The organism is Bacillus sp. XT-4 (genome assembly GCF_050864245.1).
Classification (GTDB): Bacteria; Bacillota; Bacilli; order Bacillales; family Bacillaceae; genus Bacillus; species Bacillus altitudinis.
Genome location: NZ_JBPAFI010000002.1, coordinates 420958 through 478628 on the forward strand (window position 1 = coordinate 420958; position 57671 = coordinate 478628).

At 40.4% G+C, this 57671-nt stretch carries 56 protein-coding genes, 1 pseudogene and 2 riboswitches (2 of these 59 only partly in view); of the genes and pseudogenes, 13 read left to right on the plus strand and 44 right to left on the minus strand.

What is annotated here, in order from left to right; genetic code table 11:
- Positions 1–865, minus strand: partial view of a cation diffusion facilitator family transporter gene (locus ACRRMM_RS07380; RefSeq protein ID WP_428828916.1) — the 5' portion only. The gene continues 20 nt to the left of window position 1, outside the view; only the first 865 of its 885 coding nucleotides appear in the window; the start codon lies at positions 863–865; its stop codon lies beyond the left edge, outside the window.
- Between the two features lie 294 nt (positions 866–1159).
- Here ACRRMM_RS07380 and ACRRMM_RS07385 point away from each other — a divergent pair, with 294 nt between their 5' ends.
- The gene (locus ACRRMM_RS07385) at positions 1160–2329 is read left to right on the plus strand and encodes an aminotransferase A (protein ID WP_428828915.1); all 1170 of its coding nucleotides are present in this window, start codon (positions 1160–1162) and stop codon (positions 2327–2329) included.
- A 28-nt stretch (positions 2330–2357) separates the two neighbouring features.
- Here the strand turns inward: ACRRMM_RS07385 and ACRRMM_RS07390 are convergent, their stop codons facing one another.
- Complete coding sequence (locus ACRRMM_RS07390) at positions 2358–4184, minus strand: PAS domain-containing sensor histidine kinase (protein WP_073414325.1); 1827 nt, start codon at positions 4182–4184, stop codon at positions 2358–2360.
- Between the two features lie 156 nt (positions 4185–4340).
- Positions 4341–6467 (minus strand): peptidoglycan D,D-transpeptidase FtsI family protein, encoded by a 2127-nt coding sequence (locus ACRRMM_RS07395; RefSeq protein WP_322536368.1) that lies wholly within the window; start codon positions 6465–6467, stop codon positions 4341–4343.
- A 336-nt stretch (positions 6468–6803) separates the two neighbouring features.
- Here ACRRMM_RS07395 and ACRRMM_RS07400 point away from each other — a divergent pair, with 336 nt between their 5' ends.
- Entirely contained in the window at positions 6804–7601 is a 798-nt protein-coding gene (locus ACRRMM_RS07400) for a CAP domain-containing protein (protein WP_017359431.1), read from the plus strand.
- A 114-nt stretch (positions 7602–7715) separates the two neighbouring features.
- Here the strand turns inward: ACRRMM_RS07400 and ACRRMM_RS07405 are convergent, their stop codons facing one another.
- From ACRRMM_RS07405 to ACRRMM_RS07485, 17 genes and pseudogenes are all read right to left on the minus strand, one after another.
- On the minus strand, positions 7716–8588 hold the full coding sequence (locus ACRRMM_RS07405; RefSeq protein WP_322536367.1) for an NAD(P)-dependent oxidoreductase: 873 nt from the start codon (positions 8586–8588) through the stop codon (positions 7716–7718).
- A gap of 13 nt (positions 8589–8601) precedes the next feature.
- Positions 8602–9387 (minus strand): SDR family oxidoreductase, encoded by a 786-nt coding sequence (locus ACRRMM_RS07410; RefSeq protein ID WP_113747311.1) that lies wholly within the window; start codon positions 9385–9387, stop codon positions 8602–8604.
- Between the two features lie 76 nt (positions 9388–9463).
- Positions 9464–10411, minus strand: a complete 948-nt coding sequence (locus ACRRMM_RS07415; protein ID WP_370529227.1) for a methyl-accepting chemotaxis protein — start codon at positions 10409–10411, stop codon at positions 9464–9466.
- A pseudogene (locus tag ACRRMM_RS07420) lies at positions 10403–11425 on the minus strand (cache domain-containing protein); the annotation flags it as partial. The pseudogene ACRRMM_RS07420 and the gene ACRRMM_RS07415, both read right to left, overlap by 9 nt.
- A 115-nt stretch (positions 11426–11540) precedes the next feature.
- Entirely contained in the window at positions 11541–12569 is a 1029-nt protein-coding gene (gene splB / locus ACRRMM_RS07425; RefSeq protein WP_007498710.1) for a spore photoproduct lyase, read from the minus strand.
- 81 nt (positions 12570–12650) lie between these two features.
- Positions 12651–12878, minus strand: coding sequence for a transcriptional regulator SplA domain-containing protein (locus tag ACRRMM_RS07430; RefSeq protein ID WP_008348056.1), 228 nt, complete (start codon positions 12876–12878; stop codon positions 12651–12653).
- A gap of 113 nt (positions 12879–12991) precedes the next feature.
- Complete coding sequence (gene ptsP / locus ACRRMM_RS07435; RefSeq protein WP_008348058.1) at positions 12992–14710, minus strand: phosphoenolpyruvate--protein phosphotransferase; 1719 nt, start codon at positions 14708–14710, stop codon at positions 12992–12994.
- A complete protein-coding gene (locus ACRRMM_RS07440) occupies positions 14710–14976 on the minus strand; it encodes a phosphocarrier protein HPr (protein WP_003211078.1) in 267 nt (88 codons plus the stop codon). Before ACRRMM_RS07440 ends, ptsP begins: the two co-directional genes overlap by 1 nt.
- A 93-nt stretch (positions 14977–15069) precedes the next feature.
- The gene (gene ptsG, locus ACRRMM_RS07445; RefSeq protein WP_017359434.1) at positions 15070–17169 is read right to left on the minus strand and encodes a glucose-specific PTS transporter subunit IIBC; all 2100 of its coding nucleotides are present in this window, start codon (positions 17167–17169) and stop codon (positions 15070–15072) included.
- Between the two features lie 202 nt (positions 17170–17371).
- Positions 17372–18226 (minus strand): glucose PTS transporter transcription antiterminator GlcT, encoded by an 855-nt coding sequence (gene glcT, locus ACRRMM_RS07450; protein WP_017359435.1) that lies wholly within the window; start codon positions 18224–18226, stop codon positions 17372–17374.
- Positions 18227–18281: 55 nt separating this feature from the next.
- A complete protein-coding gene (locus ACRRMM_RS07455; RefSeq protein WP_073414317.1) occupies positions 18282–19271 on the minus strand; it encodes a LacI family DNA-binding transcriptional regulator in 990 nt (329 codons plus the stop codon).
- A 292-nt stretch (positions 19272–19563) separates the two neighbouring features.
- On the minus strand, positions 19564–20658 hold the full coding sequence (locus tag ACRRMM_RS07460; protein WP_041507389.1) for a M24 family metallopeptidase: 1095 nt from the start codon (positions 20656–20658) through the stop codon (positions 19564–19566).
- Between the two features lie 104 nt (positions 20659–20762).
- Positions 20763–22682: a heavy metal translocating P-type ATPase gene (locus ACRRMM_RS07465; RefSeq protein ID WP_428828914.1), complete on the minus strand. Its 1920-nt coding sequence runs from the start codon at positions 22680–22682 to the stop codon at positions 20763–20765.
- A gap of 295 nt (positions 22683–22977) precedes the next feature.
- Positions 22978–23466, minus strand: a complete 489-nt coding sequence (gene stoA / locus ACRRMM_RS07470) for an endospore biogenesis thiol-disulfide oxidoreductase StoA (RefSeq protein WP_060781633.1) — start codon at positions 23464–23466, stop codon at positions 22978–22980.
- Between the two features lie 54 nt (positions 23467–23520).
- A complete protein-coding gene (locus tag ACRRMM_RS07475) occupies positions 23521–24837 on the minus strand; it encodes a polysaccharide biosynthesis protein (RefSeq protein ID WP_144678874.1) in 1317 nt (438 codons plus the stop codon).
- Positions 24838–24950: 113 nt separating this feature from the next.
- Positions 24951–25604 (minus strand): cell wall hydrolase, encoded by a 654-nt coding sequence (locus tag ACRRMM_RS07480; protein WP_025207246.1) that lies wholly within the window; start codon positions 25602–25604, stop codon positions 24951–24953.
- A gap of 306 nt (positions 25605–25910) precedes the next feature.
- Positions 25911–26105 carry a hypothetical protein gene (locus ACRRMM_RS07485; protein WP_008348081.1) on the minus strand — a complete coding sequence of 65 codons (195 nt, stop codon included), beginning with the start codon at positions 26103–26105 and terminating at the stop codon, positions 25911–25913.
- A 167-nt stretch (positions 26106–26272) separates the two neighbouring features.
- On the opposite strand from ACRRMM_RS07485, the gene ACRRMM_RS07490 reads away from it, so the two are divergent.
- Positions 26273–26461: a YkvS family protein gene (locus ACRRMM_RS07490; RefSeq protein ID WP_003211747.1), complete on the plus strand. Its 189-nt coding sequence runs from the start codon at positions 26273–26275 to the stop codon at positions 26459–26461.
- A gap of 133 nt (positions 26462–26594) precedes the next feature.
- The gene (locus ACRRMM_RS07495; RefSeq protein ID WP_035392243.1) at positions 26595–27119 is read left to right on the plus strand and encodes a GNAT family N-acetyltransferase; all 525 of its coding nucleotides are present in this window, start codon (positions 26595–26597) and stop codon (positions 27117–27119) included.
- A gap of 99 nt (positions 27120–27218) precedes the next feature.
- On the opposite strand, the gene ACRRMM_RS07500 is transcribed toward ACRRMM_RS07495, so the two are convergent.
- From ACRRMM_RS07500 to ACRRMM_RS07525, 6 genes are all read right to left on the minus strand, one after another.
- Positions 27219–27437 (minus strand): hypothetical protein, encoded by a 219-nt coding sequence (locus ACRRMM_RS07500; RefSeq protein ID WP_017367128.1) that lies wholly within the window; start codon positions 27435–27437, stop codon positions 27219–27221.
- A gap of 463 nt (positions 27438–27900) precedes the next feature.
- Entirely contained in the window at positions 27901–28398 is a 498-nt protein-coding gene (gene queF, locus ACRRMM_RS07505; protein WP_003211403.1) for a preQ(1) synthase, read from the minus strand.
- Between the two features lie 15 nt (positions 28399–28413).
- On the minus strand, positions 28414–29145 hold the full coding sequence (gene queE / locus ACRRMM_RS07510) for a 7-carboxy-7-deazaguanine synthase QueE (RefSeq protein WP_252225057.1): 732 nt from the start codon (positions 29143–29145) through the stop codon (positions 28414–28416).
- Positions 29138–29578, minus strand: coding sequence for a 6-carboxytetrahydropterin synthase QueD (gene queD / locus ACRRMM_RS07515; protein ID WP_142154886.1), 441 nt, complete (start codon positions 29576–29578; stop codon positions 29138–29140). Before queD ends, queE begins: the two co-directional genes overlap by 8 nt.
- Positions 29579–30235, minus strand: a complete 657-nt coding sequence (queC, locus tag ACRRMM_RS07520; RefSeq protein ID WP_017359444.1) for a 7-cyano-7-deazaguanine synthase QueC — start codon at positions 30233–30235, stop codon at positions 29579–29581.
- Between the two features lie 158 nt (positions 30236–30393).
- Positions 30394–30438, minus strand: a riboswitch (PreQ1 riboswitch).
- A 71-nt stretch (positions 30439–30509) separates the two neighbouring features.
- The gene (locus ACRRMM_RS07525; RefSeq protein WP_428828913.1) at positions 30510–31553 is read right to left on the minus strand and encodes a YkvI family membrane protein; all 1044 of its coding nucleotides are present in this window, start codon (positions 31551–31553) and stop codon (positions 30510–30512) included.
- A 245-nt stretch (positions 31554–31798) separates the two neighbouring features.
- Here ACRRMM_RS07525 and ACRRMM_RS07530 point away from each other — a divergent pair, with 245 nt between their 5' ends.
- From ACRRMM_RS07530 to motB, 3 genes are all read left to right on the plus strand, one after another.
- On the plus strand, positions 31799–33904 hold the full coding sequence (locus ACRRMM_RS07530) for an ATP-dependent Clp protease ATP-binding subunit (protein WP_058213826.1): 2106 nt from the start codon (positions 31799–31801) through the stop codon (positions 33902–33904).
- Between the two features lie 563 nt (positions 33905–34467).
- A complete protein-coding gene (gene motA / locus ACRRMM_RS07535; RefSeq protein WP_008346088.1) occupies positions 34468–35262 on the plus strand; it encodes a flagellar motor stator protein MotA in 795 nt (264 codons plus the stop codon).
- The gene (gene motB, locus ACRRMM_RS07540; RefSeq protein WP_017367125.1) at positions 35255–36019 is read left to right on the plus strand and encodes a flagellar motor protein MotB; all 765 of its coding nucleotides are present in this window, start codon (positions 35255–35257) and stop codon (positions 36017–36019) included. Before motA ends, motB begins: the two co-directional genes overlap by 8 nt.
- Before the next feature lie 186 nt (positions 36020–36205).
- Here motB and ACRRMM_RS07545 read toward each other — a convergent pair whose 3' ends face one another.
- Positions 36206–36661 (minus strand): MarR family winged helix-turn-helix transcriptional regulator, encoded by a 456-nt coding sequence (locus tag ACRRMM_RS07545; protein WP_003211701.1) that lies wholly within the window; start codon positions 36659–36661, stop codon positions 36206–36208.
- Between the two features lie 204 nt (positions 36662–36865).
- Between ACRRMM_RS07545 and ACRRMM_RS07550 the strand changes: the two genes are divergently transcribed.
- Positions 36866–38365: an ATP-binding protein gene (locus ACRRMM_RS07550; protein WP_008346092.1), complete on the plus strand. Its 1500-nt coding sequence runs from the start codon at positions 36866–36868 to the stop codon at positions 38363–38365.
- 51 nt (positions 38366–38416) lie between these two features.
- On the opposite strand, the gene ACRRMM_RS07555 is transcribed toward ACRRMM_RS07550, so the two are convergent.
- The 6 genes from ACRRMM_RS07555 to ACRRMM_RS07580 all read right to left on the minus strand — a co-directional run bounded on the left by ACRRMM_RS07555 (position 38417) and on the right by ACRRMM_RS07580 (position 43453).
- On the minus strand, positions 38417–38659 hold the full coding sequence (locus ACRRMM_RS07555; protein WP_008346101.1) for an aspartyl-phosphate phosphatase Spo0E family protein: 243 nt from the start codon (positions 38657–38659) through the stop codon (positions 38417–38419).
- A gap of 301 nt (positions 38660–38960) precedes the next feature.
- A complete protein-coding gene (locus ACRRMM_RS07560) occupies positions 38961–39491 on the minus strand; it encodes a 1,2-dihydroxy-3-keto-5-methylthiopentene dioxygenase (RefSeq protein WP_008346104.1) in 531 nt (176 codons plus the stop codon).
- 16 nt (positions 39492–39507) lie between these two features.
- A complete protein-coding gene (locus ACRRMM_RS07565) occupies positions 39508–40140 on the minus strand; it encodes a methylthioribulose 1-phosphate dehydratase (RefSeq protein WP_050827214.1) in 633 nt (210 codons plus the stop codon).
- Positions 40104–40799: a 2-hydroxy-3-keto-5-methylthiopentenyl-1-phosphate phosphatase gene (locus ACRRMM_RS07570; RefSeq protein WP_144684384.1), complete on the minus strand. Its 696-nt coding sequence runs from the start codon at positions 40797–40799 to the stop codon at positions 40104–40106. The genes ACRRMM_RS07565 and ACRRMM_RS07570 overlap by 37 nt, the downstream gene beginning before the upstream one ends.
- Positions 40800–42017 carry a 2,3-diketo-5-methylthiopentyl-1-phosphate enolase gene (gene mtnW, locus ACRRMM_RS07575; RefSeq protein ID WP_428828912.1) on the minus strand — a complete coding sequence of 406 codons (1218 nt, stop codon included), beginning with the start codon at positions 42015–42017 and terminating at the stop codon, positions 40800–40802.
- A gap of 99 nt (positions 42018–42116) precedes the next feature.
- Positions 42117–42218, minus strand: a riboswitch (SAM riboswitch).
- A 44-nt stretch (positions 42219–42262) separates the two neighbouring features.
- Entirely contained in the window at positions 42263–43453 is a 1191-nt protein-coding gene (locus tag ACRRMM_RS07580) for a pyridoxal phosphate-dependent aminotransferase (protein ID WP_135226810.1), read from the minus strand.
- Between the two features lie 406 nt (positions 43454–43859).
- Between ACRRMM_RS07580 and mtnK the strand changes: the two genes are divergently transcribed.
- Complete coding sequence (gene mtnK, locus ACRRMM_RS07585) at positions 43860–45053, plus strand: S-methyl-5-thioribose kinase (protein WP_428828911.1); 1194 nt, start codon at positions 43860–43862, stop codon at positions 45051–45053.
- Between the two features lie 6 nt (positions 45054–45059).
- The gene (gene mtnA, locus ACRRMM_RS07590) at positions 45060–46121 is read left to right on the plus strand and encodes an S-methyl-5-thioribose-1-phosphate isomerase (protein WP_017367119.1); all 1062 of its coding nucleotides are present in this window, start codon (positions 45060–45062) and stop codon (positions 46119–46121) included.
- Between the two features lie 24 nt (positions 46122–46145).
- On the opposite strand, the gene ACRRMM_RS07595 is transcribed toward mtnA, so the two are convergent.
- From ACRRMM_RS07595 to ACRRMM_RS07605, 3 genes are all read right to left on the minus strand, one after another.
- The gene (locus tag ACRRMM_RS07595) at positions 46146–46280 is read right to left on the minus strand and encodes a hypothetical protein (RefSeq protein WP_017359454.1); all 135 of its coding nucleotides are present in this window, start codon (positions 46278–46280) and stop codon (positions 46146–46148) included.
- Positions 46281–46369: 89 nt separating this feature from the next.
- Positions 46370–46861, minus strand: a complete 492-nt coding sequence (locus tag ACRRMM_RS07600) for a methylated-DNA--[protein]-cysteine S-methyltransferase (RefSeq protein WP_081114183.1) — start codon at positions 46859–46861, stop codon at positions 46370–46372.
- A gap of 1 nt (position 46862) precedes the next feature.
- Entirely contained in the window at positions 46863–49058 is a 2196-nt protein-coding gene (locus ACRRMM_RS07605) for a PAS domain-containing sensor histidine kinase (RefSeq protein ID WP_236810410.1), read from the minus strand.
- Between the two features lie 293 nt (positions 49059–49351).
- Between ACRRMM_RS07605 and ACRRMM_RS07610 the strand changes: the two genes are divergently transcribed.
- Entirely contained in the window at positions 49352–50371 is a 1020-nt protein-coding gene (locus ACRRMM_RS07610) for an acyltransferase family protein (RefSeq protein WP_007498757.1), read from the plus strand.
- Positions 50372–50404: 33 nt separating this feature from the next.
- Here ACRRMM_RS07610 and ACRRMM_RS07615 read toward each other — a convergent pair whose 3' ends face one another.
- From ACRRMM_RS07615 to htpX, 5 genes are all read right to left on the minus strand, one after another.
- The gene (locus ACRRMM_RS07615; protein ID WP_017359457.1) at positions 50405–50587 is read right to left on the minus strand and encodes a hypothetical protein; all 183 of its coding nucleotides are present in this window, start codon (positions 50585–50587) and stop codon (positions 50405–50407) included.
- Positions 50580–50744 (minus strand): hypothetical protein, encoded by a 165-nt coding sequence (locus ACRRMM_RS07620; protein ID WP_008346124.1) that lies wholly within the window; start codon positions 50742–50744, stop codon positions 50580–50582. Before ACRRMM_RS07620 ends, ACRRMM_RS07615 begins: the two co-directional genes overlap by 8 nt.
- Positions 50741–51268: a DUF421 domain-containing protein gene (locus ACRRMM_RS07625; protein ID WP_019743078.1), complete on the minus strand. Its 528-nt coding sequence runs from the start codon at positions 51266–51268 to the stop codon at positions 50741–50743. The genes ACRRMM_RS07620 and ACRRMM_RS07625 overlap by 4 nt, the downstream gene beginning before the upstream one ends.
- A 300-nt stretch (positions 51269–51568) precedes the next feature.
- A complete protein-coding gene (locus ACRRMM_RS07630) occupies positions 51569–52915 on the minus strand; it encodes a TrkH family potassium uptake protein (RefSeq protein WP_007498761.1) in 1347 nt (448 codons plus the stop codon).
- Between the two features lie 143 nt (positions 52916–53058).
- Complete coding sequence (htpX, locus tag ACRRMM_RS07635; protein ID WP_019743079.1) at positions 53059–53958, minus strand: protease HtpX; 900 nt, start codon at positions 53956–53958, stop codon at positions 53059–53061.
- Between the two features lie 278 nt (positions 53959–54236).
- Here htpX and ACRRMM_RS07640 point away from each other — a divergent pair, with 278 nt between their 5' ends.
- Together ACRRMM_RS07640 and ACRRMM_RS07645 are read left to right on the plus strand one after the other, a co-directional pair.
- Positions 54237–54953 carry a DUF1836 domain-containing protein gene (locus ACRRMM_RS07640; protein WP_048003403.1) on the plus strand — a complete coding sequence of 239 codons (717 nt, stop codon included), beginning with the start codon at positions 54237–54239 and terminating at the stop codon, positions 54951–54953.
- Positions 54954–55077: 124 nt separating this feature from the next.
- Entirely contained in the window at positions 55078–55272 is a 195-nt protein-coding gene (locus ACRRMM_RS07645) for an alpha/beta-type small acid-soluble spore protein (RefSeq protein WP_017367112.1), read from the plus strand.
- 39 nt (positions 55273–55311) lie between these two features.
- On the opposite strand, the gene ACRRMM_RS07650 is transcribed toward ACRRMM_RS07645, so the two are convergent.
- The 3 genes from ACRRMM_RS07650 to ACRRMM_RS07660 all read right to left on the minus strand — a co-directional run.
- Positions 55312–56505: an anti-sigma-I factor RsgI family protein gene (locus tag ACRRMM_RS07650; protein WP_210552413.1), complete on the minus strand. Its 1194-nt coding sequence runs from the start codon at positions 56503–56505 to the stop codon at positions 55312–55314.
- Positions 56502–57257, minus strand: coding sequence for an RNA polymerase sigma factor SigI (gene sigI, locus ACRRMM_RS07655; protein ID WP_008346139.1), 756 nt, complete (start codon positions 57255–57257; stop codon positions 56502–56504). The genes ACRRMM_RS07650 and sigI overlap by 4 nt, the downstream gene beginning before the upstream one ends.
- A 214-nt stretch (positions 57258–57471) precedes the next feature.
- On the minus strand, positions 57472–57671 hold the 3' portion of the coding sequence (locus tag ACRRMM_RS07660; RefSeq protein ID WP_048003405.1) for a TerC family protein. The gene runs 592 nt beyond the window's last position; the window shows 200 of its 792 coding nt (coding positions 593–792); its start codon lies off the right edge, out of view; the stop codon is at positions 57472–57474.

Genomic DNA, 57671 nt, shown 5'->3' on the forward strand with positions numbered 1-57671 from the left:
CACTTTCAGGTTCTACATGAATAAAGATTTGTGCATGCGGAAACGCCTGCTGAATGTTCTCTTCAATTCGATCACATAATTGGTGAACATCTTCAATGGTTGTTTTTCCATGAACAATCAAATGAAAATCAATATATTCTTCAGCACCGGATCGTCTTGTTCGAAAGTCATGATATTCAATGAATTCTTGACTAAATGTTTGAATGATGCCCTCTATCGCTTGTTCTTCTTCCGAGGTTAACCGGGCGTCGACAAGCGGCGGGAACGCTTCCTTCATGAGTTTAAATGCTTCACGCATAATATAGAGCGCTAGCACCATTCCAATAATCGGATCGAGGAAATACCAGTCCGTTAATGCAACAAGCAATAAACTAATAGCGACCCCTAGTGACGTAAACACATCTGTTAAAAGATGCAGTGCATTCGATTTCATGGCAACAGAATGTACTCGCTCTGCCTCTTTGTTCACAACTCTCGACACAACAAAATTGATAAGTGCCCCGATCAGCATGACCACAATACCAAGTACCGGCAGTTTAACAGGCTCAGGATGCATTAATTTATGAACACATTCATAAATGATCCAAATCCCAGCAACAAAAATCAACAAAGTTTCAATCGTTCCAGAAATATTCTCAACTTTCCCATGTCCATAAGGATGTTTTGAATCTGCCGGCTTTCTTGAAATACGAACAGAGATAAATGCAATAAAAGAGGCCATTAAATCGAGAAAAGAGTGAATGGCTTCTGATAAAACCGCAACAGATCCAGTTAACACCCCTACAATGATTTTAAGGACCACAACAAACGTATTACTCATGACGGATAAAAAGGCTATTTTCGATGTCTTTGCTGATTGATCCATCTATTATCGTCCTCCTTCAGGAGATCGTATGCCTGTGAAAGCAATTCCCATGACTTGATTCTCTCGTTCTTTCAGTTTATACCGTTTTGCCTTATTCTAATCATCTTAAGCAGAGCTGTATTTTCCGAGCAGGTTACGCTATAATAAATGTTGCTCTTTCTTCATCTATCACTCATGCTGTGATGGATAGGAGAATAGACTACATATAACGATATCCGAAGCCTTTCCGCAGGTGACATTTATGCAGTGAATGGTAAAATAGGATAAAAACATAAATTTTTAAGGTGATGAGAAATGGAGCATTTGCTGAATCCAAGAGTAAAGGATATTGAAATTTCAGGCATTCGAACATTTTCAAATCTCGTATCTTCATATGAGGATGTCGTTTCATTGACCATAGGTCAGCCCGATTTTTATACGCCGCATCATGTCAAAACAGCTGCCAAAACAGCCATTGACGAGAATTTCACCTCGTATACTCATAACGCTGGATTTTTAGAGCTAAGACAAGCGATCCAGCAGTACATCAAAAAGAAAGTCCATCTTGATTATGATGCAGAGTCAGAAATCATTGTGACAACAGGTGCGAGTCAAGCAATTGATGCTGCGTTTCGAACCATTTTGACTGAAGGCGATGAGGTCATCCTGCCCGGCCCTGTGTACCCTGGCTATGAACCGATCATTCGGATGTGCGGTGCGGTGCCCGTGCATATCGACACAACAAATGCCGGTTTTAAATTAAATGCCAAGCTGATTGAAGATGCATTAACGGTAAAGACAAAGTGTGTTGTCCTTCCATACCCTTCAAATCCAACTGGGGTCACGCTATTAGAAGAAGAATTGAAAGAAATTGCACAGCTTCTTGAAGGAAAGGATATTTTTATTCTATCTGATGAAATTTATAGTGAGCTGACATTTGATCGTCCGCATCATTCCATTGCTTCTTTCTTAAAGGAACAGACGATTGTCATCAATGGACTGTCAAAATCTCATAGCATGACCGGATGGAGAATCGGCTTTTTATTTGCTTCCGCTCCTATTGCTAAACATGTATTAAAAGTACATCAATATAACGTGTCTTGTGCCTCGGCTATCTCACAAAAGGCGGCACTTGAAGCAGTGACAAATGGTGTGGATGATGCACTGATTATGAGAGAGCAATATAAGAAAAGACTCGACTATGTATATGATCGACTCATTTCTATGGGGCTTCCGGTCATTAAGCCTTCCGGCGCTTTTTATATTTTCCCTTCCATTGAATCGTTTGGGATGAGTTCATTTGATTTTTGCATGGAGTTGTTAGAAAGCACAAAACTTGCGGTCGTACCTGGTTCTGCTTTCTCTTCACTCGGAGAAGGATATGTGCGCCTTTCCTATGCATATTCACTTGAAACGTTAAAAGAAGGACTTGACCGTCTCGAACAATTTGTACTTGAAAAGCGTTCCATACAATCAACAGACTGATGAAACAACGGCTCTCTTGCCGTTGTTTTTATTTTGCGGGAAACATGATGTGAAACACAGTCCCTTTTTCAGGGTGGCTATCTACCCGGATGGTTCCGTTGTGATTTTCTAAAATATTAAATGTCACCATGAGCCCAAGCCCAGTTCCCTTTTCTTTTGTCGTTAAAAAAGGTTCACCGATCCGCTTCATGACCGATTCAGGAATACCAATTCCTTCATCTCTAATCGTGACAAGTATCCCTTCTTTTTCGGCTTTGGCGGTAATGTCTACCTTCCCTCCATCCGGCATGGATTCGACGGCATTCTTGATTAAATTGATAAATACCTGCTTCAGCTGGTTTTGATCCCCATTCATCAGGAGATTCTCCTCAATATCACTTGTGTTCATCAAAATTCCATTTAAGTTGGCCTGTGTTTCTAACAGAGCGGTGACTTCGCTAATGATTTTTTTCAAATCAAGCGTCTGCATGGATGCCGTTTGCTGCGGCTTCGCAAGCATTAGTAGCTCACTTAAGATGATTTCAATCCGGCTCAGCTCAGAGAAGACAATTTCAAAATATTGATCACGGTCTTTTGTTTTTGGTTTAATGAGCTGTAAAAAGCCCTTAATCGCCGTCAGCGGATTCCTTATTTCATGTGCAATGCCTGCTGCCAATTGACCTGCGATTGATAATTTTTCAGAGCGCAGCATGAGTTCTTCTGTCTGTTTTCGTTCAGATATATCTCTTAAAATAATTTGAACGGCTGTTTCACCAAAAAATGTGGTAGGGATACACACCATTTCTGTATAAATCAACCGGTGTTTAAACGTATGGCAGCTCATCGTCACAATCTCAGAATCTGATGCTCTTTCGATAATACGTGATAAGCTCTTTTTCACTTTTTGCTGATCACATGAATGGATTTGATGAAAGATATCTTTTCCGATTAATTTATCGTAATGTTCGGCTTCAAATAATTTAATACCTGATTCATTCATAAATACCCATTTATGATCGTGGATGACGGCGATGGTATCAATGGAATTTTGGATAAGCAGCTGATACCGCTCTCTACTTTTTTGAAGAACGGTTTGAAATTTTTTACGGGAAGAGATGTCCACTAATAGTAAAAGTTCTGCCCGTTGATTTTGATAAATTGCCGGAGATGACTTCACTTCAATATGAATCATGCTCCCGTCTTTCCTTTTCCATATTTGTTCAATCATTCCGACTGGAAGGCCTTGCTGCAGTCTTTTGATTCGGCTTCTCACAATGTCATGGTACTCCTCGGCAATAAAATCAAACGCAGACTTGCCGATCATTTCATCTTTTGTACATACACCCATTAATTGCAGCATCGCATCGTTGGCATACACAATTTTCCCAAGTGCCGTAATACATAACGGATTTGGCAGCATGGCAATCAGATTTTCAGCTTCACTGACATCTTGGAAAGCCGGTAGACTGCCTAACGACTGTTCTGACACTTCTGTTGGTTGAAATACTGCTTTTTGAGGCTCTGTATTCATTACCCTCATTTTCAGGATCATTTCTCTACTCAAATCGTTGTCTAACCCATCACAAGCAACAAAATCAATGCTTGCTTCTACCCATACAGCTGTAAGATCACTTCTAAGCAGTCTAAAGTGGCAAATTTCTAGCATGTGCTGATTATAGAAATAACTTTCGACGAGAAATTGATCTTCGGTATGAACAAAGTCTTTCAAAAAACACCCTAGTAAATCCTTTTGTTCATAGAGCAAAAGCTGCTTACAATTGGAAGAAATGTAGAGAAAGCGGCCATTAGAAGAAAGAACGGCATGTAAATCAATATTCGAGTACAGCTGATTCGAATCTTTCATTTTTTGTTCCATCGTCGTCCGACCCTCCTTTAATTTTTTTAGGGCTGTCCTTAGTTTGATGTATAAAAAGGATTCGCTAGAAAAACCGTATTTTCCTCCCAATCTCGTGTGAAACGTCCATATTTTCAGCAAAAAGGGAGCACTTTCTCTTGCTGTGCTCCCTGCTGTTTATTGCTTTTCATATTTCTTTTGTAATTCAACGTACTTATCAACAATTTTACTTGGAATGGTTTTAATGACAGGATCTTTATCTGATACATACGGTGTGACGACACTAAATGCCACTTTCGGATTGGAAGAAGGATAATATCCTCCAAAGGTTAAATTGTACGTGGCATTCCCCCACCAGCTCCGGTTGGCACCATAGTAGAAGGTTTGGGCTGTACCCGTTTTCCCTGCGACATCATGCTGACCGAACCGGCCAGCGGCAGTCCCGCCTGTTGATGTGACCATTTTTAGTCCCATTTTGACGCGGTCGATATCTGCTTTCGAGTTGTTAATGGTGTTCAGCACCTTTGGCTCATATTTCTTCACAACAGGGCCTACTTCTTCCTTATTCGTTGGAAAGTGAACACTTTTCACCACTCTTGGCTGAATACGGTTACCTCCATTTGCGATGGTCGACATGTATTGTGCGACTTGAAGCGGTGTATACGTGTCATACTGGCCAATCGCTTCATCAAGCAAGAGTCCGCCGACTGTCTGAGGATGCGTCTGCATTCCGCTTGATTCCTGCGGCAAGTCGATGCCTGTTTTCACGCCAAGACCGAATTGCGCATAGTAGTTTCTCATTTTTTGTAAGTGTTCAGGTCTTGCCCGTAACGGGCCATCTTTTTGATAGGTGATCCCTGCCATTCTCATCGCCACTTGGAACATGTAAACGTTGGAACTTTTTTGGAGTGCCTGAAGGTCGTTAACCCATCCAAGAACTTTGTAAGACTGTTTAGGCTTTCCTCCACTTCCCGCAAAATACAGCGGTGTATCCAAATAGGATTGGTTGTGTGACATACCATCTTGATAACCAGAGAGGACAGTAGCTCCTTTGACAACAGAGCCCATTTCATACTGTGTCGTAAATGTTCCGATCGCATAATCTGTGACGTCCCTGCCGTCCATTTTCTTCCCTGACATCGCAAGAACATCACCTGTGTTAGGGTCCATCATCACAACAAAGGCACGGTCCATCATATAGTTTCTTGCACTAGCGGATCTTAGCTCTGATTCAACGATTTTGTCGACTTCCTTTTGCAGCTCCATATCAAATGTGAGTGCAAGGTCAAGTCCTCTTCGTCCTTCTGTCCGCTTAATTTCATCAAGCAGTTTTCCGCCGACCTGTGTATATTGAACAGTTGCTTTTTCTGGATTGAGAAAATCCTCATATTGATATTCTAAATAACTTTTTCCTACTCGGTCATTTCGCGAGTAACCTCTTGCCATATAGTAATCTTCACGCTCTTTTATAATGCCTTGCTCTGGGGTGGTGACACCGCCAAGGACATTATAAAGGGTTTTTTCATACGGATATTTCCTTGTCCAGTCATTGATGACATTTACACCAGGCAGTTCATCAAGATGCTCTGATACAAGTGAGATCTCTTCGTATGTCAAACTTACGGATGATGTCTGTTTTGATTCTTTTGTTTCATCAAGCAGCGCAACTTTTTCGTCCCCTTTTTTCTCTTCGTTCGGGTCCATCGCTTTCACGATTTGAGGTTCAAAGGCATATCCGCCTGTAAACCTGCGATAGATCGCTGCAACTGCTTTTTCCTCTGCATCTTTTTCGATCGCCTTGACTTCTTTCTTAGGCACACGCTCTACTTGAAGTGGATAGACATCTTTTGATTTAAGATTCTTTTGCTCTGCTTTTGAAATGAGCTTATCCGCTTCTTTCGGATGGCTTGCCAGCCAAAAATCTCGAATGTCACGCTCTCTCAAAAAATCTGTATCCATTTTTATATAAGTCGCAAGTTTTCTTGCTACTTTAATCTTATCCTCCGCTTTCACACCGCTTTCTGATGTATAAACGATGGCAGGTACACTTTCGTTATCAACAACGACTCTTCCTCTCGCGTCATACATTTTTCCTCTTGGAGACGGGTATGATGCTGTTTTGACCTCAGTTCGGTTGGCTTGCTTTTTATAATCCTCACCATTGACGATTTGCAGCACGCCGAGCTTGATGACAAGTCCAGCAAATAAACTAAATACAGCGAAGAAAAAGAGATTAATTCTCCAGGCGTTCCGGCGCTTCATTTTTTTCTGCTCGGCAGCACCTTGATGCTGTTTCTCTCCCACTTATGTAGCTCCTCTCATCCTTTCAATCTTTTACAATTACCACTCATTATTGTAACACTTTTGTAATAGTTGTTACAGCGAAACTAGTGAAAAAAAGCTGTCAATCCCTATTCTGCAAAAAAATATACTAACACTTTAAAATATTGGTATGTTTATGTCGTTTTCTTTAAATAGAAAGATTCTCCATTCATTGATATGAGGAGATTCTTTCTATGACTTTAACAAAAATGACAAATGGGCGTTGTCAATGGAGGATGCTGGTACGTTTATAACAAAAAGTCCATGTTATGATTTTCTGTGAGAAAACAAAACAAAGATTTTAGGAGGAGTTACAAAATGAAAAAGAAATCATTCATTTTTTCAGCGCTGACAGCTGCTGCATTGATCACGTTCACTGGAGGGCATTCAGCTGATGCGAAAGAGCTTAACCTGAAACAAGTCATAAACGTACAGCATCAAGCCATTGATCTTCATACATTAGCTGCAAAATTACATATCTCTTCAGATGTAAACAAGCTAAGCACTTCAAATCAAAAAGAGATCGAAGCTCTATTAAACAAGCTGATCAAAAGTGGTCAACCTGTTACTGGTACAAAAGTGGTGAAAGAAGTAAACAAAGCAAAAAATGAGCAAAAACAAGAATCAGTGAAAAAACCAGCTACTTCTAAACCAAGCACACCAGCAAAAGAAAACACAACGAACAACAGCTCAAAATCTGATCAAAAAGACACAACTGCAACAAAAGCAGACAGCAGCTTAAATGCATTTGAACAAGAAGTGGTTGAGCTGACAAATAAAGAGCGTGCAAAACAAGGCTTAAAAGCTCTTTCTGTTGATTCTAAATTAAGCAAATCTGCTCGCGCTAAATCACAAGATATGAAAGATAAAAACTATTTCTCTCATACAAGCCCAACTTACGGATCTCCATTTGATCAAATGAAGCAATTTGGTATCACGTACAAAACAGCAGGTGAAAACATTGCGCAAGGTCAAAGATCACCTCAAGAAGTAGTAACAGCTTGGATGAACAGTGAAGGTCACAGAGCGAACATTTTAAACAAAAACTATACACATATCGGTGTAGGTTATGTAAAATCTGGTAACTACTGGACGCAGCAATTCATCGGAAAATAAGATCAAAAAAACCTGTCTCTATTTGGGACAGGTTTTTAGTTTGTCTTCTTTTTTCAGCCATGTGAGGGCTTGTTTACACGCTACAAACTGTTCCACCTAGGCGGGGCAGTTTTTTTATTTCACCCATAATTTATAGATGCTTTGTGTTCCGCTGTTTTCTTCGCCCTGTTCGCTGAGCTTTTCATATAATGACTTCGCTAGTGAAAGGCCTGGCATCTCTTCTCCCATCAGCTCTGCTTCTTCAAGTGCAATGCCCATATCCTTGATAAAATGCTTCACATAAAATCCTGGCTCGAAATCACCTTTCAGCATTCTTGGCGCAAGGTTTGACAAAGACCAGCTGCCGGCTGCTCCTGTTGTGATGCTTTTAAGTACCTGCTCTGGATCAAGTCCTGATTTTTCGGCATAGGCCATTGCCTCAGCCACACCTACCATCCCTGCTGCGATAGCAATTTGGTTACACATTTTTGTATGCTGACCACTTCCTGCAGGTCCTTGATATTGAATATTTTCTCCCATTTGCTGAAATAGCGGCAGGCACGCTTCATAGGCTGCTTTTTCTCCGCCAATCATAATGGCAAGCGTGCCATTTTTGGCTCCTACGTCTCCGCCAGAGACCGGCGCATCTAATGCAAATAGTCCTTTTTCCTTCGCTTTCGCTTCAATTTCTTTTGCCAGCTGAGGTTTCGATGTGGTCATATCAATGAGGTATGTACCAGGCGCAGCATGTGCCACGAGTCCATCTTCTCCTAAATAGACTTCTTCTACATCTGATGGATACCCGACCATTGTGATGACGGCATCTGCCTCCTTTGCGATCTCCTTTACGGTCGATTTCCAAAGAGCACCTTTTTGAATCAATGTGTCTGCCTTTGCTTTTGTTCTTGTATAAACGAGAACTTCGTAGCCAGCATCCATTAAATGCCCTGCCATACTACGTCCCATTACACCGATTCCAATAAAACCAACTGTTTTGATTTGTGCCATCAAGAATTCCTCCTTATAGAGACTTTGTCAATCCACCATCAATGATGAGGGTTTGACCTGTCATATATGTATTGGCTTCAGATAAAAGAAAAGCCGCATATGCTGCAAATTCCTCTGGCTGTCCGTAACGGCCCAGTGGAATCATACGTTCAGCTTGAGCTTTGATCTCTTCAACCGATTGTTGCTCCTCTTGTGCACGGTGTTTGTCCAACTGTTTCACGCGCTCTGTTTCAATTTTCCCTGGGGCTAAGGTATTGATCAAAATACCATCTTTGGCAAGCTCCTGAGCAGCTGTTTTTGTCCAGCCGGTAATGGCCGGTCTAAATGTATTCGACAGCATCAAGCCTGGGATCGGTTCTTTGACCGACATAGATGCAATATTTAACACGCGTGCACCTTGTTTTTTTAAATACGGCAAGGCTTCTTTTAATAACCGAATATAGCTGAGTAAATGAAGCTGAAATGATTCCATCCAATCTTCATCTGTTAAGCTTTCAAGTGTTCCTGTTTGAGGACCGCCTGTATTGTTCACGAGTATATCAAGACGTTTTTCATCACCTGCTGCTGCGACGACAAGCGCTTTAATTTGCTCGGCGTCAGATACATCACATACTTGATACGTCAGCTTCCCTTTTACAAGCGGGGATAATTCTTTGACCGCTTCTTGCAGCGTGTGCTCATGTCTTCCCGAGAGCATCACATCTGCTCCCTCTTTTGCAAGATGAAAGGCAATGGCTTTACCGATACCTTGACTGCTTGCTGCGACCAATGCTTTTTTTCCAGATAGATTAACATGCATGTTGGCACCCTCCTCTGTTCATATTTTATCATACAAAAAGAACCTTGCTCACATGGCAAGGTTCTTTTCTGCAAGATTATAGTTTAAACCGATTGACTGCCTGACGCAGTGCCTGACTTGATTCGTTCAACATTTCTGTTGATGTTTTCGTTCTTTCTAAAGCTTGTACTTGTTCGTCTGTGGAAGCATGTACTTCCTCAGCTGAAGCTGCGGATTCTTGTGAAATGGCCGCAATACTTTGAATGGAATCATTCATTTTCTGTTGTTCTTCAGTCATTTCATTGATTTGTGTATGAATGCTGTCAATGGAGCCGACAAGTGCCTGCATTTCCATTGTGATACTGCTGAGTGCCTCTCCTGTTGAATTGATGGCATCACCTTGTTCTTCATTCATTTTGCTTGCTGCTGTCATCGCTTCAGCTGCCTTTTTCGATTCATCTTGAATGAGTTTTACGGTTTCACTAATATGTTTCGTTGATTCCGCAGATTGTTCAGCCAGCTTTCTGACTTCTTCTGCAACAACAGCAAATCCTCTTCCGCTTTCTCCTGCTCTCGCTGCTTCAATACTTGCATTCAGTGCGAGTAAATTCGTTTGATCTGAGATTTCAGAGATCGCTGTTACGACGTTTTCAATATTTTTCGTTTTATGCTCAAGGTCAAGCAGCATTTGCTCTACCTTCTTTGATTCTTCATTCGCTTGTGTTGATTTTTGGACGAGCAGACCAAGAGCATCAAGTCCTCTATAGCTTGCATCTTCCGATGATTTTGAATTGGTTTGCATTTGCGTGGCAAGCTCACCCATATGACGAACTTTTTCATACAAATGCTCTGATTTTTCATTAATGGTTTCCGCTTCTGATGCTTGTTTCGTCGCTCCTACAGCGACCTCTTGAATAGCCGTTGCAATCTGTTCACTAGATAGCAAGGTCTCGTTTGAAATTTGTGTCACTTCATCCGTTGATTTCACAACCTGATCTGAAGACTCTTTCACTTTTTCAATTAAATCCCTGATGCCTTCAGTCATTTGATTAAAGCTTTTCGTGAGGAAACCTATCTCATCCTGAGACTTCGACTCAAGCGAGCTGGTTAAATCGCCTTCAGACACTTTACGAACATGCTCGATGAGGCGTTTAATTGGTGTTGTAATGCTTCTAGCCAATAAGTAGCTTAGAATCATGGCAAGTATAATGGCAATGACAGAAATAATGATACTTGTCTGATTCATTTGTTCAGTGATCCAAAGAAGTTTCTTTTTCTCGAAGCTCACACCGATCGTCCAGTTTGCCTCTTTAATTTTTGAGATGACGGTCAGCTGTTTGTCATCATCAATACCCGAGTTGTCGATCGCTTTTTTCACAGAAGCGACTTTTGAGATATTTTTTCCTTGCTCTGTTGGATGTGCCAAAATGGTTCCTGTGCCGTCAACTAAGAAAGCCGTTCCCATGTAAGGAATCTTTTGTTCATTTATAAAGGACTGAATGGAAGCCAGTTTCAAGTCAAGTCCAGCGACACCGACTACTTTCCCATTTCGTACGATCGCCTTCGTGGCTGAAACGACCATTTCACTTGTTGCTTTATCAATGTACGGATCTGTCCATAGGACTTCGTCAGGCTTTTCAGCCGCTTGAATATACCAGTCTCGTTTAGACGGATCATACCCTTCACCAAAATCGGACTCCGGGAAAGCAAACATTTTACCATCACTTGTTCCTATATAGGCAAGCGAGATGAGTTCATCCTGCTCCTGCAATCCTTTTAATTCATCGTTTTCAAATGCCAATGTCTGCTTTGTTTGTTTCTGTGCAAATTCTTCAGTAAGTGTACTTGTTGCCAATTGGTTAATCGTATCACCGTAATTCTCAAGCTTTAGTGCTATGATGTCTCTCATGCTTTCTGCCGTTGCTGCTGTCGTTGTTTTCGCATCTCGTTCAATCAGTGGTCTTAATACTAAATTGGAACCCACTTGAACTGCGACAACGGTTAAAATTAAAATAACTGAGATGAAAACAGCTATTCTCACTTGAAGTTTCTTAAACATCTCATCACCCCTACATCCTACTTTCGCATCTTAATGTGTATATCGGCAAAATTGGTACCGCATTCAATAGTTGTAAGAAAATTTAAATAGAAAAAACAAGCCATAATGACTTGTTTTAAGTAAAATATTCAATTTTTGCAGACGGAAAGTACTGTTCGATATATGATTCTAATGTCTGTCTAAGTTCTTGTTCTTCATCTTTTTGATAGATATATTTTCCAATTCCATATCTACCCCACTTATATCTTCTCTTTTCTTCATCTAGTTCTAGTTTTGTTTTCGGATAGTTTTTTTGGATGACACGCTTCGCCGGTTTTGTAAAACGGTGCTGAATCATTTCAAAGGTGATATCTTGTCTCACTTCTTCAGGGAGAGCTGCATCGAGTTTTTCAAATAGGACTTTATAGCCCTCTTGCCACCCTTCATGAATGTAAATAGGGGCAATAATAAAGCCCAGTGGATAGCCTGCTTTTGCTACCTTTACAGCCGCTTCAATCCGCTGATCGAGTGGTGATGTTCCAGGTTCGAAATATTTAATGACATAATCGGCATTGATACTAAAGCGGAATCTTGTTCGCCCATTGTGTTTTGCATCTAACAAATGGTCTACATGATGAAATTTCGTAACAAAGCGCAGTTTGCCAAGATCGGTTTGACCAAAGTATTCAATCGCTCGTTTGAGTGTGTGAGTCAAATGGTCAATTCCTACGATATCGGATGTACATGAAGCTTCAAATCGCGTGATATCAGGGGCACGCTCGTTCATGTACTGTTCAGCCTGATCTAAGATCTCTTCTACATTGACATATGTGCGAATGTACGGCTTACTCCCCATCGTCGTTTGCAGGTAGCAATAATGGCAATGCCCCATGCATCCTGTCGCAAACGGAATGGCATACTCTGCAGATGGTTTAGATGTATCAAATTTCAAGGTTTTTCTCACGCCGATAACGAGCGTCGATTTTGCATTACGGTACTTTTGTAAATCATTTTTCCCCGGAATATTTCTCACTTGGTTGTGTGACGTTGTTTCTCTAATTTCAATTCCCATACCTTCAAATTTTTCTTTCAGCTCTTGTCCTAATGGGTACTCTAGCGCCCGAGGTTCAATATACACAAGCTGGGGAACGAACGGTTTGATCATATTTAGCACATCCTTACCTTTATAGGTTCATATCGTTACTTTAACCTCTCAGGATGGCTTCTATCCTTTCTAAAATCTCCCTTATTCAAACAGATCTTGATAAAGGGCTTCTGCTTCTTCGTATGTTGGAAATACGGCATCATCAGGGGCTAATGGGTGATATGTTTCAAGTAGAAATAGTGCAAGCTCTTGTTCATTGTAAGGGTGTGAAACGATTTCCGCTTCTTTAATTTGTGCGACATTGGCTGCATGTGGATTTCGATAAATGACATATACTTGATCACCTGGCTTATAGTCAGAGAAAGACAAACTGGTCACCTCCATTTTTTATGTTAGGATGCCCTTCTCTGCAATCGATATGACTGATTATGATAAAATTCGACAAAAAAACCAGACAGTTTGACCTGTCTGGTTTACATCACCTAGTTATGTTGAAACGTTTTTTTCACGAAATCAACCACTTCTTCAGTTGTACTCAGTGATAAAATATGCTCTTTAAATGATGCAGCTTCTTCCTTAGAAAGCTTGCTTAACTGCGTTCTTGCTGGAAGAATCGATGTTGCGCTCATTGAAAATTCATCTAATCCTAATCCAAGTAGGAGCGGGATTGCGATTTCATCTCCTGCCATCTCACCGCACATGCCAACCCATTTACCTTCTTTATGCGCTGCTTCAATCACAAGCGTTATGAGGCGTAAAATAGCTGGATTGTATGGCTGGTAAAGATAAGACACTCGTTCGTTCATTCGATCAGCAGCCATTGTGTATTGAATCAAATCATTTGTTCCAATACTGAAGAAATCTACTTCTTTTGCAAATTGATCTGCGATAACAGCTGTTGATGGAATTTCTACCATCATTCCGATTTCAATGGAATCAGATACTTCTGTACCAGCAGCAACCAATGCTTCTTTTTCTTCAAGTAAAATAGCTTTTGCTTCTCTAAATTCTGATAACGTCGCGATCATAGGGAACATGATTTTCAAGTTTCCATATGTACTTGCACGAAGTAACGCGCGTAGCTGTGTTCTGAAAATCTCCTGCTCTTCAAGGCAAAGGCGGATCGCTCTATAGCCAAGGAACGGGTTCATTTCTTTTGGAAGCTGCAAGTAAGGAAGTTCTTTATCGCCACCAATATCTAGTGTGCGGACAACCACTGCTTTGCCTTCCATCTTCTCTAAAACGGTTTTATACGCATCGAACTGCTCTTCTTCTGTTGGGAGCTGATCTCTGCCCATGTATAAAAATTCTGTACGGTACAATCCAACTGCTTCGCCGCCATTTTCAAGTACACCTTTCACATCTTCAGGTGTTCCAATATTCGCAGCTAACTCTACGTGAACGCCGTCTTTTGTGACCGTTGGCTGGTCAACAAGTTTCGCCCATTCCGCTTTTTGAGCTAAGTAGTCTTCATGCTTTTTTTGATACGCTTTCACTTCATCTTCAGAAGGCTGAATGATGACGTCTCCACTAATACCATCAACAATGATCAGATCATTGTTTTTCACCGTTTTTGTTGCTTCTTTTGTTCCAACAACTGCTGGGATTTCCATTGATCTTGCCATAATCGCTGAGTGAGAAGTACGACCACCGATATCTGTCGCAAAACCTTTGACAAATTGTCTGTTCAGCTGAGCTGTATCAGAAGGTGTTAAATCTTCAGCAATGATAATGACTTCTTCAGAAATCATACTTGGGTTTGGAATGTCAACGCCTAGCAAATGACCAGTGACACGTTTTGTAACGTCGCGAATATCCGCTGCACGTTCTTTCATGTATTCATTGTCCATTGCTTCAAACATTGTAACGAACATTGTTGCTGTTTCTTTTAAAGCAAATTCAGCATTTACTTTATCCGATGTGATTTTATCCTTCACTGGGTTGAGCAGCTCTGGATCACTTAACACAAGAAGGTGTGCAGAAAAAATATCCGCTTTATCTTGGCCAAGTTCTTTTAGCGCATGTTCTTTAATTGCTTCAAGTTCTTGCTTTGAAACATGAATTGCTTCTTCAAAGCGTTTCACTTCTGTCTCTGGATCATTGATGTCTTTTTGGTGAACTGTTAAATCTGGTTCTTCTAGACGATATGCTTTTGCAATCGCAACGCCTGCTGAAGCACCGATTCCTTTCAGTTGTTGCATTACTCGCCTAGGCCTTCACTTTTCATTGTGTCTTTTAGCGCAGCAAGTGCATCATTTTCATCAGAACCAGAAGCAGAGATTGTGATTGTAGCACCTTTCGCAATTCCTAGAGACATTACACCCATAATAGATTTCAGGTTCACTGTTTTACCATTATATTCTAAGTTGATATCAGCATCATATTTACTAGCAGTTTGTACAAGAACTGTTGCAGGACGTGCGTGAATTCCAGAATCTGCAGTTACTTTGAATGTTTGTTGAGCCATTTTTATCAATCTCCTTTTTATACATTTCATACATCCACAATATTATATCATACTGCCGAGCTTGTCATCTAACAAGAACGGCAGTTATGAAAATTATTTTGAAATTTTCATGATGTTTTCTTGGCCAGCTTTGATTTCACCGGATTCTTGAAGGTCAATAAATTGTCCTTCACTTAAGTTTGTAAATACAATTGGTGTCATTAAAGATGGTACTTCTGACTTAATTTTATCAATATCAACCTCTAAAAGTTTTTGACCGATTTCTACTTGATCTCCCTCTTGTACAAATGCTTCAAATCCTTCTCCTTTGAGGCTGACTGTATCAATCCCGAAGTGAATCAAGATTTCAAGTCCACCATCAGACTGGAGGCCGATGGCGTGTTTTGTTGGGAACACATTTAAGATTTTTCCTCTTACTGGTGAAACCACTGTTCCCTCTTTTGGCAAGATAGCAAAACCGTCACCCATCATTTTCCCTGAGAATACTTGATCTGGCACATCTGTAATTGGATGCAGCTCCCCTGTAATTGGTGAAGCAAACATTTCTTCCCCTTGTTCGTTTTGAAGCGGTTTTGCAATGACTTCTTCAACCTGCTGACTGACTTCTTCTTTTGCAGAAGGGTCTTTCGCTGGTCGAGGTGTGCGCCCTGCAATAATGTCCTGCATTTGTGTTTTTAAATTATCAGAGCGTGGACCAAAGATGGCCTGGATGTTATTCCCGACTTCAAGGACACCTGAAGCGCCAAGCTTTTTCAAGCGGTCTTTATCCACTTTTTTCTGATCATTTACAGTGACACGTAAACGCGTAATACAAGCATCTAGGTGTTTAATGTTTTCTTGGTCACCCATTGCTTCAAGAATTTCATAAGGTAAGTCATCGCCTTTTCCAGATTGAGCGCTGCTTGCACCATCAGCTGCTTCATCTTCTCGTCCTGGCGTTTTCAGATTAAACTTGCGAATCGCAAATCTGAATCCGAAGTAGTAAATGACAGCCAGTACGAGACCGACTGGAATAACAAGCCACCAAGCGGTTCTATTTGGCAGGATACCAAATAGGAAGAAGTCGATTAACCCTCCTGAGAAGGTCATCCCGATTTTCACGTTTAGAATATCCATTATCATAAAGGATAATCCAGCAAATACACAGTGAATCGCAAATAATATCGGTGCAACAAACAAGAATGAGAATTCAAGCGGTTCAGTGATCCCTGTTAGGAAAGAAGTAAGGGCCGCTGACCCCATAATTCCTGCTACAAGCTTTTTATTCTTAGGTTTGGCTTCATGGTAAATCGCAAGTGCTGCTGCTGGAAGTCCAAACATCATGAACGGATATTTCCCTGTCATGAATGTCCCAGCTGTCAGCTGAACACCATCTTTGATTTGCGCCATGAAAATACGCTGGTCACCACGGATAATATCTCCTGATAAGCTCTTATAGCTAAAAAATTCATACCAGAATGGTGCGTAGAATATGTGGTGCAGACCAAACGGAATTAATGACCGTTCAATGACACCGAATACAAAGGCAGCCAGCGGCTCATTCGCTGCAAGCAGTCCAGTTGAAAATGAGTTCAATGCACCTTGGATTGGCGGCCAAATGACGAGCATCAAAAGCCCTAAAATAAGTGCTGAAATCGACGTAACGATTGGAACAAAACGCTTACCAGCAAAGAAGCCAAGATATTGCGGGAGCTCAATTTTGTAAAATTTATTAAACATATAAGCGGCTAATACCCCGACAATAATCCCGCCAAAAACGCCGGTAGACAAGGTCGGTATGCCGAGCATATTCACATATGCTGGATGACTTTCCTTAAAGAACTTAGCCAATTTGATTGAATCGGATGGAATGGAACCGTTGGCCATTAATACGGCACTCATCGTTACGTTCATGACAAGGTAACCGATGATCGCGGCAATCCCTGCCACACCGTCTCCATTGGCAAGACCGATGGCAACCCCTACAGCAAATAGGAGCGGAAGATTCGAGAAGACAATATTCCCCGCATTCTCCATAACACTAGCAACAAGCTGAATTGTATCATTGCTTAAAAATTGAGCGACATCAATCAGCTGCGGATTTTGCATCGCATTTCCGAGTGCTAGTAAAATACCAGCAGCAGGAAGGATCGCAACTGGAAGCATAAGTGCTCGTCCAATTTTTTGCAACACACCAAAAAGTGATTTAAACACTGGTTGAACCTCCTTTTGTTTTCGCTTACAACATACATTTCAATCACATATTGACATACATTTCATAATTAACCGTTTACATTTCACTTTCAGAACACAAAAAAGGCATGGTGATATAAGGTTGCGCAAATAACAGGATCTTATCCTGTATTTACCTTAAGTCACTCATGCCTGATCGAATCAGTTACACGTTTCAAGGAAACTATGAAATTTTATTCGTCAATCTGTACAGGTGAAGTGTCAAATAGACAGCTTCGGCATCTTGTACAGGCTTTTTCAATGCATGTTGCAAAATTTTGATCATTTTCCAAGCAGTATTGTAGCATAAAGGATATTCATTTTTCAATAGATGAAGCAACTTTTCTGGCTCCTCTAATGATTCTTCCCGTTTAATACGCTCAATCGAAAACGTAATATGGCGCAGTAAGCGTAAATAATGAATACTTTCTCTATCTACTTTCATATGAAATGCATCTTCTATAACTTGGACCATTTGTGTCATAAGCTGCGAATGACGGTTGACCTCGGATAAAGGCCGGTTCGTTAAAGCAGAGTGAATGTGGAGCGCAATAAACCCAATCTCTCCTTCGGGCAGCTTTGTTTCAACATCTGGCCGCGCATTTATCAGTTCCACGACTTCCTTTGCGACCTCGTATTCTTTCGGGTATAAGGATTTCGTTTCAAGCATAAAAGGATTGGTGATATCATAGCCTTGCTTAACTCGCTTAAAACTAAAGGCAATATGATCTGTCAGTGCAATATGAATATGCTCATTTAAACGATGCCCCATTTTTTCTCGTATATGATAAATGACGTCATTGGCAAGCTCAATCATGTCCTCATTTATGTGGTGCAGCAATTGTTTGTATTCTGTTTGCTCTTTTGTATTCTTTAACACAAACATTTTCTCAAATGCCGCTTGATCGAGAACGTCACCCGATTTTTTCCCAAAGCCGATCCCTTTATCAATCAGGACCACTTCACCTAAAGAAGGGTGTTTTGCGATGATGACATTATTATTTAACGCTTTATCAACGGTGAAGGATTCCATGAACATCCCCACCTCCTTCTTATTCAATCCTTCTTATCGTACAAAACAGATGAAACGTGCGTCAACGATTGTTTTTCAAAATAGTCGTTGTGCGCTCAACGAGTCGATATGACAGCACTCTTTTTTCTGGTGCCTCACCTTGTAATGCTTGCTTGAACAAGTCAAATGCTTCCTGCCCCATTTGTTTGAGGGGAATGTCTATACTAGAAATCCCCAATGCTTCACTCAATTGATCGTTTTGAAAGCCAAGTATGGCTGGTGATTCTCCAACGTTTATGTGGTGACGCTGTGCTTCTAGTAAAAAACCTGCTGAGACATCATCGTTCGTAATCAGTAAGGCTGTCGGACGATTTTTCATCTCTTTCCATTCTGTAAATAATTGCTTGCCATCAAAAATGGTCAGTTTTCCTTCAATGATCCATTCATCATCAATGTCCTGCCCAAGCGACCGCATCATTTCTTGATAAGTCTGAATGCGAACTTGGCTATTCTCCCCTTCTGTTCTAGCAAGAACGATTGCGATTCGCTCATGACCGCATGCCGCTAAGTGTTCAAGCCCTTCCTTAAAAGCCTGATCATGCGCAATCGATACCGATGAACATGGATCATGCGGAGTAGGATGACAAAAGATAATAGGACCAGATTCCTGCCACTTTAAAATGTCTCGATCACTTAACGCATTTGAGCAAAAGATTAAACCATCCACACGCTGCTCTTTTAAGCTCATTAATGCTTCTTTTTCCTTTAATGGGTCATATCCTGTTTGAAACAAGGCAAAATGCATTCCGCACTCCTGTGCTTTCTCTGCAATCCCTGTGACAATTCCGCTGAAATAGGAGTGATCAATTGTCGGAAGCACAATTCCAAGCATATTAGAATAGCCTTTTGCTAAATGCACCGCCTGAATATTCCGTGTATATTTGAGCTCTTTCATCGCACTAAGTACGCGCTCTCGCTTTTCTTCTTTGACATAAGGATGATCATTCATCACTCGTGATACGGTGGTAACCGATACACCCGCTCTTTTCGCAATATCCCTTATGTTAGGCATTTTTTCTCCTACTTTCTCTTGATATGGTAAGCGTTTCATACTTTAAGATGTATGTGAGCTGAACAAATCACTGGGTGGAAAGGGGAATTCAAGATGGGTATTATCATATGGATCATATTATGTTTGACTATTTTGTTTTCTGCTCGATTCGCACTACATCCTTTAGGAAAAGAACATAAAATCAAGCCGTTTCAATCAATTGATGATTTTTTTGTTGATAAGGATCGCAAAGAGTGACAAAAAAATCACGATGACGCTCCCAATACTTGGACGTTCATCGTGATTTTTTTCATTACTTGATGATCGTCAACTCTTTTGGATAATTGGTTAAGGTGACTGGGCCATCTTTTGTAATGAGAACATCGTCTTCAATTCTAACCCCGCCGACTCCTGGTACATAAATACCCGGCTCAATCGTATAGACCATCCCTTCTTTTAGAAGGTCATCATTTGCTTGACTCATAGAAGGGAACTCATGAACAGAAACCCCGAGTCCATGCCCTAGACGGTGCGGGAAGTAATCGCCATATCCTGCTTCTGCAATCAGCCCTCTTGCTTTTAAGTCAAGGTCACCAATTCTCACACCCGGCTGGCTCATATCAAGTGCTGCCAATTCGGCTTTCAAGACGGTGTTGTAAATATCCTTTTGTTGTTCAGACGCTTCTTGATAGATGAAGGTTCTTGTAATATCTGAACAATAGCCATCCACAATCACGCCGAGGTCAAATAAAACAAAATCACCTTTTTTCAAGGCTGCCTGCCCCGGATTTCCATGAGGTTCTCCTGATTTTTCTCCGAATAGTACCATGGTTGAAAAGGACATGCCCTGAATGCCTTTTTTCTTCAGTTCATATTCGATGACAGCAAGAACTTCGGTTTCCGTCACCCCTTCCTTTAGGGCATGAACCCCAATTTTGACGCCTTCGTCTGCCAATTGAGCAGCTTTTTTCAATGTTTCAATTTCAGCTTCGTCTTTAATTAGTCTTAACTGATTGAGCACATCTTCTGCCCGGACAAATGTTTCTGCTCCAGTGACAGCTTGAAGCTGCTCTGCTCTTTGCAAAGGAATGGATTCTTTTTCAATCGCTAGGCGAGTCGCTTTTACTCCTCGTTTTTCTAGTGCCTTTTGTATGAAATCAAAGGGGTTTTCATGGTCTTCATATCCAATGAGATCTCCAGCCCATCCCGCATTTTTTGCTTGCTCAACTTCCATCTTAGGCAAAATGAAAAATGGATCTGCTTCCTGAAAAACAAACAGCCCCATCACTCTTTCATGCGGCTCTGTGAAGTATCCAGATAGATAGAATACATTCTCCTTTGTATGTATAAATGCACCTTGAATGTCTTTTTTCTTAAGCCAAGAAGACAAGTTTTTCATTCGATTCATCGTGATCCTCCTCACACGTTTGACTACTGATCTATTGTATCAGTTTTCACTGTATTTCGCACAAAAGCGCACTGACCTAAAGCCAGTGCGCTTTTGTGATTTGCTTAAGAAGCACGAAGCAAACGAAGTCCGTTTAAAATAACCAAAATCGTACTGCCTTCATGCCCAATGACACCAAAAGGTAAATCAAGAACTTGTAAGAAATTCGCACAGATTAACAAACAAATAACTGTTAATGAAAAGATGATGTTTTGTTTAATGATTCGGTTCATCTTTCTTGAAAGACGGATCATCTTTGTCAGATTGTTTAAGTTATTTTTCATTAAAATGAGGTCTGCTGTTTCTAAAGCAACATCTGTGCCTCCGCCCATTGCGACGCCAACATCCGCTGTGGCGAGTGCAGGTGCATCATTGATTCCATCTCCGACCATAATGATCGAATCACCTTGTTTTTTCAGTTGATTGACTTCATGTACCTTTTCATCTGGAAGACATTCAGCGACAACGGTTTGGATGCCTGCTTCCTCTGCAATCGCTTCAGCTGTTTTTTGCTGATCCCCTGTGAGCATGACGGTTTGAATGCCTAAATCATTCAGCTCCTGAATCATTTTTTTAGCTTCAGGTCTGATTTGATCCTTCAAACCGAGACAGCCGACGACTTCTTGATTTTTTTGAACATAGACAACTGTATATCCTTTGGATGAAAGAACATCACCATTCTCTTCAATATCACGATCCATTGAAGCTTTTCCGGCAAAATCTTTCTTCCCAATCCGCCATGTGTCCTCATTTAATTGTGCTTCCACACCAAAACCTGATGTTTCTTCAATGGTTACGTGGGCTGCCCGCTCTGTATGATGCTCTTTTGCCATATCAGAAATGGCTTTAGCTAATGGATGGTTTGACTGACTTTCAATTTGATAGAGTGCATGATAAAAGGTCGATTCATCTTGCCCTTTTGCCAAGACCACTTTTTCAACAGCTGGTTTTCCACTTGTAATCGTACCCGTTTTATCAAATGCAATCATCGTACTTGTGCCCAGTTTTTCTAAAAAGACACTTCCTTTTACAAGCATACCGTTTCTTGCACCGTTTGAGATGAGTGAAAGAGCTGCTGGCATAATTGAGGCAACAAGTGCACAAGGCGAGGCAACTACCATAAACACCATCGCACGGTAAAACGTTTCACTCATGCTCCAGCCAAGTACAAAATGAGGCAGGAACATTAAAATCGCTACAGTGATGAGCACACCTTTTACATAAGCACCTTCAAATTTTTCAATAAACGCTTGGCTTGGCGATACACTTTCTTGTGCAGATTCCACCAGCTTAATGATTTTATGAAAAAGTGTTTCTTCATTATGTTTTGTTACTTCTACTGTTAATGAACCATTTAAATTCACTGTTCCTGCAAACACATCTTCCCCTTGCCCTTTTTCCTGAGGCACCGATTCACCCGTTAAGGCAGATTCGTCTACACTTGTTCTTCCGCTCATGATCACACCATCTGCTGCAATTCGTTCGCCCGCTTTGATTAAAATACGGTCGCCTGGCGTAAGTGAAGAAGCAGCGATTTGGATGGTGGTGCCATCTTCTTCAATTAAAGTGGCTTCATCTGGAGCGATACTCATTAAAGCCGTTAAGTCTTTTTTACTTTTATTTGACGTATACGTTTCTAGCGCACCGCTCAAAGAAAAAATAAAAATTAAAATGGCGCCCTCTGCCCAGTAGCCAATGATCGCTGAGCCTATCGCAGCAAATATCATTAAAAGTTCTACATTTAATGTCTTGGATGAAATGGTTTCTTCAATTCCTTCCTTTGCCTTTGCAAAACCACCAATAACAAAAGCAAGAATGAAAAGAGGAATACTCCACATCGTTTCATCCTTTAGAAACCATCCAATCAAGATGAGAATCCCCGAAATGCCTGCTGCGATTAATTCTCCGTGCTGTGCCCATTTATGAAAGAGCGAGTTTGATCCCTTTTGATCTGTCGTTTGATAAAATGCTGTATTCTCATTCATGATTACTTTCTCCTCTCTAATTGATAATGATTTTCACATTATCAATCGTTGCCCGTTCCGTTTATCATCTATATCTTCTGCTATTTCAAGCTTTTTATAGGTCTGTAACTCATTATAACAGGTTCTGACCAATTTTCAATTAATAATTATTATAATTTCTTTTTGATAATAATTATCATTATTAGCATCCGACATTTCTTCCTCTTTCTGAGCACATTTTATTCATCTGAAAGGTAATTGAACACAAAAAAGAACCAACGGATCGACCATTGGTTCTTTACAGAAAGCTTGTGTTCTAAGAATTTGTCCACTCTTTGATTTGTTTTTTCGTCAGCGGACCTACATGGTTTTTGACCACTTCACCCTTTTCATTGATGAAAAAAGTCGTTGGGATCGTCATGATTTGGTATTTCTTCATCATTTCGCCGTGCTCATCGAGAACGATCGGAAATGTGAACTTTCTGTCTTTCACAAATTGGGCAACTGCATGCTTGCTTTGCTCAGCACCAAGTAAATTCACAGTCAGTATGTCTACATCACTTTGATTTTCTTTCACGATCTGTTCAAAGGCTGGCAGCTCCATTTTGCAGGACGGGCACCACGTTGTCCAAAAATGCAGAATGGTCCGCTTCCCTTTCACCGGGATCACCTGCGTTTCACCTGTTAATGTAGGAGCTTCTATCCTCGGCGCCATGACAGGCTCTTTTGCTTCAGCCTCTATGTTCATCAGAAATAAAAGAAGGGTCATCACGAGAAGACTGGCGGGTAGATATTTACGATTCATCAGCATCTTCCTTCCTGATTTTCCTATAGCTTGCCCGCTAGCTGCACATGACATTCAAGCTTTTTTCAATGTAAGAAACATGGAGACGCCAAGTTCCTTGCAAATCGTCGCATAATGCAAAGCCGTTAATAGCAGCATTCCCGTGTTCATTCCTAAGATAACGCCCATCATATTTAAGGATTCGATGGATCCTAGAAAATACACCATAGAGAACGACACCACGTGCACCCATATATTATGTAGGAACACATCTTTAATAAGACCCATACCAATTAAGCAAGCCTGAAACGGCATCACGAACAAGTGGCATAAGAAGTAAGGCCATAGCAGCTGCAAGTAGACGGCTGCTTGAGGTGAGTCAAAAAAGAGCTGCGTGAGCGGATAAGCGAAATAATACATGATCATCACCGCTGGCACCCCATAGCCAAACGTAATGAGAATCGCTTGTCTGACACGTTTTTTCACGAGATCATACTGCCCCAAGGCATAGGCTTCTGATACATTCGGAATCATCACAATCATAATGGAATGAGCGATAAACGCCGGAAAAAAACCAATCGACATCGCTACGCCAGCAAGCATTCCGTAATGATCAACAGCAAGCGTACCAGAAATGCCCGCTGCAACGAGGGCTCCTTTGATTAAAAACGGTTCAACCGCATTGGCAATGGCATGAAAGATACGCATACCTGTTGTCGGAATGGAGACTGCTAACAAACGTTTTCTGACGTCAATCCCTCTTAACTCAACCGATCTGACATTCACAGCATTTTTCGCCATGACATATTGGGAATATAAATAGATAAAGACGACGAGATCACTTGCAACAATCACACCAATCGCGATAAGCACCGCTGTTTCAATATCAAACGAATACCAATGAAAAAACAAAAACAAACAGATAAGCTGGATCGTTTTTTTCAGCATATTGGCTAGAGCAATTCTGCCCATTTGCTGCTTGCCCATAAAATAGCCGCGTGCAATGGAAGTAAATGCGATGATTGGAATGAGTGACAGAACCAAGCCCTTCATCAGCGGATGATACGATTGAAATACAGGAATGAAAGGCAGTACAATGGCTGCTATTGCCGTTGTGGTGCATGTCACCACAAGCGTCATTTTAAATGCATGGCGAAGCATACTTTTATGAAGCCGCTCATGCGATTCTGCAATGAATTTAGAAATGGAGACTGGCAGCTCTAAACTGGCGATCACAAGCACAAGCATGATGATGGGAAGGATGCTCATATATAAACCCATTCCATGTTCTCCAAGCTCTCTCGCTAAAATCATATTGACTAAAAACTCGATACACTCAGCAATGAAAGCTGCGACAGATAGCAGAATGACCCCTTTTACAAATCGATTCATGTAGCCTCCCCTTGTCTAAAAGCAAATTCTTTTCACATTCTATGAGACAAGTCCTGAAAATATTTTAATAATTGAAGACAAAAAAACAGCGACTGATTGATCGCTGTTTTTCTTTACACTGCAAACACATGACGGCCAATGCGTTCTACAATTTTACGAGAACGAATCCAGTTATCTGTCGCCGTTTTTGGATTATAAAAATAAATCGCCTTTGTTGTTCTGTCATCTTCTTTGACAACCTGCTTCACAGCTTTTACGGAATCCTGGTCTGCCTTATCATTGATACTTCCATTTGATACGGGCTGGAAGGCATTTCGCTGATAAATCACGCCTCTGACACTGTCAGGAAAAGAGCGGTGTTCTACGCGGTTTAAGACGACGCTTGCTACCGCTTTTTTCCCGGCGTAAGATTCACCTTTTGCTTCGGCATGTACCAACCGAGAAAGCAAGTCCATTTCTTCATTAGAATAGTGTGATTGATTTCTTGAGCTTGCCGGCTTTGCCGTTTCCTTTTTCTTCGGCTTCGGTTTTGATGCCTTCTCCTCTGTTGACGTGCTTAGCATTTTCACTTTAGGCTGATGTTTCTCCTCTGAAAACGCTGGGATCACGGTATGCTTTTCATCTTGATCTATATATGAAAGCTGATGCTTTACAGGTGCTTGTTCAAGTTTCTGACTTAATGTGCCTTCTTGCTCTTGTATATTGTCCATCTTGATCGCTGAGATGAGCATAAGGATGGCAAAAAGAGCTGTATGAATTTTGATCATTCGCCTCATTCCTCCTTTAATCAATGTAGGCTGTAAGATACTTGTCCACTCTAACAAGAGCTTCTTCTATTTTCACGCACAAAGATTTTCATGCCTGTCCAAATTCCGTCATTAAATGGCATGTAATAGTTGAAATACGCATGAACTGGTAATGTAAGCGTTTAATACAGTCTCTTTTTAGCCTATAATCATCCTTATGCTCCTGATTATGGGTTATTACATTTTCTTTTCATATGTATCAAGCTGGTTTGAAGTATGACAAAAGAACCAAAATAAAAAGCTTTTTCTCATGAATGAGAAAAAGCTTTAGCTTCTTGCTTCTTTAAGATATTCAAAAATAACATCTCCACCATGCTTGGCGATTCCGCGAAAATGTTTAAAATCATCTTGATTGACCAATACAGAACGAAATGTTAAAAAATCATCCTTTTGAATGGTCACTTGTTTTTCAGTACCATTCCGTAATGATTCTAGTATTGTGTTGATGTGTTCTTCAGTCAAAAAAACCGCTCCTTTTCAGACTTGATCAAATATTAAATATACCATTCGTTTTCAAAGCGTACAACGAAAACGAAAGAAAAACGTCTTTATCCTTTACATTGGTATGAAAATATTGCAAAATACTTTTTAATAGGGAATGAAATCTGTTTTTAAAGGAGAGGGATCGGTTGAAGATTGCAAAAATTGGGAATGTGATCGAATTTAGAAATGGTTTAACAGGTGTAGTTGAAAAAGTGAATGAAAACTCTGTTATTGTGGATGTCACCATTATGGACAACTATAGAGATTTAGAACTGGATTCACTAACAGTCGTTAATCATAAAAACTATAAAATCATCAAAGACTCCGTACATTAATTTGCAATCCTCAATTCAGCCTACCGTTACATAAGGATATACGAAGCAGAGCTGATCACAATACCTTACTTTTTATGTTTTATGTAAAAAAAGTGATCTGATGCAATATTAGCTCTAGATAGGAGAAACTAATATGCAACATTCAAATGATATCATTGTACGTTTTGGAAAAATAGAAGATGCTGAAACTACTTTAGAAATTCAAAAATCAGTGATTGCTGAGTCAGATTATTTACTGACAACGCCGGAAGAATACAAAAAAACCTTGTTAGAACACAAGGAATGGATACAGAAAAGAATAGAAAACGAAAATGAGACGTACATAGTTGCCCAAACTGGCGATCAAGTCATTGGATGGATAGCCTTTGAACAATCATCAAATAGAAAAAGAACTTCTCACGTTGGTTCTTTCGGCTTGATGGTTGATAAGAGCTATAGAGGTTTAGGCATAGGGGAAATGTTACTAACAGCATTATTAAATTGGGCAGAAAAGAACCCTTCAATTGAAAAGGTTAGTTTAGCCGTTTTCTCCACAAACCAAAAAGCTATTTCTTTGTATAAAAAGATGGGCTTTTTAGAAGAAGGGCGTAAAATCAATGAATTTAAAATAAATGATCATGAATACTGGGATGATGTATTAATGTATAAGCTCGTTTAATACGATGAAAAAGAATTGCAGAAATAAAGACATAATAAATTGAATCATCAATTTATTATGTCTTTTTCTTATTTTCTCTTACATCATTTGATGAAGGCGTCAGTCTTTTTGCGCGTGAAAGGTTTGCATTTCCGCTTTTGTTTTGTACATGTCAACTTCTTCAGGTGTTATCACGCCTTTATCAATTAAAAGGGCGATCACTCCAAGTAATGTGGAGGCACTCCATTTATATCGTTCTTTGTTTTGATGTTCAAGCATCTGAAGCTCTTCCCTCAATTCCATCAGCAGCTTCTCTGTTTTGTCTTCTTTGTTTGCCAATACAAACGCCTCCATTTCCATTCGCTCGTTTCAATTTTATCTTAAAGTAAATATATCAAGAATAAAAGCATGATACACCTTTACAAACATACGTTCTGCCGTGTATACTATACATACGAGCTGGTAGCCCCCAGCCGTCCTAGCAAGTTCTATTCCTATTGGTATGAGAAGAGTGACATGACTCTTCTCTTTTTTTATGCGCCATCATGATCTATTCCATAAAAAAAGACATGTCATCCGCATGTCTTTCAGCATGTAGTCAAACCCTCGCATTCGGTGTCAGTCCTGCGTGCCGGTGCTCACGAATGTCAAATTCGCTCCGCGCCGGTACTCGTCCTTCCTATAATTCAAAGGTTTTCTATCACGCTGAGCTGAAAAAAAGACAAAGGGCTAAAATCAAGTTCATTTTAGCCCTTTGTCAACAATCTAAAAGACATGTCATCCGCATGTCTTTTCTTATTAATTAGCGATTATCAATCGTTTCTGGATACATATCGTGATTCATCATACGATACGATGCCATCTCTTCATACTTTGTCCCAGGTTTTCCGTAGTTCGTATACGGATCAATTGAAATACCGCCTCTTGGTGTAAATTTGCCCCATACTTCAATATATCTTGGGTCCATTAATTCAATGAGGTCGTTCATGATAATATTCATACAATCCTCATGGAAATCACCGTGGTTACGGAAGCTGAACAAATATAATTTTAATGATTTGCTTTCGACCATGATTTCATTTGGGATGTAGCTGATATACACGGTCGCAAAATCTGGCTGCCCTGTTTGCGGGCAAAGTGATGTGAATTCTGGGCAGTTGAATTTCACAAAATAATCTCTATTCGTATGTTTATTCGGGAACGTTTCAAGCACTTGTGGTGCATAGTCAAACAAGTAATTGGTCCCTTGATTTCCTAGTAAAGTGACACCTTCTAATTCTTCTGGTTTTCTTGTCGTCATTTTGTCTCTTCCTTTCTATACGCCTCGTTTATTTCCCCACAATAGCGTGTGCAGCTGTGGTAGGACTCTCACACGATTCAAATCAGGATCTTGCGCTACTTGATCTACAAGCATTTCGTATTTCTTTAATAAGTGCGTTAATAAGTACGCATCATCAGCTGTTGTTGTATCATCATTTCCCACCTGCAAATAAAAGGGGAGTTCTGGGTATTTCGCATGAACATCCTTTGCATAGGCTAGATCAAGATCATCAAAGATGACGACCTTCAGGCTTGCATGTTGCAATCTGTTTCCCTTTTTCAATTCATCTATGATACGCGTTAGTTTCGAGAAATCGGTTTTCATATTAGAACTTGGTGGCTTTGGAGAAATGGTTAAATCATCTATCTTCAAAAACCAATCTTGATACATCGTTCCCTGCGTTTCAAGCGCCGTATCAATTCCTTCTTCATGCAATAAATCAATAAGTGATTCCATTTGTTTTAAAAGCGCAGGATTCCCACCTGAAATGGTGACATGAGAAAAAGCCTTTCCACCTATTCTCTTCAGCTCTTTTACAATGTCCTCTGCCTGAAGCCACTGAATATCATGCTTAGCTGATCCATCCCATGTAAAAGATGAATCACACCAGCTGCAAGAGTAGTCACAGCCAGCCGTTCTGACAAACATGGTTTTTTGGCCAATGACCATTCCTTCTCCTTGAATGGTTGGACCAAAGATTTCTAAGACAGGAATCGCTTTAGTCATTGAGCTCAACTCGTTTCGGACGGTAAATGCAGTAGCTTGTTGGTGTCTCTCTGACAAAAACTTGAACACATACTGGTTTGTTCGCTAAAGTCGTTAAATATGCGGCCACTTTATCATACACAGTCTTTGCGACAACCTCAGTGGTTGGCATCGCATATGGATCATTCGATGAGAATTCTTCATGGTCATTGAGCAGTGTATGGTCGTACTGTCCATGAATGAGTTTTTTTAGCGTGCTAAAATTCACAAGGAAACCTGACTCATCTAAATGATCTCCTGCAATCGTAATGTTAATCGTATACGTGTGACCATGTACACGGCTACAAGCGCCAGCATCTTCTCTCGGGATAAAATGGGCTGCAGATAGATGCATATCTTTATTTAATTCAAACGAAAATGGATGATTCGTCTGTGGATAGATTTGAGAAAGCATTTAGTTCGCCTCCTTCATGTCCATATAAGTGTCATAGCCATTTTTCCGAAGCTTACATGCAGGACATTCACCGCAGCCATCAGAAATGATGCCATTATAGCAAGTGAGCGTTTCATTTTTCACAAAATCTAGCGCATTCAGTTCATCAGCCATCTTCCACGTTTCAGCTTTATTCAGCCACATGAGCGGCGTATGGATGACAAATGGTTTTTCCATTGCCAAATTCACCGTGACGTTACAAGATTTCACAAACTCATCTCGGCAATCTGGGTAGCCGCTAAAGTCTGTCTCGCACACACCCGTGATAATATGACGTGCTCCAATTTGATACGCAAGAATGGATGCAAAGGATAAGAAAACTAAGTTTCTCCCCGGAACAAATGTGGAAGGCAGTTCTCCTTCTTTTTCTTCAATATCAATGTCATCTCTTGTTAAGGCATTTGGTGCAAGCTGATTTAAAAGAGACATATCTAATAGATGATTTTTCACACCTAGCTTGTCAGCAATTCTTTTGGCGACATCAATTTCTTCTTGATGACGCTGATTATAATGAAAGGTTACCGTTTCAACCTCTTTAAATTGTTGAAGTGCCCATAGTAAACATGTCGTACTGTCCTGTCCCCCGCTAAAGACAACGACCGCTTTTTCATTTTTCATTTTCCTTTTCCTCCTTTTGCAGACCCGTACCACCGCACAAAGCTGCATCTGAAAGGTTCATGAAAACCCCTATTTTTCTCAAAAGAAAAGACACCTTTACATGTGTATGAGGTGTCCCAGCCATAAAAAATAAAAAATGCCACATCCAAGGATACGGCAAGTCCTTAGTTTTTTATAGAGGGTTTTGCTAGAACCTCTCCCGTTTTCACGGATTTTTGTTCAATTTTCACAGAGGATAGTGTACCACATAATTGGTGTACAAGCTATCCCTTCTTTACTTATCACCTGATGCAGGCACTTTTTTCAGACAAAGAAAGAGGATAAAAAAGATACTGACATAGCCAAAAACAGGGTAAACCGTTGAAATGAGTGTGCCGTATCCAATTTTACTGATCACATAACAGCAAAGCAGAATAAAGGATATCGTATACATACTGTTCAATCGGATATACGCCCTCACTTGCCTTTCGAGACCGTATAAATTCCCTATAACAGATGTAAAGACTTCACCGAAGATCACGAATAAATAGACGAGATGAATGGAGTTTGCGACTTGATACACCACTTGGGCCATCGGAATATCATACGCTTCCAGCATTTCTAATGAAGAAAGGGATAAAAAGCAGGCGAGCAGAATGAGTGTCAGCATCAGACCCCCAAGCACCGCTCCTTTTTTTATCACGGCTTCGGATGTCATTTCGTTTGCGACCGGCACTAATACGGCTTGAGACAGCGCTAAATTAAATGCACCATATGAAATCGCAGACAACATCCATTCGCCCTCTCCCATTTGCAGCCCCAGAACGTGGCTTTCACCGCTACTAAACACAAATGAGTCTAGAAACACAATCAGCGAAAAGAAAATCAGCATTGGAACGACAAGTACATTGACACCAAATAACCCTTTTGACCCTTTAAAAAGGACAATGACACTTAAAATAATCGTTAAAAAAATACCATATTCTTTTGAGATGCCAAGTTGTTCTTCAAAAATAGCGCCTGCGCCAGAAATCATCACTGAAGTCACACCTAGTAATATAAAAAACATGACGATGTTAATATATCGACTCGCAGCAGCTCCAAATAAAAACCGATTCATATCTTGATAAGACTCCGCTTCAATTCGTTTGGAAATCAGCATCATTTTAGCGCCAAGGCCGGTAAAAATAACACCGCTAATCAAAATCCCGATCAATCCAATCCAGCCAAAACGAACAAAAAATTCTACGATTTCTTTTCCTGTCGCAAACCCAGCCCCAACCACTGTTCCTACATATACAAAGGCAAGCTGAAAAGCGGATTCATTTGAACGTTTCATATGACCCCTCCGCACCCATCACTTTCGATTGTCTCTTTTTTATCCTATGAGACAAGTTTCTTGAAAAGAAGGACAAACCATGATTAAATGCAAAAAAGGATTTTTCATTCAGCTATGAGCAAAACAGTTGAAAGTCAAAATAGGTCAGAGTATACTATAGTCAAAGATGGTCAAACAACAGACCATTTTATTTAACATTCATTGGTCAAATAAAGTCAAACTTTATTTTAAGGAGGTCATGGCTCATGCGTTGTCAACATTGTCAAGTAAATGAAGCAACTATTCGCCTGAATATGCAAGTAAATTCGTCCCGTAGCCAAATGGTTTTATGTGAAGACTGCTATACCTCTTTGATGGAACAGTCAAAAATGAAAATGGGTCCTAACCTTTTCGGAGGCGGTTCATTCTTCTCTGAGCAAGCAGGACATGCGACGAGCCAAGAGCGGCCTAAACAAAAAGGCTTGCTAGACGAGCTTGGCCGGAACTTAACGGATGGCGCACATGCTGGTTTAATCGATCCTGTCATTGGCCGTGATGAAGAAGTCACAAGAGTCATTGAGATTTTAAATAGAAGAAATAAAAACAATCCTGTCCTCATTGGTGAACCTGGTGTTGGTAAAACGGCCATAGCCGAAGGACTAGCACTAAAAATTGCAAATGGAGATGTACCAAATAAATTAAAGAACAAACAAGTTTATTTATTAGATGTCTCTTCACTTGTGGCAAACACAGGTGTACGTGGTCAATTTGAGGAACGGATGAAGCAATTAATCAAAGAATTGCAAAGCCGTAAAAATATCATCTTATTCGTTGATGAAATTCATCTTCTTGTAGGCGCAGGCTCTGCCGAAGGGTCAATGGATGCCGGAAACATTTTGAAACCAGCTCTAGCTCGAGGGGAACTGCAGCTAGTAGGTGCGACAACATTAAAAGAGTATCGTCAAATTGAAAAAGATGCTGCCCTTGAACGCAGGTTCCAGCCTGTCATGGTTGATGAGCCAACACAGGATGAAGCATTCGAGATATTAAAAGGCATTCAAGATAAGTATGAAGCCTATCATGGCGTTACCTATTCTGACGAAGCCATTAAAGCGTGTGTTCAATTATCTTCGCGGTATATTCAAGACCGCCACTTGCCAGATAAAGCCATTGATTTAATGGATGAAGCAGGTTCAAAAGCGAATCTCTCCATTGATGCAGCAAGTGAAGATGAATTAACAAACCGTCTTGCGCAAATTGCCGCTGAAAAACAAGCTGCTTTAAATGAAGAACGATATGAAAAAGCAGCGAAGCTTCGAGACGAAGAAGAAGCGATTGAAGCGAGATTGCAAAACAAAACAAATGACAAAGAACATGTCGTCACAGCTGAGGACATTCAGTCGATTGTAGAACAAAAAACAGGTATCCCTGTCGGCAAACTGCAAGCAGACGAACAAACAAAAATGAAAGAAATTGATGTCCGCTTAAAAGCCCGCGTCATTGGTCAGGAACATGCGGTTGAAAAAGTGGCGAAAGCCGTAAAAAGAAGCAGAGCCGGCTTAAAATCAAAACACAGACCAACTGGCTCCTTCCTTTTCGTTGGACCAACAGGCGTCGGGAAAACCGAATTGTCTAAAACATTAGCGGAAGAATTATTTGGCTCAAAAGAAGCGATCATTCGTTTAGATATGAGTGAGTACATGGAGAAACACTCCGTGTCCAAAATCATCGGTTCTCCTCCTGGTTACGTTGGACATGATGAAGCCGGCCAGCTCACGGAAAAGGTTCGCAGAAAACCATACAGCATCATTTTGCTCGATGAAATCGAAAAAGCGCACCCTGATGTCCAGCATATGTTCCTTCAAATCATGGAAGATGGCCGTCTAACAGACAGCCAAGGCAGAACCGTCAGCTTTAAAGACACAGTCATCATTATGACAAGTAACGCTGGCAGCACAGATAAAAAAGCAGTCAAAGTCGGATTCCAGTCTGAACAAGAAGAAGCCATCGAAGAACAATCATTGATTGATTCACTGAGCGCTTATTTCAAACCGGAATTCTTGAACCGTTTTGACAGCATCATTCAGTTTGATTCATTAGATAAAGACGATTTAGTCAAAATTGTGGATCTTCTGCTCAAAGATTTGTCAGAGCAGTTAAAAGAACAAAATCTAACTGTTCACGTCACAAACGAAGCGAAAGAAAAAATCGCTGAACTTGGTTATCATCCAGCATTTGGGGCTCGTCCGTTACGAAGAACGATTCAAGAGCATGTTGAGGATCAAATGACGGACATCTTGCTTGAAGAAGAACAACTTACTGGATTTACAGTCGATGTTGAACATGACGAAATTGTTGTGAAAAAGAGCTAAGTACATCCTAAGGAGGATCTTCAGCTCCATCATGTGGCAGTGTCTAAATTCCATCTGAGCGCCGACGCTCCCCCGCCTCTTTTCCTTTACGATAAAAGAAAAAGAGGTGGATTACATGGATCACATGATCAATTGGAACTACGATTTGATCAAAATCATACATGAAGAAAAATTAAAAGAATTGCTCTTAGATGAAACAGCTCAAAAAAGATGAAGTTTCCAGATTGTTGACAAAGGGCTAAAATGAACTTGATTTTAGCCCTTTGTCTTCTTTTCATCGTGATAGAAAACCTTTGCAGTCTAGGAAGGACAGCTACTTGCGCGGAGCGAATTTGGCATTCGTGAGCACCAGCACGCAGGACTGACAAAGAATGCGAGGGTTTGTCTACACGCTGAAAACTCCCTTTTATATGAGGGAGTTTTCTTTTTTTACGGCTTCTAGAAAGCGCTTTCGTCAAAATTTCTTCACATAAAATGTCTTAATTTTATATTCTGACTAAAACCCTTCTAGAAGACACCGATATTAACTATAGAAAAAGATAGTTAAAGGATTTGGTGAGATAATGGACAAAACATCGTTAATTGGTATTATTTTAGCATTTATTGCACTGAGTGTCGGTATGGTTTTGAAAGGTGTGAGTCTAACCGCTCTTATCAACCCGGCGGCTATATTGATCATTGTGGTTGGGACAATTTCAGCTGTTGTCATTGCCTTCCCATCTAGTGAAATTAAGAAAACACCAAAATTATTCGGCAAAATTTTCAAAGATAGCAAGCTTCCAACGATACAAGAAATGATTCCTCTATTTTCAAACTGGGCACAAATTGCTCGTCGTGAAGGTCTTTTGGCATTAGAGGCAAATCTTGAGGAAGTCGATGACGATTTTCTAAAGAACGGCTTAAGCATGGCAGTTGACGGTCAAAGTGCTGAATTTATTCGCGACGTCTTAACAGAAGAAGTCGATGCCATGTCGGAGAGACATCAGTCAGGCGCATTAATCTTTACACAAGCTGGTACATACGCTCCGACTCTAGGGGTACTTGGTGCCGTTGTCGGACTTATTGCCGCACTTGCAAACATGGGAGACATTGAAGCACTTGGACATGCGATTAGTGCTGCCTTCGTCGCCACACTGCTAGGGATTTTTACAGGGTATGTGTTGTGGCATCCATTTGCCAACAAGCTGAAGCGTAAATCAAAGGAAGAAGTAAAGCTTCGTCTCATTATGATTGAAGGGATTCTTTCTGTCCTTGAAGGCCAGTCTCCAAAGGTCATTGAGCAAAAACTTCTGATGTACTTACCAGCAAAAGAACGTGCAAATCTTGTCATTGAAGAAGGAGAAAAACAGAATGGCTAGGAAACGTAAAAAACATGATCATGAAGACCATGTAGATGAGTCTTGGCTGATTCCTTACGCCGATCTTCTTACGCTTCTTCTCGCCCTCTTCATTGTGCTGTTTGCATCTAGCTCCATTGATGCGGCAAAATATGAACAGATGGCTAAATCGTTTAATGTTGTCTTTACTGGCGGCACTGGCGTAATGGACCAATCAAGCATGCAGAGCACCGAGGAAACAGAAAACAGCAATCAAACCAAAAAATCAGCAGAAGATGAAGAAGAAGCAAAAGCGAAAGCTCGTGACCAAGCGGTATTAACAAAGGTTAAAAAGCAAGTAGATTCATTCATTGCGGATAAAAAACTTGGTTCGAAGCTTGAAACAAAGCTGACGGATGAAGGTCTGCTTATTACAATTGAAGACAGCATCTTTTTTGATTCTGGGCGAGCGGTGATCCGCTCGCAGGATGTTCCGTTAGCCAAAGAAATATCCAAGCTGCTCGTCATTAACCCTGCTCGTGACATCGTCATTAGCGGACATACAGATAACGTTCCGATTCGGAATTCTGAATTTGAATCCAACTGGTATTTAAGCGCCATTCGTGCGGTCAACTTTTTAAATATTCTCCTTGAAAACAGCAACCTAGACCAAGAGAACTTTAGCACAAAAGGTTACGGTGAATTTAAACCGATTGCCTCTAACGATACCGCAGAAGGCAGAAGTAAAAACAGACGCGTCGAAGTTCTTATTTTGCCAATTGAGAAAAAAGCAAAATAAATAGGAAGCCAGCAGCTTCCTTTCAGATCATGACAAAGGGCTAAAATAATGTTTATTTTAGTCCTTTGTCTTTCTTATGAGCGCGTTTGAAAGCTCTTGTCGTTTATCGGTGCGCAGGACTGACACCATATGCGAGGATTAGTCTACATACTAAAAAGGAAGCCAGCGGCTTCCTTTTTTATGTGTTTATTCTTTATGATCATATAAATGCTTGGCACGCAGCCCTACATGTTTGAGCATATCGATGCAGGCATCCTTTTCCTCTTCACTAAGCACACTGATCATCTCGTGAATCTCTTTTGCATGATCTGGGAAGATGTCATCAAGCAAAGCTCTTCCCTGCTCTGTAATATGTGCAAATGTCACCCTGCGGTCTTCTGCACAAGCTTTCCGGCTAAGGAGTTCTTTTTTCTCCAATTTATCAACCACATACGTGATACTTCCGCTTGCGAGTAAGATCTTATCACCTATTTGCTGAAGCGGCTGATCACCTTTATGATACAGCAATTCTAATACAGCAAATTCAGTCGGATTCAGACCGTGCTTCACAATATGTTTGTTCATGTGGTGATTAATGGAGCGATAGGCACGTGATAGTACAATAAATAATTTCAAAGATTTCTCAACATTATGATTTTCCATTTTTTATCATCCTTTATGAAATGCAACCCACTAATGTGACATTAATAAACAATAAGTAAAATGTCAACATGTTGAACCATTTTTAGCATGAAAAAGAGACCAGAACGAATCACCTAATTTTTTAAAAATCTCACAAGTCATCGTAATAAAGATAGGTTCAATGCTATAATAAGTCTATTAGGTAATACGTTGGAGCGATGAATCATGAGTATACTGAAAGGGTTTTGGAAGAAGATCAAGCTTTACCTTATTTTGGTCGTGATTCCAACCCTCATCATTAGTTATTTTATCTACGAAAAAGAAACTGAGAAAATTGATGTAAAAAACAAACAAACCGCTACACTTATGTTAAATATTCACAAAAACCAAATGAATTATTTAATCAGTGAAACAGAAGCAAGATTAACTTCCCTTGCCATGGGATTTGACCAGCCGCTTGAAACGAAAAGAGTACAAAACATCCTAGAGAAAATCTATAAACAAGAACCTCGTTTTTCAGGCCTGTATCTCCTAGACCAAAAAGGAAATGTCACAGCCAGCACCACACCATTAAAGGAAAAAATCAACCTGTCATTTAGAGATTACTTTAAACGTATTCAAGTCACAAAACAGACCGTCATCACAGATAACTATGTAAGCCGCATTACTAAGCAGCGGATTCTCTCCATTTGTGTCCCTGTTTTGAATGAAAACGACGAAGTCACGGATGTGCTAGTCGCTGCGATTCAAATTGATTATTTAAGAAATATTATGAATGTATTAAACCCAGAGCTTCATTTTAAGATGCTGAATCAAAATGGAGACGTTGTGTTTACAAGTGGTCCACAGCCAGCATCTGAAAGTGATAGCACCGTGTCTACATATTTAGATGAAAACAGCTGGAAGCTGGAGGTTTTTCCGCAGCGTGCGACAACAAGTGAAGTCCTGTCTGTGATGCTGTTTCCTTTATCCAGTGCATTTATTCTCTTAAATATCTTATTCACACTCGTCCAATATATCATTTTAAGACGACAAACCCAGCAGGAACGCCACCAAAATGAAGCACAAAAACTTGAACTCATTGGAACACTCGCGGCAAGTACAGCGCATGAAATTCGCAATCCATTAACAGGCATTAGCGGGTTTATTCAACTTTTGCAAAAGAAGTATCGTTCAGAAGAGGATCAGCTTTATTTTTCTGTCATCGAGGAAGAAATTAAACGGATTAACCAAATCGTCAGTGAGTTTCTTGTGCTTGGAAAACCAACGGCTGAAAAGTGGCAAAATAATTCTGTGAAAGAAATTGTGAGTGAGATCATGCCAATTGTATTTTCTGAGGCGAACCTTTATAATGTCGAGGTTGATTTGCAAATCAACACCATTCAAGATGTTGGCGTGTATTGCACGAAGGATCACATTAAACAAGTGGTATTGAATGTAGCAAAAAACTCGTTAGAAGCGATGCCAAATGGCGGTCATTTGAAGATTGTCATTGAGGCTGAAAAAGAACAGGTCATCATAAAAGTGAAAGATACAGGTGAAGGTATACCAGAAGAGATGCTGAAACATATCTTCCTCCCTTTTATTACGTCGAAGGAAAAAGGAACAGGTCTTGGGCTTGTTGTGTGTAAACGGATCATTTCGATGTATGGGGGGACAATCGATATCGAGAGCGAAGTGAATAAAGGAACAACCGTGATCATCATGCTCCCTTCTGCACACTAATAGCTGAAACATTCAGCCGGTTTTGCTAATGGCAAGACCGGTTTTTTGATGTCAATAAGAAGGACGATTGACAGAAAGGAGACTCATTTGTGATACAAGATCATGAAAGGAAGCAACAGATTGTTGTTCATGAAAAAGAAGATACTGATACTCATTCATCAGGTTGTCCAGTTCTTGACTATATTTAATTGTCGTCTCACCTGTATAGCCTTCTACTTGAGCAGCTTCTACCATTTGTCTTCTCTTTTCATCAATTGACATTAATAGCTGTTCTTTCCGTACATAAATATTCATGATCTCAGCTCCCGCTATGAATTCGTCTGTCTACGCTCTAAATGATCCGACACCAAAATTATACTTTATTTGTAAATTAAATTAAATATGCTTATTTTATTTAATTTTTTACAGCCTAAAGACCTTTTACCCAATGAATTCTGGGGGTAAACTTCAAAATTGGACAGGACTGACACATTGATTAAACAGAATTTTATCCTATGCAGAAGACCAAAATCAACTATTTTCTCTCTCATTTTATGTCTATTTTCCTAAAAAAAAGCTGATCTTCCGCCTCATGCGAAATGATCAGCTCCCACTATTAAACCGTTTCTTCTTCGTAAATTGGCACCCAGCCCTCAGTTGTGACAAATATGCGAACGGCGACGACTTGACGATCTTCTTGAAGTGTAAAGTAGTGACGAATATTCGGAGGCACAGAAATTAAATCACCTGGATTCAGTCTCACATCAAAAAAGACGCCGTCTTTGCCTTGAATGGCAAAGATTCCATGACCGCTCACGATAAATCTGACTTCATCATCCGTATGATGATGCTCACGTTTAAAGTTTTGAAGCAGTTCATCAAGGTTAGGGGTCGCATCTGATAATGAAATCACATCCTGCGCTTTGTATCCTCTTCGCTCGGAAATACTCTTTATTTCCTCTTGAAACACAGTTAAAATTTCTTCCTTTTCATCATCTGTTAAATCGTACTTTTCTGATAACTGTTTTGGTAGTTTTTCAATATCCCAATGTTCATAAATGACCCCTTGCTGTTCTAAATACGCCCGGACCTCTTGTTCGTTCTCAAGTAACGTGTTCTCTTCATTATGAATGTAAATGGTCGCCATGTGTGTTTCCTCCTTTTTATTTAACAAGCTGCTTTTGATAAAGCGCTACTTTCAAATGATAGGTAAATAAAAATTCATAAGCCTCTAAGACTCTTTTGGCTTCAAATGCGGTTTTCCCCCAAACGGTGATGCCATGATTACGAATGAGTACAGCACCAGCATCGTCCGTCAGGTGCACTGCAAATTGTTTTGCAAGGTGCGGAATATGAGCTGGGTTTTCAATAATAGGAACAGTGACTTCTGCATCCTCTTCCCAATAACCAAGCGCTTTAATAATTTCGTTGCCTTTAAAACGAACTTCTCCTTTATCGCCATACAGCTCAGAAATGACATTGTTATCGATCGTGTGGACGTGAAGACAACATCCTGCTTTCGTCCGCTCATAAACGTATGTGTGAAGCAGTGTTTCAGCTGATGGCCTGAGCGGCTCATTCGGATGAACCGGCTGACCTGCTGCATCAACAAGAACAAAATCTTCATCGGTTTCTTTTCGTTTATCTTTGCCACTTGCCGTCACCAAAAACGTGATGGGATCATCCGACACTTTTATCGATAAATTGCCGCTCGTTCCGTAAAACCAGTCTCTTTGTGCCAATTCACGTTTGACGTCTGCTAGTTCCTTCCAGCGTTTACTCTTCTCGTCTGCCATTCCTTCACTTCCTTTATTTGATCAAATTGCGCTTTTAGATCAACAAATGTTTCATACTCTTTATGTACGAGCCCTAGCTCTTTACATTCGTTCAGTAAATAATCACGCGCAAACGTGAGATCCGCATGTTTCGCTGCCTCAATATCAGTCACTGAATCACCAATCATGATAATAAAATCATCTTCCTGCGTCAGCTCTCGAATAATGGAAGGCTTGCAGCAGCCACAGCCATTTTGGCATTCTGAATCACAAGCATGCGGCCATTCAATTTGAATATGGTCTTCTTTAAATGATGCATGGTTACAATAAATATTCTCTTGTTCGACAATCCCTTCAAGGATAGGGTAGACAAAAAAGTCCATACCGCCGCTGAGTACATAGAAAGGAATGTCTACTTTTTTGACATCATAGACAAACTGTTCAAATCCTTCACGAATCTCTGTATCCTCTAAAATAAATGACCGAATGGCTTCTTTCTGATCACTCGTCAGTAACTGAAACATTTGCCCGACGCCTTCTTGGATCGTGATCTCTTTTGCTAGAACACCATCCTTCCATTTCGTCCATTCTTTTGGAGCAAACTGCTTCATGATGCGAATGATATTATCATTTTTCGTAATCGTGCCATCAAAATCACAACATACAATTGGTTTTTTCATTTATTCTGCTACCCTTCCCCAAAGATCAAGTGCTGCTTGTAAGTCTTGACAAGTTGATGCTTTTTCTTCGATAGACTCTTTTTTGACCACCGCATCAATGATCGAACGAAAGGCTTTCCCTCCTCCGATTGCTCCCCGCGGATGTCCGTGAATTCCCCCGCCTGCATTAATGACATGATCAAGTCCAAAATCTTTGATTAAGATCGGCACCATTCCCGGGTGAATGCCTGCTGAAGGGACAGGAAATGTTTGTTGAACTGTATCCTCTTTCACACATGCTTCGAAAATGCCCATGGCATCTTTTTTCGGAAGGGCGACTGATCCATAAGGAGAGGGAAAAAGACTTAAATCAGCGCCAGCATATCGATTTAATTTGCCTAAAAGAAGAGAATGCGAGAATCCATAGTCTGGAGAGGATGTCATTGCACCGCTCACTGCCGGATGTGCCATGATCGGCAATGGGATCTCTGGATCTTCAGCCAAGCTTTGCATGACATCAAGTCCATAGGCAAAAACGTTGAATAATAGCGCATCAGCCCCGAGTTCGGCTGCCTTTCTTGCTCGATCTTTCAAATCAAAAGTTCTACCAGTTAAATTAACAGCATAAAGCGTGCGATGTCCTGTCTCTTCATATGTTTCTTTTAATATCTTTTTTCCTTCCTTGATTCGATCTTCAAAAGGCGCTAATGGGCTTTCAAATAAAATCTCATCATCTTTGATGAAGTCTACTCCACCTAAAGCCTGTAAGCGGAGCTGTTCTTTTAAATCCTCCATATCACGGCCGATCACGCCTTTAAAAATACTCATCAATAGCGGCCGATCAAACACGCCTACTTTCTTTCGTAGCCCCTCAATGCCAAATACCGGTCCTGGCAGACAGCTTTTAAACCTTTCCGAAAATTCAATATCGACGAGCTTTACTTTCCCATCCAGTGAAAGCTTTCCAAAAATCGTCGTCAACACCGCTGGTATATCAGCTGAAAAGTTCGCCTCAGGATAAGCAATGGTCACCTCTGATTGATACAGACCACCAATTGCCTTGGACTGTTCTTTTACGCTCACCACACGGCCTTTATGTTTTTTCAGCTGCTCCTTTTTGAGCTGCGGCAAGTCCGTCCATGACCCGACCGTTAACCCAAGTGCGATCTGCTCTGCTTTTCGGTCTATTTGTTCATCCTCTCGATGTGTTAATACGTATGTTGCCAGTAGTTCACTCACTAGGAATCCCCTTTCGATTGCGTCCTGTATATGGTCAATAAAAAAACCTCTTTAAGTGCTTGATCAGCGCGTTAAAGAGGTTTCGTCTCATTCATCCGAATCTTATCTCTCAGCGCTTGCTGCAAGAATTAGCACCGTGCTTCATGGAAGTCGGTTGCCGGGCTTCATTGGGCTAGTCCCTCTGCCTACTCTTGATAAGAATATTCAATTTTCTTAAATATTGCCTGAATTATCGCACCATTTTTTTACGTTGTCAATGGCTTTTTTTCAAATAACTGCAAGGCAGCGATACGATCAGCGGCTTCCTTTAGCCGCTCCTCACTTGTTAAAAGACCGACTCTGACGTAGCCTTCACCGTGAGCACCAAAGCCATTCCCCGGTGCAACAACAACATGTGCTTTTTCTAATAATACATCAGAAAAAGTTTCAGATGTATACCCTTCAGGCACCTTTAACCAAGCAAAAAAAGAGCCCTTTGGCGCACTGACGTCCCAGCCAATCTCTTTGCATGCAGCAATCCAAGTGTTTCGTCTTTTTTCGTACCGATCATTTTGTACTTGGACGCACGTTTGATCGCTTAAAAGTGCTTCTGCTGCTGCATCTTGAGTTGCTTTAAACAGTGACACAAACAGGTGATCCTGATAAAGCTCAATGGCTTCGATAACAGAGGCATTCCCTGCTGCAAAACCGACTCTCCAGCCAGCCATATTATACGTTTTGGACAATGTATAGATTTCAATACCTGTCTCTTTTGCTCCGTCTATTTGCAGGAAACTGAGGGGCTTTTCGCCGTCAAATCCTATGCCACCATATGCAAAATCATGGACTACACACATCTTATTTTCACTCGCAAACGCAACAGTATCTTCAAAAAATGTCCGGGTTGCAGTCGCACCAGTCGGATTATTTGGGTAATTTAAGTACATCAATTTTGCTTGATTCTTATCTTCCTTAGACAGTTGGTGGTAGTCAGGTAAAAAATCATTTTGTTCAAGAAGAGGCATTGTGACCATGCGAGCTCCGGCAAGCACAGCGCCTGACCAGTAATCTGGATATCCTGGATCTGGAACAAGCAGCGTATCACCTGGATTCAGTAAACATTGAGGCAATTCGACTAGTCCCGCTTTCCCTCCAAATAAGATGGCAATCTCTGTTTTTGGGTCAAGCGTGACGCCATATTCTCTTTCATAAAAAGCAGCTGCAGCCTTCTTTAGTTTCGCTGTCCCGCGGAATGAGGAGTATTGATGATTTTCAGGTTTTGCTACCGCTTCCTGCATCGCTTTCACAATATGTGGAGGAGTGGGCTGATCAGGATTTCCTTGACCTAAATTAATCACATCTGCCCCTTCCTGCATTTTCTTCTGCACTTTTTGAACAAGCGACGCAAAAAATTGTTTCGGTAAATGTTTCAATACATCTGATTGCTGGAATTCCATTTTTTCACCTTCTATTCAAGTTACGTGACAATACAATCACTGTAATGGATTGTTTTATGAATTGTAAAGCAATTTTGAAAAAAGATTGACATGTGAACTGCAGCTCTGATAATATCTAGAATTAAGAAATGCAAGCAGACATGAAACAATTACATATTGATTTCTCTTATCGAGAGTTGGGCGAGGGATTTGGCCTTTTGACCCCAACAGCAACCGACCGTTAATACCACTGTGAAGTGGGGCGCAGCAAGAACAGCGCCAAGACAATTCATTGTCTTATAGGGCACGGTGCTAATTCCATCAGACGTATGTGCTGAGAGATAAGAGAGGCTTCGAGCATACACGCCATCAAGCCTCTTTCTCTCAGGAGAAAGAGGCTTTTTTATATGATTTGGAGGGGAAGCAATTGGTTACACTTACGGCATCATATGAAGAATTAACAGAAAGTTCGGCAGTTGCACTTGCCATTAGACTTGGCTTGATTCGAGAGAGCAGTCATTTGACATGTACTGAAATTGGCGACGGAAATTTAAATTACGTCTTTCATATTTATGATCACAAACAAGCAAAAGGACTGATTATCAAGCAGGCCCTTCCTTACGCAAAAGTCGTTGGAGAAAGCTGGCCGCTGACATTAGACCGCGCAAGAATTGAAAGTGCAGCACTCATCAAGCAATCAGAGTATGCACCACATCTCGTACCAGCCGTCTATTATTCGGATACAGCTCTTGCAGTGACGGCAATGGAGGATCTATCACACCTTGAAATCGTCAGAAAAGGGCTAATTGCCGGAAAACAATACCCGTATTTATCAGATCATGTCGGAGAATTTTTAGGCAAAATACTATTTTACACGTCTGACTTTGCCACAAATCCTAAAATCAAAAAACAATTCGTGAAACAGTTTACGAATCCTGATCTTTGTGACATTACAGAAAAACTCGTCTTCACAGATCCTTTCTTTGACAGCGAAACGAATGACTTCGAAGAGGAATTAAGAGAAGAGGCACAAGCACTATGGGCTGATCTTGAACTGCAAGCAAAAGCAGCCGAATTGAAACGGATCTTCTTAACCTCTGCTGAAACACTGGTACATGGAGATCTTCATACAGGCAGTATTTTTGCAAACGAAACGGAAACGAAAATCATTGATCCAGAGTTCGCTTTTTACGGTCCTTTCGGATTCGATATCGGTCACTTTATTGCCAATCTGTTCATCAATGCTTTATCTCATGAGAATGAGCAGGATCAGCAGCACCTTTTTGATCATGTCGTCAATGTATGGGCAACATTCAAAGAAGTGTTCACAAAAGCATGGAAAGAAGACAGTATTGAAGCGTTTAGTGTATCGGACAGCTTTTTAGAAACAACGTTTGACCGTATTTTAAAAGAAGCCACCGGCTTTGCTGGCTGTGAGCTTGTTCGCCGAACCATCGGTCTTGCGCATGCGGCTGATCTCGATGCGATTCCATCACATTCTAGAAGGCTTCAGCAGAAAAAAGCAGCACTTACACTAGGAAAAACATTCATCAAACAATATCAAGCAGTGGAAACAGCGTCTGACCTCGTCGCATTATTCCAGCAAACTGTAAAGGAGTGACGAGTTTTGTCTAAAGAATTTGAAGTTCCCCGTTCCGTCGAATGGGAAGAAAACCGTATCAACATTTTGAATCAGCAAAAATTACCTGCTGAAACCGTGTTTGAGCATTTATATACAAAAGAAGATGTGTATGATGCCATTGTGACGCTAAAAGTGCGCGGAGCACCTGCTATTGGCATTACAGCGGCTTTTGGGCTTGCACTTAGTGCACAAGAGATTGATACAGAAGACATTGATCTCTTTAAGCGAGAAGTCGCTCGCCTGAAAGAATATTTAAACAGTGCTCGTCCAACCGCTGTAAACCTTGCCTGGGCATTAGACCGGCTTTATCAGCGCATTGAGCGTGCTGCTTCGGTGAATGCAGCCAAAACTGATCTTGTCCATGAAGCCATTCAAATTCAAATCGAAGATGAAGAAACATGTCGGCAAATCGGTCAAAATGCTCTTCAGCTCTTTAAATCTGGTGATCGAATTATGACCATTTGTAACGCAGGCTCGATTGCCACAAGCCGGTACGGAACAGCGCTTGCACCCTTTTATTTAGCGAAAAAGAAAAACCTCGATCTTCACATTTACGCATGTGAAACACGTCCTGTCCTTCAAGGCGCTCGTCTGACGACATGGGAATTGATGCAGGGCGGTGTAGATGTGACGCTTATCACGGATAATATGGCAGCCCATACGATGAAAGAAAAACAAATTTCTGCCGTGATTGTTGGTGCAGATCGAATCGCTAGAAACGGTGATACAGCAAATAAAATTGGAACGTTAAGTCTGGCTATTTTGGCTAAACACTTTCAAATTCCATTTTTTGTGGCAGCGCCTCTTTCGACCTTTGATGTGTCAACTCAGGATGGATCAGATATTCCGATTGAAGAACGCGACCCGCAGGAAGTAAAGGAATTAAACGGCATCCAAATTGCGCCTCCTGACGTGCAGGTATTTAACCCTGCCTTTGATGTCACTCCTCATCACCTCATTTCCGGAATCATTACAGAAAAAGGCATTATCACTTCCAACTATACAGAAGAGATTGATGCACTATTCACCGAAAGCGTGTCACTTTAATCAAACAAAAGCGCGGAGTTCTTATCATTTAAGAGCACCGCGCTTTTTTGTTTCGTTCGTTTTTGCTAATATTTCTTTTTTCTGTTCTTCTGTCAACACGTTCATTTTGACACATAGTGATGTGACAGCGTACATTTTATCTTTTTTGCCCCATAACATGTTAGCAGCCTCCTTTTTCCCTAGACCAACTTTTTTAGCTTAATAAAAGGATATGTCGCTCACTAAACATTTGGAACAGGTCAATTCATTTATTTTTGAACAAATGGGATGCCTTCTAATTCTAACAAGATCGCTTTCATCCCTGTCTTCGTCCCTGCATAACCAGTCAGAGTCATGTCTTTTCCAATGACCCGGTGACACGGGATAAAAATAGGCAATGCATTGCGTCTATTAGCCTGTCCAATGGCTCTGACAGCCTTTGGATTGCCGATCGCTTCTGCAATATCAGCATAGCTTTTTGATTCACCATACGGAATAGTAGAAAGTGCCTCCCACACTTGCTCTTGAAACGGAGAACCTGCTTGCTTGAGCGGGAGATCGAACACTTTCCGATCGCCCTTAAAATATTCATCCAGCTGTTTTTTCGCTTCTTTTAATACAGGCGTGTCTTCTTGTTTAAAACGGTCTCTCTGCTCTTTGACCAAAAACGATTCATCATCAAACTTCACTTCAATGATGGCACCATCTTTCTCTAGTATGTATAATGCCCCGATTGGTGCGGTATAGACTGTATAATACACATTAAAGCTCCCCTTCTTGTTTCTGCTGCCGGAGTGGAAGCGTGAGATGGAACACTGTTCCGACCCCTTCTTCACTCTCTACTTCAATGGTTCCTTGATGCTCTTCAATAATTTTATAACTAACCATTAACCCAAGTCCAGTGCCTCTTTCTTTTGTTGTATAAAATGGTTCTCCGAGACGCTTTAGTTTATCCTCTGTCATGCCGCAGCCTTCATCACGAAGAGAAATCACAATGTGCTCCTCCCCCTTCCTTTGAATGCTCACGTATACATTTCCTTTCTGAGGCATTACTTCAATCGCATTTTTCAAAATGTTAATAAAAACTTGCTTCAATTGATTTTGTTCACAGTAGATGAGCGGAATATCATCCAGCACATCTAAATGCATTTGTACATTGCCAAGATTGGCCTGTGCGTGAAGAAGGTCCATCGTGTCTTTGACAATTTGCACGACATTTTTTTCTTCATAGATGATGGCCTGCGGTTTCGCTAAAATCAAAAATTCTGTAATGATGGATTCGATTCTTTTTAGCTCTGATGTGATGACATTAAAATAGAGCGAATACTCCCCTTCAATGTTTCCTTTGAGCAGCTGAATGAAGCCTTTTAAAGCCGTCATTGGATTTCTAATTTCATGGGCAATTCCAGCAGCAAGCTCTCCGACAACATGAAGCGTATCCGATTTTCTTACCCGCTCCTCTAATTCCTTGCGTTCAGTCACATCTCTAAAGATGGCCAAATTCATGTTATGAATAATATTTCGTTTAAAAGAAAACTCCAAAATACGTTGATCTGGATGGTTCAGCACAAATGGAACTTCATTGTCCATCTCATCTAATGACATCGCCTGAGCTGGCTGCGCCAAATTTTCAATTTGATATGGCGCAAGGATATGAAAAAGATTCATTTCCGTTAAGTGATCATCTTTGAGGCCAAGCAGTTCACTTGCGGATGGATTCACATCAATAATCCGGTATTGATTATCGAAAAGAACAATGCCATCCATAGAGCCATTAAATACTTTACGGAATTTGAGCTCACTTTCTCGCAGCTCCTCTTCCATTCGCTTTCTGTCACTGACATTCCGTAGAATGGTTAAGTGCTGTCCTTCTAATACCGCATGCTTAGAGGTGAACTCAAGCTCTTTGAATTGGCCATTCGCCATTCTAAAGAGAAGTTCTTCTCTGATTTCAAGATTCCTGATATACCGTCTTCTTGTCGGCCGGTATCTGCGATCAGATTTGACTAGAAAATCCATGAGTTTCTTGCCAATCAGCTGATGCATCGGTAATTCAAAAATTCGGCAGGCTGATTCATTTGCCCTGACAATTTCTCCATCATCCGCCCAAATGATGATGGCATCCATCGCATTTTCGAATATTTCTCTAAAACGTTCTTCACTTTTTAGCAGCTTTTCTTCCATTAATCTTTTTTCTGTAATATCACGCATGATGGACATGTAAAAACCGCTCATCACATTGGATGTGATGGTCAGTTCGAATAATTTGTGCTGCCCAGATTGAAGGGTAACAGGAAGTTCTCCCTTTGCTTTCCCTGTTTCTTTCAATGAAGTTAAGAGCTGCTGGAGCGCTGGAAGATTTTCTTCTTCAACAAATTCATTTAAGTAGCAGTCTGTTAAATCTGTTTTTTGAAGTTCAAAGCTCTGGCAAAAAGAGTGATTGGCGTCAATCATACAACCATCCTGATCAAAAATGACCATACCGTCAATCGCTCGATCAAATAAATCTTTAAACAGCTGCTCATTCATCGAGCGTTCTCGCTCTAATATTTTCTTTGAAGAAATATCACGCATGACGACAATATATTGTTGATTCACCACGTCGTGCTCTGCTGCAAATTCAATATATTTTGTCTCTCCATTTTCAAGTTGAATGGAGATCTCTCTTTTTAAAGTTCCTTTTCGAAAAAAAATCTCAAGTGAGCAGTCAATTTTGTTTTTCGGGATGCCGTATAGGAAATCTAGAACGGATTTATTGAGGAGGTCTTCTTTCGGTGTTTGCACAAGCCTACATGTCGCTTCATTGGCTTGAATAATGTTGAGGTGCTGATCAAATATAAAAATGGCATCTAACGTCTTATTTAACAGCATTTTGTGCTGTATCAATTCATTTCGCAAATATTCGTTCTCTTTTTCTAATTTTCTGATATCTTTCGCGCCATCGAGCGTTTCAGTCATTCTCTTACACTCCTTTTCCAGCCTCATTCCTCTACAATATTTCTACAAGATTTTCATTGTTCCTTCATTCGACTCATAAAAAAAGAGAACTTTTTACACGAGGCTTGCTTCATTTGTTTCATTTGGATGACACGATTGTATAACGATTCTCTTTTCTTACGCTTCTTTTACAACCGTTCTACAATTTCACATCAAATAGCGAAATGAGCCAATTTGTATTTTAAAATGGGGCAAATGAGGGAACAGTGCACTTAGAACGTTTATGTTCGAAATGAAGCAGGAAAGGTGATGTTATGACGTCAACGAGAGACAGTTATTTCGATAATGCAAAATTTCTTCTGATTTTTCTAGTTGTTTTTGGTCATTTGTTACGGTCATTCATACATGATAATGACTGGATACTCTACTTATATAAATTTATTTATACATTCCATATGCCCGCTTTTATATTGGTGTCTGGCTTCTTTGCCAAAGGTTTTAGAAAACCAGGTTTTATGAAAAAAGTCGCAGTTAAGCTGATCATCCCATATTTGATTTTTCAGGTCATCTATTCTGTGTATTATTATTTCTTACAGGATCAAAGCATCTCTAACTTAAATCCGATTGATCCACAATGGTCTTTATGGTTTTTAATCAGTTTATTCTTTTGGAACTTACTACTCATTCCTTTTTCAAAACTGCCATTCCACTGGGCAATGATCGTTAGTTTATCGATGGCGTTACTTGTCGGTTACGTGGACAGCATTAGTGATACGCTCAGCCTATCTCGTACGTTTGTCTTTTTGCCGATGTTTTTAGCTGGCTTTTATTTAAAAAAGCAGCACTTTGAATTTATCCGAACAAGCAAAGGGAAACTGACTGCACTTCTTGTACTGATGGCCGTGTTCATGTTTTGCTATTTTTATGAATTCGATTATTCCTTTTTATTTGGGTCACAATCGTACGCTTCTCTTGGAGATGAAGGACTCATTGCAGCGATGAAACGAATGGCATGGTATTTACTTGCATTTGCTGCTACCTTTAGTTTCTTTGCATTAGTCCCTACACGCCGGTTCTTCTTTACCAAATGGGGCACAAGAACATTATATGTCTATTTACTTCATGGCTTTGTGATTAAGCTTTTAAGAACGACTTGGTTTGATGATTGGGCTCTAAATACGGCAAGTGTATTGATTCTATTGCTGCTTACGGTCCTCTTAACCTTTACCCTATCTAGTACATTTGTTAAAACTGTTGCACAACCAGTCATCGAGCTCAAAATGACCAGCCTGATGCGAACCATTACTGGCAGACAAAACAGTTATATTAAATAGAAAAAACGATCTCTCAGGATCGTTTTTTTCTATTTATTTTTTGTTTTTCTGTTCAGTATGACATTCATCGTTTTTTTTAGGCTTCATTAAGGTATCAATCCATTTACTGCTGTTTATATCTCCCAGCTCGCTGCCAAATTCCTCTTGCAAGATATCGGGGTTCATCGGTTTTTTATGGTCTTTCATATCTTTACTTTTCACATGTTTTTTAGTCACGAGATGCTCCCCCCTGTTTCCCTTGATGAGAATTTCGGTTCGCCTGGCGGTCTTCTGATTGCTCGTCAAATTGTGTTTGTCCTTGATCGTGTGCCATGCTTTCTGTAGGCGTCATATTATTCGTGAGTGCTTCATTTTTTGCTGTTTTTCTTTTCATCTGTCATCATTCCTTTTTAACATGTTTAGTTCTTCGCTCAATTGATCAAACAGCTCTTTCATTTGTTTGACTGTCACTGGTTTTTCCTCAGGCTTTAACTCATATCCAATTTGCCCATTCGCTTCTAGCGTTGCTTTTTTGAGACTGCTGATGTCTGTGATGCCCTGCTGCTTTAAGCGCATTTTGAATTGGTCCCTTGTCAGTCGCGTTTTTTTTAGCTTGTGATCAAGCATTTCTCCATCCTCTAAAATCACCACAGACTTCCCTGAAACCAATTTTTCAAAAAAATCAAATTGGATCGACAGCTTTTCCATAATCACAAGCGCCACAATAAAAATGGCGGCCGCATAAATGGTTTCAAGTAAATTATGCTCAATAAAGGGTTGGATAATAATCGATCCAATCGAAATCATGATGACTGTCTGTTGAACCGTTAATTGACTAATGGATTTAGGCCCTGCTATTCTCAGCAGCAAGGTACCAACGAGCAGCATTACAATTGCTTTCCATAACACATCCAGCACGTCTCTTTCACCTCTTACCTATAGATTGCGAACATCCTTTGTGATTTAGCCAGTTATATAATGGAAATAAAAAAACCAGCATTCAGTAGGAATGCTGGTCTGATTGTCGACAAAGAGTTAAAATGATCGTTATTTTAACTCTTTGTCTTCTTTTCAGCGTGATAGAAAACCTTTGCAGTCTAGGAAGGACGAGTACTGGCGCGGAGCGAATTTCACATTCGTGAGCACCAGCACGCAGGACTGACAAAGAATGCGAGGGTTTGTCTACACGCTGAAACCAGCATTCAGTAGGAATGCTGGTTAGCCGATGATCACACGCTCTTTCGGATAATGATAATTCGCTTCACTTTCCCGGCGGCCAATTAAATACAAGAAGCTTGGAATTCCAATCCGTCCTATAAACATGACGACCATAATAATACACTTACCAAATACGGACAAGTCAGACGTAATTCCGAGCGACAGTCCCGTTGTTCCGAAGGCAGAACAAACTTCAAATAAAGTTTCAAGAAGTGTATGATGGTCTGATAAAGTTAACAGAAACGTAGCACCGAACACTAAAATAAAGGCCATCATCGTCACCATGAGGGATTTATTAATGTCCGCTTGATGAAGCTCTCTTTTAAAGATTTTAATGGACTTATTTCCTCTCGCAAAATGAAACAGAGCAAGTAAATTAAGGGCAAACGTGGTTGTCCGAATTCCGCCCCCTACCGAGCTTGGAGATGCCCCGATAAACATCAGCAAACATAAAAATAACAGTGTCGGCTCTGTCAATTGCGTAATATCTAATGTCGAAAGCCCGCCACTTCTGGTAGCTGTTGATTGAAACAAAGAATAAAACAAGATTTCATGCCAGCTCTTCCCTAGAAAAGTAAACCGGGCTTCAAGTGCATAAATCCCGATTGCCCCAACGACAACAAGGAGACCAAACGTAATCGTTGTAATTTTCGTAAACAATGAAAACGATGCATGTTTTCGGTCTTGATTGAATAAATAATCCTTTACTTCGACAAGTACCGGAAAGCCAATAGCGCCAAAAATGATGAGCAGCATCGTGATAAATTGTACGAAATAGTCATCTTTATAAGGAATTAACGAATTCCCTGTAATATCAAAGCCTCCATTAGTTGTTGCACTGATACTAGAGAAAAATCCGTGTAAAAAAGCGCCTTGCACATCGTAATACTTTAGAAAATACATACTTAAAATCAGACCGCCTACAAACTCAATCAGCAAGATTAAATATAAGACCTGCTTCATGAGTTTTACAATTCCTGATAAGTTGCTCTGGTTTTGGTCTGCCATAATTAATTTTCTTTCTTTAATGCCGATCCTTTTTCGCATAACCAGCCAGACGAATGTACCAAGTGTCATAATGCCGATACCACCGATTTGCAAAACAAATGCAAGGATCCACATCCCGGTCACACTAAATGTTTGTGACGTATCGACAACAGTCAGACCCGTGACACTGACAGCACTCACAGCTGTAAATAGCGCATCAATAAATGTCCATTTGACTCCTTCTTGGTGAGCCACTGGCAGACTGAGTAGAATGAACGACACAGTCACAGCAAGAAAATAGTAAAGGGCAATCAGCTGAAAAGCCGACAGCCGGTCAATTAGTTTTTTCATTGGATTCATGGTTATTCCTTCTTTTATCTTTCTTTTCGAATACTTTATCATTTTAATGAAAAGAGAGAAGATTTTAAAGGTATTTTGTGCTTTATTTACTTTTTCATCAAAAAGAAAAAGACATCCTTACGCAGAATGTCTTTTGATCTTTCTTATTTTGCTTCTAGTCTTCTAATTCTTTCGTTTAAATCAGGGTGTGTTGAGAAAAGAGAAGCTTTTCTTTTACCACTGATTTTCAGTGTAGCAACAGCTGCTTGATCATCATCTTTAATTCTTGATGTATACGCCTCTAGTGAACGAAGCGCATGAATCATTTTATCTTTTCCTGCAAGGTCCGCACCGCCGCGGTCTGCATGGAATTCACGATGTCTAGAATATGCAAACACGACAAGGCTTCCTAAGATAGAGAAAATAATTTGGAAGACGATCACAGCGATAAAGTGAACAATCGGCACAAGCTCTTCACGTGAAACGAAACGGCTTGCGATCCATGCCGCAATTCTTGAAAGGAAGACAACAAACGTGTTGACGATTCCTTGAAGTAACGTCATTGTGACCATGTCACCGTTCGCTACGTGAGCGACTTCGTGAGCGATAACCCCTTCAACTGCTGCATCATCCATTTCATGAAGCAATCCAGTTGATACGGCAACAAGCGATCTTCTCTTAGAAGGACCTGTCGCAAAAGCATTTACTTCAGATGATTGGTAAATACCGACCTCAGGCATTTTAGAAAGGCCTGCTGCTCTTGATAGTCTGTGAACGCGGTCAACAAGCTGCTGCTCATCATATGTTAAAGAATCCTTTTCTGGATTTAACACACGCACACCCATCATCATTTTTGCCATCCAGCGAGACATCGCTAGTGACATAAACGAGCCTACAAAACCAACAACTGCACTGAATACAAGAAGATAAAGGATATTAAGTCTTCCGTCTGCTCCTATATAAGAACCAACACCAGTTGCTGCACTAATAACCGATAGGACAATACCAATCGTAGTGATAACAAGAATGTTCGTTAATATAAACAGAAATATTCTTTTACCCATACATAACCTCCGCTGTCATATTAAGTTCATTTGAACTTATTAATAAAATTATAAAAATAAACGTCTCAAATTGCAAGGAAAAAGGAATCGTTTTCTATGTTTATCATACTGGCTCAAACCTCGTCATTTCAATGATTACGCTACTTGCATCCGCTAAAAAGTGAACAAATTGTGACGCAGCGGTCCTATTTTAGTTTATTTTGCATTTTCATTAAAAAGAGATTATGATGTTGAATTAGATCAATAATCACGTTTTTGACGTACAAATGAGGTGGAACATGGTGACTTTTAAATTAACGAGAATTGACATGACGAGACTTCTGTATTCTCTAAAAGGCGAGGGAGATCTGACTCCGCTTCAGCTTTTGAATTTATCTGTAAAAAGCGATAAGGAACATGAATATGATGAATTAAAAATCCCTTCGTTTTTTGAAAAACTCGAACGGCGGAAGCAAAAATCAGAGCACGGGCTTTCAACGAACGAAATCGTTGAGCTTGGCAACTTGTGTGAGCTGACTTCTCTTAAATCGACAGCCATTCAAAACTGGATCAAGCGCGATATTAAAGATATGATCGGCCATCCAGAGCTTGGCAAGAAGTACTCCATTGATCAGGTCGTTATTTTATTAATTGTCCGGGATTTAAAATCAGTATTTGATTTTGATTCTATTCGTATGATCTTATCTGCCTTATTTAATACGATCACAGATCGAACGGATGATATTATCAGCCCCATCCGTTTTTATGAAGCATATGCGCACGTCCTTGATTTTATTTATCACCATACACATTTTCCATTAAAGGAAACGAATTTACGAGAAATGACAGAAGAGCAGACGGACAAGCTCCACGAAGAGTTTACAGAATTGACGAAGCCGCAATGGCAATTGATTAAAGGCATTATCAGTTCCACAGTTTTCTCCGTTTTCACTTCTCACTTGCAAAGCACAGCGCAAGAAATGATGTTGAATACGCTTCAGCTGAAAAAGGCTTAAAACTGAGCCCGAGGTGACCTTCATCACCTCGGCTTTTTTGTGCAGCAATTGCCAGCATAATTGCAGGCTGTTTTTTTCAAAATAAGAAGGCGCAACAAACATGAGGTGAAAGGAGGAATCTGTGATGGCAAATCGAAATCAACTTCTTGTTCCTGGAGTAGAACAAGCATTAGATCAATTTAAATACGAGATCGCTCAAGAATTTGGCGTGACTCTCGGTTCAGATACAGTCGCACGTTCAAACGGTTCTGTTGGCGGCGAGATGACAAAAAGACTCGTACAGCAGGCGCAATCTCAAATGGGCCATTCAACTAAATAAAGACATGGTGAAATACGCCGGATCTATTCTGGCGTTTTTTTACTGTTCATATGTAGGCTCATCCCGGTTTTCACGGTATGAAGGCGGTGTATTTTTCCCTTTTTGTTTGACGTCATTTCTGTTACGTTCGACGTACGGACGATTCTGACCACTGTCGTTTTTTTTTACATGCTTTTCAGCATCACCACGTGATGTGCCATTTGGATGTCTTTTTTCATCAGGATCAGTCGAGTGATTTTTTTTTTGCTCTTTGTCTTTTTCAAAAGGGCGGTCCTTTTCTTCTTTTCCCTTTTTCTCTTTATTTTCATGATTAGGGCTTGTTTGGTGAGGCTTTTGAACAGCTCCTTGCTCTTCCCTCTCAACTTCCTTCTGCTCTTTGTCTTCGCCTTCTGGAGCCTCTTTATCCGGCTGCATCTCATCGCTACCGTCTGTCTTTATATCTTCTTTTTTGTCTTCGTCTTTTTGATCTTCATCAGCATTTTTCGGCTCTTCTTCTTTGACAGCCTCGTCATCTGCTGGATCTTCATCTTCTTTTTTAACGTCCTCTTGTTCGTTTTCTTGCATTTCTTGATTTCTAATATAAGTTCCTGTTGAAATGCCTGCTTTTTGTGCCTTTTCTCTTGTTTCCAGGTCACCTTCCACAGTTTCTAGCTTATAATTGCGCTTTTGATATTCCCCCGAGATGGTGCTGATTTTACTTTTTACGTTTGTTTTGTATGTATGATCCTGCTTGTTTTCATAAACAGTTGAAATATAAATGCTTTTAGAGTGGTTCACGTATCCTTTTTTATCACAATCATCGATGATTTCCTGCACGACTTTGGTCATGTCGTTTTTTTCTAAATCTTTCATACTGGCCAGTACTTGCTTCGCATCTTTATTCAGCGGAGTGACACCGATCACTTGATAATTGTGATCGAGTTTCAGCTCAAAACTTGGGTTAATGTCAATCGTCATATATGCATATGCTTTTTGACTTGAGAAAGATGGCATCATAGTGAAGATCACGACAATAATTGCTGCAATTGATAGAATTCCTGCATTTAACGGACGTAAACGAAGCAGGTCAAAAAAACCGGCTCTTTTTCTTTCGAGACGTGATTCATTCGGAAACGTCACTTCTTGACCGATTTCATAGTCTTGCTGTTCATACTTTGTCCGCAGAAATTGTCCATCAGGGGTCAGCAGTGTGACATATTTTTTGTTTTTCTCTACTATAATGCCTCTTCTCATGAATTAAGCACCCCTTTAAGGTAATCTTTCAAATACACATAATCACCTGTCATAATGATCGCCATCGCAATAATATATTTTCTATTTCTCTCAATCGTTTTGCGGCTGACTTCCACTAGCTTTTCCAGCTGTTTGACTGGCAATTGTTTTTTCTGAAATAAAATGGTTCTCAGTTCATCGTGCTTAACGAGTGTATGGGCCACTTTAATGGCATTTTGTCTCGCATCCGCATGCTTTGGTGAATGCTCAAGCAGTTCTTGAAACGTAAGACCATATACTTTCAATCGTTCTTTAAAATGTTCAATCTCTTCTCTTCTATGTTCTTGTTCAATTAAACGCCTATATTCATTTGCAGAAAGCTCTGCTTCAATCATGCTTTGCGAGTACTCGCCATTCTCACTTTCTTGAAGGTCCATTTGAACCGTTGGCGCGTTTCTTGCTTCTTTTCGAATATAGTCGATTACTTTTCTTTTAATAATTAACTCCGCAAATGCAAGGAGTGAGTTGCCTTTTTCGGCAGAGTATTTTTCTATCGCTTCATTAAAGGCAATTAAGCCTACGCTGAATTCATCATCTTTTTCATCTATATATCGTTTACAAACGGATGAAACCGTCTTAGCGACAAATGGTTTGTATTGCTCGATTAATGCATTTTGCAGCTCGGTATCACCCTGTTGGATGTTGATTGCCGACTGCTCTAATGTTTGCTTTTTCTTTCCCTTTTTAAACAAAAGGCTAAGCAATGGTTTCACCTCAGTTCTCCCTATATTACTCATTTATGATAGCTAATTTATGAGGGAAGCGCAAAGGAAGAAATGAGGAATTCATTTCCTGTTACTCAATTGTGACATGTATTTCTTTATCTACTTTACAACGTTTCGTTTAAAAGCAAAGAAATAAGGGGGTATCCCCCCTTTTTTGTAATATACGTGTTATGAAAATGAAATGATATTTCTTTCAAAAAACCTACTCTTCCAGCCGCATCTCTTGTTTTTCCTCGTTTTGCTGGCCGCCTTTTCTTGATGGACTTGATAAAAACCAACCAAATGCTGCAATTGCGAGAAGAACCGTCCAGAAAATGACTTTCCATAATGTTGAATGAATGAAATGAGAGGACACGACCCCAATGGCTGGATGAGAAAGTGTATAGAGCGTCAGCTTCACGC

Excerpts from the sequence above, each read along its gene's own strand:
- ACRRMM_RS07645 (WP_017367112.1), top strand. The coding sequence starts at position 55,078 with ATGGCAAATCGAAATCAACTTCTTGTTCCTGGAGTAGAACAAGCATTA.
- ACRRMM_RS07385 (WP_428828915.1), top strand. The coding sequence starts at position 1,160 with ATGGAGCATTTGCTGAATCCAAGAGTAAAGGATATTGAAATTTCAGGC.
- ACRRMM_RS07580 (WP_135226810.1), bottom strand. The coding sequence starts at position 43,453 with ATGGAATTCCAGCAATCAGATGTATTGAAACATTTACCGAAACAATTT.
- ACRRMM_RS07605 (WP_236810410.1), bottom strand. The coding sequence starts at position 49,058 with ATGACTGAAACGCTCGATGGCGCGAAAGATATCAGAAAATTAGAAAAA.
- ACRRMM_RS07630 (WP_007498761.1), bottom strand. The coding sequence starts at position 52,915 with ATGAATCCAATGAAAAAACTAATTGACCGGCTGTCGGCTTTTCAGCTG.
- ACRRMM_RS07650 (WP_210552413.1), bottom strand. The coding sequence starts at position 56,505 with ATGAGAAGAGGCATTATAGTAGAGAAAAACAAAAAATATGTCACACTG.
- ACRRMM_RS07555 (WP_008346101.1), bottom strand. The coding sequence starts at position 38,659 with ATGAATATTTATGTACGGAAAGAACAGCTATTAATGTCAATTGATGAA.
- ACRRMM_RS07595 (WP_017359454.1), bottom strand. The coding sequence starts at position 46,280 with ATGTTATGGGGCAAAAAAGATAAAATGTACGCTGTCACATCACTATGT.
- ACRRMM_RS07410 (WP_113747311.1), bottom strand. The coding sequence starts at position 9,387 with ATGCATGTTAATCTATCTGGAAAAAAAGCATTGGTCGCAGCAAGCAGT.
- ACRRMM_RS07545 (WP_003211701.1), bottom strand. The coding sequence starts at position 36,661 with ATGGAAAATCATAATGTTGAGAAATCTTTGAAATTATTTATTGTACTA.
- ACRRMM_RS07390 (WP_073414325.1), bottom strand. The coding sequence starts at position 4,184 with ATGGAACAAAAAATGAAAGATTCGAATCAGCTGTACTCGAATATTGAT.
- ACRRMM_RS07610 (WP_007498757.1), top strand. The coding sequence starts at position 49,352 with ATGACGTCAACGAGAGACAGTTATTTCGATAATGCAAAATTTCTTCTG.
- ACRRMM_RS07455 (WP_073414317.1), bottom strand. The coding sequence starts at position 19,271 with ATGCCTAACATAAGGGATATTGCGAAAAGAGCGGGTGTATCGGTTACC.
- queD (WP_142154886.1), bottom strand. The coding sequence starts at position 29,578 with ATGCTTTCTCAAATCTATCCACAGACGAATCATCCATTTTCGTTTGAA.
- queC (WP_017359444.1), bottom strand. The coding sequence starts at position 30,235 with ATGAAAAATGAAAAAGCGGTCGTTGTCTTTAGCGGGGGACAGGACAGT.
- queE (WP_252225057.1), bottom strand. The coding sequence starts at position 29,145 with ATGACTAAAGCGATTCCTGTCTTAGAAATCTTTGGTCCAACCATTCAA.
- splB (WP_007498710.1), bottom strand. The coding sequence starts at position 12,569 with ATGATCAAACCGTTCGTTCCCCAGCTTGTGTATATTGAACCTCGGGCG.
- htpX (WP_019743079.1), bottom strand. The coding sequence starts at position 53,958 with ATGGGTAAAAGAATATTTCTGTTTATATTAACGAACATTCTTGTTATC.
- ACRRMM_RS07640 (WP_048003403.1), top strand. The coding sequence starts at position 54,237 with ATGGTGACTTTTAAATTAACGAGAATTGACATGACGAGACTTCTGTAT.
- ACRRMM_RS07405 (WP_322536367.1), bottom strand. The coding sequence starts at position 8,588 with ATGGCACAAATCAAAACAGTTGGTTTTATTGGAATCGGTGTAATGGGA.
- ACRRMM_RS07475 (WP_144678874.1), bottom strand. The coding sequence starts at position 24,837 with ATGAATCGATTTGTAAAAGGGGTCATTCTGCTATCTGTCGCAGCTTTC.
- ptsP (WP_008348058.1), bottom strand. The coding sequence starts at position 14,710 with ATGCAACAACTGAAAGGAATCGGTGCTTCAGCAGGCGTTGCGATTGCA.
- ACRRMM_RS07565 (WP_050827214.1), bottom strand. The coding sequence starts at position 40,140 with ATGGCAGACGAGAAGAGTAAACGCTGGAAGGAACTAGCAGACGTCAAA.
- queF (WP_003211403.1), bottom strand. The coding sequence starts at position 28,398 with ATGACGACAAGAAAACCAGAAGAATTAGAAGGTGTCACTTTACTAGGA.
- ACRRMM_RS07525 (WP_428828913.1), bottom strand. The coding sequence starts at position 31,553 with ATGAAACGTTCAAATGAATCCGCTTTTCAGCTTGCCTTTGTATATGTA.
- ACRRMM_RS07460 (WP_041507389.1), bottom strand. The coding sequence starts at position 20,658 with ATGAATCGAATGAAAAACTTGTCTTCTTGGCTTAAGAAAAAAGACATT.
- ACRRMM_RS07440 (WP_003211078.1), bottom strand. The coding sequence starts at position 14,976 with ATGGCTCAACAAACATTCAAAGTAACTGCAGATTCTGGAATTCACGCA.
- ACRRMM_RS07480 (WP_025207246.1), bottom strand. The coding sequence starts at position 25,604 with ATGATCAAAATTCATACAGCTCTTTTTGCCATCCTTATGCTCATCTCA.
- motB (WP_017367125.1), top strand. The coding sequence starts at position 35,255 with ATGGCTAGGAAACGTAAAAAACATGATCATGAAGACCATGTAGATGAG.
- motA (WP_008346088.1), top strand. The coding sequence starts at position 34,468 with ATGGACAAAACATCGTTAATTGGTATTATTTTAGCATTTATTGCACTG.
- ACRRMM_RS07495 (WP_035392243.1), top strand. The coding sequence starts at position 26,595 with ATGCAACATTCAAATGATATCATTGTACGTTTTGGAAAAATAGAAGAT.
- ACRRMM_RS07550 (WP_008346092.1), top strand. The coding sequence starts at position 36,866 with ATGAGTATACTGAAAGGGTTTTGGAAGAAGATCAAGCTTTACCTTATT.
- ACRRMM_RS07620 (WP_008346124.1), bottom strand. The coding sequence starts at position 50,744 with ATGAAAAGAAAAACAGCAAAAAATGAAGCACTCACGAATAATATGACG.
- ACRRMM_RS07560 (WP_008346104.1), bottom strand. The coding sequence starts at position 39,491 with ATGGCGACCATTTACATTCATAATGAAGAGAACACGTTACTTGAGAAC.
- ACRRMM_RS07465 (WP_428828914.1), bottom strand. The coding sequence starts at position 22,682 with ATGAATGAGAATACAGCATTTTATCAAACGACAGATCAAAAGGGATCA.
- ACRRMM_RS07415 (WP_370529227.1), bottom strand. The coding sequence starts at position 10,411 with ATGACTGAAGGCATCAGGGATTTAATTGAAAAAGTGAAAGAGTCTTCA.
- ACRRMM_RS07530 (WP_058213826.1), top strand. The coding sequence starts at position 31,799 with ATGCGTTGTCAACATTGTCAAGTAAATGAAGCAACTATTCGCCTGAAT.
- stoA (WP_060781633.1), bottom strand. The coding sequence starts at position 23,466 with ATGAATCGTAAATATCTACCCGCCAGTCTTCTCGTGATGACCCTTCTT.
- ACRRMM_RS07570 (WP_144684384.1), bottom strand. The coding sequence starts at position 40,799 with ATGAAAAAACCAATTGTATGTTGTGATTTTGATGGCACGATTACGAAA.
- ACRRMM_RS07400 (WP_017359431.1), top strand. The coding sequence starts at position 6,804 with ATGAAAAAGAAATCATTCATTTTTTCAGCGCTGACAGCTGCTGCATTG.
- glcT (WP_017359435.1), bottom strand. The coding sequence starts at position 18,226 with ATGTTCATGGAATCCTTCACCGTTGATAAAGCGTTAAATAATAATGTC.